Source organism: Paenibacillus sp. 01T431, assembly GCF_056398625.1.
The window spans coordinates 115,344-173,014 of sequence record NZ_JBFTPT010000016.1 but is presented as its reverse complement, the minus strand read 5'-3'; the positions used below and the strand labels follow the sequence as shown (position 1 = coordinate 173,014).

Annotated in this window: 51 protein-coding genes and 1 riboswitch (2 of these 52 cut by a window edge); of the genes, 39 read left to right on the top strand and 12 right to left on the bottom strand. The window is 46.9% G+C overall.

The genetic code is table 11. From position 1 onward, the window contains the following. From AC1DM9_RS26725 to AC1DM9_RS26700, 6 genes are all read left to right on the top strand, one after another. Window positions 1-644: the 3' end of an amidase domain-containing protein gene (locus AC1DM9_RS26725; RefSeq protein ID WP_477512572.1), read on the top strand. 676 nt of this gene lie to the left of the window's left edge; the window shows 644 of its 1,320 coding nt (coding positions 677-1,320); its start codon lies off the left edge, out of view; its stop codon occupies window positions 642-644. Between the two features lie 23 nt (window positions 645-667). Next, window positions 668-1,789, top strand: a complete 1,122-nt coding sequence (locus AC1DM9_RS26720) for a D-alanine--D-alanine ligase (protein WP_477583111.1) — start codon at window positions 668-670, stop codon at window positions 1,787-1,789. A 569-nt stretch (window positions 1,790-2,358) separates the two neighbouring features. Beyond that, entirely contained in the window at window positions 2,359-2,676 is a 318-nt protein-coding gene (locus AC1DM9_RS26715) for a hypothetical protein (RefSeq protein ID WP_054026471.1), read from the top strand. Window positions 2,677-2,679: 3 nt separating this feature from the next. After that, window positions 2,680-3,702 carry a UV DNA damage repair endonuclease UvsE gene (uvsE, locus tag AC1DM9_RS26710; protein ID WP_477583109.1) on the top strand — a complete coding sequence of 341 codons (1,023 nt, stop codon included), beginning with the start codon at window positions 2,680-2,682 and terminating at the stop codon, window positions 3,700-3,702. 105 nt (window positions 3,703-3,807) lie between these two features. After that, the gene (locus AC1DM9_RS26705; protein WP_477583107.1) at window positions 3,808-4,626 is read left to right on the top strand and encodes a sulfite exporter TauE/SafE family protein; all 819 of its coding nucleotides are present in this window, start codon (window positions 3,808-3,810) and stop codon (window positions 4,624-4,626) included. 106 nt (window positions 4,627-4,732) lie between these two features. Further along, complete coding sequence (locus AC1DM9_RS26700; protein ID WP_477583105.1) at window positions 4,733-5,587, top strand: inositol monophosphatase family protein; 855 nt, start codon at window positions 4,733-4,735, stop codon at window positions 5,585-5,587. Window positions 5,588-5,666: 79 nt separating this feature from the next. On the opposite strand, the gene AC1DM9_RS26695 is transcribed toward AC1DM9_RS26700, so the two are convergent. Together AC1DM9_RS26695 and AC1DM9_RS26690 are read right to left on the bottom strand one after the other, a co-directional pair. Beyond that, window positions 5,667-6,581, bottom strand: a complete 915-nt coding sequence (locus AC1DM9_RS26695; protein WP_477583103.1) for an NAD(P)/FAD-dependent oxidoreductase — start codon at window positions 6,579-6,581, stop codon at window positions 5,667-5,669. 60 nt (window positions 6,582-6,641) lie between these two features. Next, the gene (locus AC1DM9_RS26690) at window positions 6,642-7,127 is read right to left on the bottom strand and encodes an RrF2 family transcriptional regulator (RefSeq protein ID WP_076271141.1); all 486 of its coding nucleotides are present in this window, start codon (window positions 7,125-7,127) and stop codon (window positions 6,642-6,644) included. Window positions 7,128-7,312: 185 nt separating this feature from the next. Here AC1DM9_RS26690 and AC1DM9_RS26685 point away from each other — a divergent pair, with 185 nt between their 5' ends. Next, window positions 7,313-8,476 carry a PQQ-dependent sugar dehydrogenase gene (locus AC1DM9_RS26685; RefSeq protein ID WP_441885140.1) on the top strand — a complete coding sequence of 388 codons (1,164 nt, stop codon included), beginning with the start codon at window positions 7,313-7,315 and terminating at the stop codon, window positions 8,474-8,476. Between the two features lie 58 nt (window positions 8,477-8,534). On the opposite strand, the gene AC1DM9_RS26680 is transcribed toward AC1DM9_RS26685, so the two are convergent. Continuing rightward, window positions 8,535-9,845: a glutamate-1-semialdehyde 2,1-aminomutase gene (locus AC1DM9_RS26680; protein ID WP_477583100.1), complete on the bottom strand. Its 1,311-nt coding sequence runs from the start codon at window positions 9,843-9,845 to the stop codon at window positions 8,535-8,537. A 137-nt stretch (window positions 9,846-9,982) separates the two neighbouring features. After that, complete coding sequence (locus AC1DM9_RS26675; protein ID WP_441885144.1) at window positions 9,983-11,068, bottom strand: LCP family protein; 1,086 nt, start codon at window positions 11,066-11,068, stop codon at window positions 9,983-9,985. 374 nt (window positions 11,069-11,442) lie between these two features. Between AC1DM9_RS26675 and AC1DM9_RS26670 the strand changes: the two genes are divergently transcribed. From AC1DM9_RS26670 to AC1DM9_RS26635, 8 genes are all read left to right on the top strand, one after another. Next, the gene (locus tag AC1DM9_RS26670; RefSeq protein WP_339206887.1) at window positions 11,443-12,468 is read left to right on the top strand and encodes an ABC transporter ATP-binding protein; all 1,026 of its coding nucleotides are present in this window, start codon (window positions 11,443-11,445) and stop codon (window positions 12,466-12,468) included. Then, window positions 12,465-13,259, top strand: a complete 795-nt coding sequence (locus AC1DM9_RS26665) for an ABC transporter permease (RefSeq protein WP_076271138.1) — start codon at window positions 12,465-12,467, stop codon at window positions 13,257-13,259. The genes AC1DM9_RS26670 and AC1DM9_RS26665 overlap by 4 nt, the downstream gene beginning before the upstream one ends. A gap of 5 nt (window positions 13,260-13,264) precedes the next feature. Next, a complete protein-coding gene (locus AC1DM9_RS26660; protein WP_441885147.1) occupies window positions 13,265-14,056 on the top strand; it encodes an ABC transporter permease in 792 nt (263 codons plus the stop codon). A 53-nt stretch (window positions 14,057-14,109) separates the two neighbouring features. After that, window positions 14,110-14,595 carry a thioredoxin-dependent thiol peroxidase gene (bcp, locus tag AC1DM9_RS26655; protein ID WP_441885149.1) on the top strand — a complete coding sequence of 162 codons (486 nt, stop codon included), beginning with the start codon at window positions 14,110-14,112 and terminating at the stop codon, window positions 14,593-14,595. 234 nt (window positions 14,596-14,829) lie between these two features. After that, on the top strand, window positions 14,830-15,426 hold the full coding sequence (locus tag AC1DM9_RS26650; protein WP_477510431.1) for a lipoprotein BA_5634 family protein: 597 nt from the start codon (window positions 14,830-14,832) through the stop codon (window positions 15,424-15,426). 675 nt (window positions 15,427-16,101) lie between these two features. Next, window positions 16,102-17,103 (top strand): methionine ABC transporter ATP-binding protein, encoded by a 1,002-nt coding sequence (locus tag AC1DM9_RS26645; protein WP_477583098.1) that lies wholly within the window; start codon window positions 16,102-16,104, stop codon window positions 17,101-17,103. Continuing rightward, window positions 17,100-17,762 (top strand): methionine ABC transporter permease, encoded by a 663-nt coding sequence (locus tag AC1DM9_RS26640; RefSeq protein ID WP_076271133.1) that lies wholly within the window; start codon window positions 17,100-17,102, stop codon window positions 17,760-17,762. The genes AC1DM9_RS26645 and AC1DM9_RS26640 overlap by 4 nt, the downstream gene beginning before the upstream one ends. Before the next feature lie 55 nt (window positions 17,763-17,817). After that, entirely contained in the window at window positions 17,818-18,666 is an 849-nt protein-coding gene (locus AC1DM9_RS26635) for a MetQ/NlpA family ABC transporter substrate-binding protein (RefSeq protein ID WP_477583096.1), read from the top strand. A gap of 137 nt (window positions 18,667-18,803) precedes the next feature. Here the strand turns inward: AC1DM9_RS26635 and AC1DM9_RS26630 are convergent, their stop codons facing one another. Continuing rightward, a complete protein-coding gene (locus AC1DM9_RS26630) occupies window positions 18,804-19,922 on the bottom strand; it encodes a copper amine oxidase N-terminal domain-containing protein (protein WP_477583094.1) in 1,119 nt (372 codons plus the stop codon). Between the two features lie 212 nt (window positions 19,923-20,134). Between AC1DM9_RS26630 and AC1DM9_RS26625 the strand changes: the two genes are divergently transcribed. From AC1DM9_RS26625 to AC1DM9_RS26600, 6 genes are all read left to right on the top strand, one after another. Continuing rightward, the gene (locus tag AC1DM9_RS26625) at window positions 20,135-21,454 is read left to right on the top strand and encodes a polysaccharide deacetylase family protein (protein ID WP_477583092.1); all 1,320 of its coding nucleotides are present in this window, start codon (window positions 20,135-20,137) and stop codon (window positions 21,452-21,454) included. A gap of 88 nt (window positions 21,455-21,542) precedes the next feature. Then, window positions 21,543-22,562, top strand: coding sequence for an AAA family ATPase (locus tag AC1DM9_RS26620; protein ID WP_339206902.1), 1,020 nt, complete (start codon window positions 21,543-21,545; stop codon window positions 22,560-22,562). Further along, window positions 22,559-24,055, top strand: a complete 1,497-nt coding sequence (locus AC1DM9_RS26615) for a DUF58 domain-containing protein (RefSeq protein WP_477583090.1) — start codon at window positions 22,559-22,561, stop codon at window positions 24,053-24,055. The genes AC1DM9_RS26620 and AC1DM9_RS26615 overlap by 4 nt, the downstream gene beginning before the upstream one ends. After that, window positions 24,042-27,023: a DUF4129 domain-containing transglutaminase family protein gene (locus AC1DM9_RS26610; protein WP_477583088.1), complete on the top strand. Its 2,982-nt coding sequence runs from the start codon at window positions 24,042-24,044 to the stop codon at window positions 27,021-27,023. The genes AC1DM9_RS26615 and AC1DM9_RS26610 overlap by 14 nt, the downstream gene beginning before the upstream one ends. A 573-nt stretch (window positions 27,024-27,596) precedes the next feature. Beyond that, window positions 27,597-29,135 (top strand): glutamine-hydrolyzing GMP synthase, encoded by a 1,539-nt coding sequence (gene guaA / locus AC1DM9_RS26605; protein ID WP_441885164.1) that lies wholly within the window; start codon window positions 27,597-27,599, stop codon window positions 29,133-29,135. A gap of 242 nt (window positions 29,136-29,377) precedes the next feature. After that, window positions 29,378-29,947, top strand: a complete 570-nt coding sequence (locus AC1DM9_RS26600; RefSeq protein WP_477583086.1) for a hypothetical protein — start codon at window positions 29,378-29,380, stop codon at window positions 29,945-29,947. Between the two features lie 58 nt (window positions 29,948-30,005). Here the strand turns inward: AC1DM9_RS26600 and AC1DM9_RS26595 are convergent, their stop codons facing one another. The 4 genes from AC1DM9_RS26595 to AC1DM9_RS26580 all read right to left on the bottom strand — a co-directional run bounded on the left by AC1DM9_RS26595 (window position 30,006) and on the right by AC1DM9_RS26580 (window position 32,794). Then, window positions 30,006-30,758: a lysostaphin resistance A-like protein gene (locus AC1DM9_RS26595; protein ID WP_477583084.1), complete on the bottom strand. Its 753-nt coding sequence runs from the start codon at window positions 30,756-30,758 to the stop codon at window positions 30,006-30,008. After that, complete coding sequence (locus AC1DM9_RS26590; RefSeq protein ID WP_477583082.1) at window positions 30,759-31,283, bottom strand: PadR family transcriptional regulator; 525 nt, start codon at window positions 31,281-31,283, stop codon at window positions 30,759-30,761. Between the two features lie 189 nt (window positions 31,284-31,472). After that, complete coding sequence (locus AC1DM9_RS26585; protein ID WP_477583080.1) at window positions 31,473-32,069, bottom strand: permease; 597 nt, start codon at window positions 32,067-32,069, stop codon at window positions 31,473-31,475. An 80-nt stretch (window positions 32,070-32,149) separates the two neighbouring features. Then, complete coding sequence (locus AC1DM9_RS26580) at window positions 32,150-32,794, bottom strand: TetR/AcrR family transcriptional regulator (protein WP_477583078.1); 645 nt, start codon at window positions 32,792-32,794, stop codon at window positions 32,150-32,152. Window positions 32,795-33,050: 256 nt separating this feature from the next. On the opposite strand from AC1DM9_RS26580, the gene AC1DM9_RS26575 reads away from it, so the two are divergent. The 17 genes from AC1DM9_RS26575 (at window position 33,051) to AC1DM9_RS26495 (ending at window position 54,431) form a co-directional block, all read left to right on the top strand. Further along, window positions 33,051-33,902 carry a helix-turn-helix transcriptional regulator gene (locus AC1DM9_RS26575; RefSeq protein WP_477583076.1) on the top strand — a complete coding sequence of 284 codons (852 nt, stop codon included), beginning with the start codon at window positions 33,051-33,053 and terminating at the stop codon, window positions 33,900-33,902. Between the two features lie 91 nt (window positions 33,903-33,993). Beyond that, a complete protein-coding gene (locus AC1DM9_RS26570) occupies window positions 33,994-34,965 on the top strand; it encodes an N-acetylglucosamine kinase (RefSeq protein ID WP_477583074.1) in 972 nt (323 codons plus the stop codon). A gap of 34 nt (window positions 34,966-34,999) precedes the next feature. Beyond that, window positions 35,000-36,307 (top strand): 6-phospho-beta-glucosidase, encoded by a 1,308-nt coding sequence (locus AC1DM9_RS26565; RefSeq protein WP_441885178.1) that lies wholly within the window; start codon window positions 35,000-35,002, stop codon window positions 36,305-36,307. Between the two features lie 250 nt (window positions 36,308-36,557). Next, complete coding sequence (locus AC1DM9_RS26560; RefSeq protein ID WP_477583072.1) at window positions 36,558-37,580, top strand: ABC transporter substrate-binding protein; 1,023 nt, start codon at window positions 36,558-36,560, stop codon at window positions 37,578-37,580. An 8-nt stretch (window positions 37,581-37,588) separates the two neighbouring features. Next, window positions 37,589-39,643, top strand: coding sequence for an iron ABC transporter permease (locus tag AC1DM9_RS26555; RefSeq protein WP_477510444.1), 2,055 nt, complete (start codon window positions 37,589-37,591; stop codon window positions 39,641-39,643). Window positions 39,644-39,752: 109 nt separating this feature from the next. Further along, window positions 39,753-39,853: riboswitch (purine riboswitch) on the top strand. Window positions 39,854-39,975: 122 nt separating this feature from the next. After that, on the top strand, window positions 39,976-41,361 hold the full coding sequence (locus AC1DM9_RS26550) for an NCS2 family permease (RefSeq protein WP_477510445.1): 1,386 nt from the start codon (window positions 39,976-39,978) through the stop codon (window positions 41,359-41,361). Between the two features lie 169 nt (window positions 41,362-41,530). After that, window positions 41,531-42,292: a 5-oxoprolinase subunit PxpA gene (locus AC1DM9_RS26545; protein WP_477510446.1), complete on the top strand. Its 762-nt coding sequence runs from the start codon at window positions 41,531-41,533 to the stop codon at window positions 42,290-42,292. 2 nt (window positions 42,293-42,294) lie between these two features. Beyond that, the gene (pxpB, locus tag AC1DM9_RS26540; RefSeq protein ID WP_477510498.1) at window positions 42,295-43,050 is read left to right on the top strand and encodes a 5-oxoprolinase subunit PxpB; all 756 of its coding nucleotides are present in this window, start codon (window positions 42,295-42,297) and stop codon (window positions 43,048-43,050) included. After that, complete coding sequence (locus tag AC1DM9_RS26535; RefSeq protein ID WP_477583069.1) at window positions 43,047-44,075, top strand: 5-oxoprolinase subunit C family protein; 1,029 nt, start codon at window positions 43,047-43,049, stop codon at window positions 44,073-44,075. The genes pxpB and AC1DM9_RS26535 overlap by 4 nt, the downstream gene beginning before the upstream one ends. Before the next feature lie 101 nt (window positions 44,076-44,176). Then, on the top strand, window positions 44,177-44,944 hold the full coding sequence (locus AC1DM9_RS26530; protein WP_477583067.1) for a DeoR/GlpR family DNA-binding transcription regulator: 768 nt from the start codon (window positions 44,177-44,179) through the stop codon (window positions 44,942-44,944). A gap of 187 nt (window positions 44,945-45,131) precedes the next feature. Then, window positions 45,132-45,986, top strand: coding sequence for a DMT family transporter (locus AC1DM9_RS26525; protein ID WP_477583065.1), 855 nt, complete (start codon window positions 45,132-45,134; stop codon window positions 45,984-45,986). 44 nt (window positions 45,987-46,030) lie between these two features. Then, window positions 46,031-46,993 carry a metallophosphoesterase family protein gene (locus AC1DM9_RS26520; protein WP_477583063.1) on the top strand — a complete coding sequence of 321 codons (963 nt, stop codon included), beginning with the start codon at window positions 46,031-46,033 and terminating at the stop codon, window positions 46,991-46,993. A gap of 354 nt (window positions 46,994-47,347) precedes the next feature. Then, a complete protein-coding gene (locus tag AC1DM9_RS26515; RefSeq protein WP_477583061.1) occupies window positions 47,348-48,997 on the top strand; it encodes a type 2 periplasmic-binding domain-containing protein in 1,650 nt (549 codons plus the stop codon). 78 nt (window positions 48,998-49,075) lie between these two features. Then, entirely contained in the window at window positions 49,076-49,981 is a 906-nt protein-coding gene (locus tag AC1DM9_RS26510; protein WP_054027178.1) for an ABC transporter permease, read from the top strand. A gap of 29 nt (window positions 49,982-50,010) precedes the next feature. Further along, window positions 50,011-50,874, top strand: a complete 864-nt coding sequence (locus tag AC1DM9_RS26505; RefSeq protein WP_256711070.1) for a carbohydrate ABC transporter permease — start codon at window positions 50,011-50,013, stop codon at window positions 50,872-50,874. Between the two features lie 44 nt (window positions 50,875-50,918). Next, a complete protein-coding gene (locus AC1DM9_RS26500; protein WP_477583059.1) occupies window positions 50,919-53,234 on the top strand; it encodes a helix-turn-helix domain-containing protein in 2,316 nt (771 codons plus the stop codon). Window positions 53,235-53,291: 57 nt separating this feature from the next. Continuing rightward, window positions 53,292-54,431, top strand: coding sequence for a glycoside hydrolase family 88 protein (locus tag AC1DM9_RS26495; RefSeq protein WP_477583057.1), 1,140 nt, complete (start codon window positions 53,292-53,294; stop codon window positions 54,429-54,431). A gap of 43 nt (window positions 54,432-54,474) precedes the next feature. Here the strand turns inward: AC1DM9_RS26495 and AC1DM9_RS26490 are convergent, their stop codons facing one another. From AC1DM9_RS26490 to AC1DM9_RS26480, 3 genes are all read right to left on the bottom strand, one after another. Next, window positions 54,475-55,419, bottom strand: coding sequence for a proline dehydrogenase family protein (locus tag AC1DM9_RS26490; RefSeq protein ID WP_477583055.1), 945 nt, complete (start codon window positions 55,417-55,419; stop codon window positions 54,475-54,477). A gap of 100 nt (window positions 55,420-55,519) precedes the next feature. After that, entirely contained in the window at window positions 55,520-56,596 is a 1,077-nt protein-coding gene (locus tag AC1DM9_RS26485; protein WP_339206941.1) for a phosphodiester glycosidase family protein, read from the bottom strand. Next, complete coding sequence (locus AC1DM9_RS26480; RefSeq protein ID WP_339206942.1) at window positions 56,593-57,024, bottom strand: hypothetical protein; 432 nt, start codon at window positions 57,022-57,024, stop codon at window positions 56,593-56,595. The genes AC1DM9_RS26485 and AC1DM9_RS26480 overlap by 4 nt, the downstream gene beginning before the upstream one ends. Window positions 57,025-57,286: 262 nt before the next feature. Here AC1DM9_RS26480 and AC1DM9_RS26475 point away from each other — a divergent pair, with 262 nt between their 5' ends. Then, window positions 57,287-57,671 carry the 5' end (the start) of a stalk domain-containing protein gene (locus AC1DM9_RS26475; RefSeq protein ID WP_477583053.1) on the top strand. 1,373 nt of this gene lie beyond the right edge of the window, so only the first 385 of its 1,758 coding nucleotides appear in the window; it begins with the start codon at window positions 57,287-57,289; its stop codon lies beyond the right edge, outside the window.

Sequence of the window (57,671 nt, the reverse complement as noted above, 5' to 3'; positions counted from 1 at the left end):
GACCGCGTTATGGCACAGCAGTAGACAATTGGATGACCGTCGATGATTACTCGGAGCTATTTGGCGAACAATCTTCGCCATCAACACCATACTTAAATTATGACCTATTACAGCAATTCAAACACAGGCCATCTGGTATTCGTTACAGGAGAGATTTGGTTGCTGCATATGCGGATCGTTGGTGGAATGAGGGGAACCCAGCGTATGAGCTTTTTGAGGTGAATTGTACCAATTACGTGTCCCAGTGCATCTTTGCAGGCAATGCTCCGATGAACTATACTGGTAAGAGAGAAACGGGCTGGTGGTATAAGGGCCGAAATAAGGGCAGTGAATGGTGGAGCTACAGCTGGGCGGTATCAAACGCGATAACCAACTATTTAACTGGTTCAAAGACCTCAGGCTTGCGTGCAGAGGTTGTGCAATCTGCGGATGAGCTGCAGCTTGGGGATGTCATTACGTATGACTGGAATGGTGATCATCGCTTTCAGCACAGCACAATCGTAACTGCTTTTGACTCGTTCGGTATGCCGCTAGTGAATGCGAATACCGTTTCCAGCAGGCATCGTTATTGGGATTATCGTGATTCCTATGCATGGACGGAACAAACGAAATATCGTTTTTTTCATATTGCAGATCTATTATAAATTATTGTACCGGAGGATATGCCATGGGGAGCAAGGTTAGAGTAGGTTTAGTTTACGGGGGGAAATCGGGAGAGCATGAGGTCTCTTTGCAAACGGCTTACGCTGTAATGGGTGAATTTGACTACAGCAAATATGAAATCAAGCCTTTTTATATTACGAAGCAAGGCGAATGGAAAACGGGAGCCGTTTTGCATAACCGACCAAGCAGTGTAGAAGATCTACGCAACACAACAGACGAGGCTGAGGAAAATGGCTTTGCTCTTGCTCTATTATTTCAAGGCTTGAATAGAAGCTCAAAAACTGCTGGCGATGAGCCGCGCATTGATGTGATTTTTCCTTTGCTGCACGGAACATTTGGTGAAGATGGTACCATTCAAGGGCTGTTCGAAATGGCGAACATTCCATACGTAGGAGCGGGTGTTCTCGCTTCTGCCGTTGGGATGGACAAGATTCTAATGAAAAAAGTATTTGCGCAAGAAGGCTTGCCGCAATGCATTTTCCGGTACTTCAACCGTACACAGTGGGAGAGAGACGCATCTTTCTTCATCATGGAATGCGAGGTTTCACTCGGCTATCCATGCTTTATTAAGCCAGCCAACCTAGGTTCTAGTGTAGGCGTATCCAAAGCGAAAAACCGTGAAGAGCTTATTAATGCCATCAACTATGCGTTCCGTTTTGACCGCAAGGTTATTGTAGAAGAGTTCGTGGATGCCCGCGAGATCGAAGTAAGCGTACTTGGCAATGATGATGCCAAAGCATCCTTACCTGGCGAAATTGCGCCTTCTAACGAATTTTATGACTACAAAGCCAAATACATCGATGGAAAATCGACGATGCAGATTCCGGCTCATTTGTCGCCTGAGCTTACAGAATCCGTTCGCGAAATGGCCGTTCGTGCATTTCAATCCATTGATGGCTCGGGATTATCACGTGTAGATTTTTTCCTTCGCAAAAGCGACAATCAGCTTTTTATCAACGAAGTCAACACATTGCCTGGTTTCACACCTATCAGTATGTATCCACTTATGTGGAAAGAAACCGGCATTCCATATAAAGAATTGTTAGACACCTTAATTTCCTTAGCTCTTTCCCGCCACGCGGAGAAGCAGCGGATAGATTTTACAGGTGAAGCATCACAATCGTAAGATGAATTTCTAACGATCTCTAACTTGTTATAATTTCTATAACTTTCTTAACTTTCTATAACTGTTTGTACACATATGAGAAAAAGATATAGGGAAAAATTTCTTTTATTTTTTACTTTGGGGCTTCAATCCTTATCTTTGTATCCAAGGTAAACAGGTAAAAGATCTTTTTTCCTTCTTAAAATGGACAAGTTGTTCTTCAATGCCCCAAAAGCTCGGAAAGGGTTTAAAGGTATGTGAGAAAAACGCACCAAAAGTAAAGCGTGTCCCGTAGGGACGAAAGCGATCCCCCGCAAAAGTAGAAAGCTCGCGCAGTGCAACTCCTAGGTTAGTCCAATTGCGGGTGTCCAGAGGGTGCAACCCTCGGGGCCCTCCCTTGGAAGGGAGGGTTTGGGTGGGTTCGAAAAGCTTGAAAAGGGTTTAAAGTTTTAATATGTTTGATACTAAAGGTTTAAAGGTTTGATTTGTTGATATTAAAAGTTATAAAGATTTGAAATAAGCCTTTAAAGGTTTGGTAGTAAAGCCCTTTGAAGGCACGGTAGAAATTTCACTGAAAGGAGGGAAAAAATATGGGTTTTGCAACTGAGTTTAATTCTGTGTGCAAATTTAAGTCCGAACAAGAGCTCTATGAATTGTTGGAGTATGGTCGGGGCAAAATGGTCAAGAGCGGCTTTCGCGTATTTCCAACTGGCCAAAAGGTGATTGCTTATACACCAGCCAATGAAGCGATTGCGATTGTCCGCATTTTAGCTTCTATCGCAGAAATTAATTTTCAAGGCGAAGAAGTGACACAAGTGGAGATGGAGCTCGTGAGAAAATTGACTGAGGAAGAATCAAAAGTTCAAACGGCGCTTGCTTTTGAAATGTTTTTTGGAGAGAGGGCCTAATCGATGATTGTCAGATTAGGTTTTGTCGCAATGAGCTTGCAGGTTGAGAATGCATCGCCTTCAAGAACGATGACGTTTGCGAACTTCTCGAAGCTAAACGACCGCGAGGCAGGGATTCGGAAGCTGGAAAGAATAGCAGAGGAAAATCTGCGCAATACGCTGCGGATTTTGAAGCATTGCAAAGCCAGCGACATTCAAATGTATCGCTTTTCGTCAAAGCTTATACCCCTTGCTACTCATGAGGACTTATTGGACTGGAATCCATTTGAAGCGCTAGCGCCAGCATTTCAGGAAGTTGGCGAGTTCGTGCAGAAGCACGGAATAAGAGTATCCTTTCATCCGGATCATTTTTGCGTGTTCAGCACGCCTAGACCGGAGGTGCTCGCGAAATCAGAGCTGGATTTGCTCAATCATATCCTTATGCTTGAGGCAATGGGGCTTGATGAATCGACAAAATGCAATATACATATCGGTGGAGCATACGGCGACAAGGTTGTAGCTGGTGAACGTTTTGTTCGCCAGTTCAGCTCCTTGTCGCCTCGCTTTAAACATCGGATTACGCTTGAAAATGATGATAAAACGTTCAATGTCAGGGAAACGCTAGAGGCAGCTGACCAAGTTGAGGTTCCGATGGTGCTCGACATTCACCATCATGCTGTTAATGCAGGAGACATCTCAGATGACGAATTATATGAGCATTTATGGCCGCGTATTGTTCAAACCTGGGACAAAGAGCGAGAGCGGCTGGGCATAGCTAGTACAAGCCAGCTTCCTCCCAAAATTCACGCTTCCAGTCCAAAAAGCTTATCTGACCCCCGTGGTCATGCAGATCATGTGGAAGCGGAGCCGCTTGTACAGTTTTTGCGTCATGCGGCAAGAAATACCGAATATTTGGATTGCATGCTTGAAGCAAAAAGCAAGGACGAGGCTTTGATGAAGCTGATAGAAGACTTAAGGCAACTGGAAGCAAGCGCAGAAGGCATCAAGGTGTTGGATGGCGGCCGCGTAGAAATTACTGCTGAGTAGGTATAGCAGCAAAATAACACCGTCAGGGCTTGCCTTGGCGGTGTTATTATATAGCGGGCGCTTCCAAGTAGATGCATCATTATGTAACTGAAAAGGTGAATTCGCATGGAATGGATACTTCTTGTACTTCTTGGTGTTGTAGCAGCGATGTTTGGCAGTATTGTAGGACTTGGCGGCGGTATCATTATCGTTCCTGTCTTAATGCTCATTGGTCCCACATTAACGGGAGAATCTATTGGACATGCAACAGCAGTTGGCATATCATTAACGGTATTAGTCGTTACGGCACTTGCATCTACACTGAGCTATGCCAAACGTAAAATCGTTGATTTCCGCAGCGGCTGGATATTTTTTGTGACCAGCGGGCCTGCAGCAATGATTGGCTCCGCTCTTACGGGTAAGCTGCCTGCAGGTGTATTCCAGCTTGTTTTTGGTATTTTCATGCTGCTGATGGCATCATTATTAATTGCTCGTGACTACATGAAACCGTTTTCGAAGCAGTGGCCAATCGTTCGAACGATGACCGATGCATCAGGCGAATTGCATACGTACAGCTATGGTATTATTCCTGCACTCGGCATCGGTTTTGGCGTAGGTCTCATGTCTGGCTTATTTGGAATCGGAGGCGGGTCGCTGTTTGTCCCCCTTATGGTGCTGTTATTTCGTTTTCCGCCTCATATGGCGACTGCAACGTCAATGTTTGTTATTTTTTTATCATCAATTCTAGGGAGCGGCATGCACGTTTATCTTGGTGAAACAGATTGGCTGCTCGTGCTTGCATTAGTGCCTGGAGCTTGGATCGGCGGAAAGCTGGGGGCGGCAATTGCTGTGAAAATGAGCGGCAAGGGCTTGCTTTGGCTGCTTAGAGTGACGCTTCTTCTGCTTGCGGGTCAATTAATCATTGAAGGCTTGCGTTCATTTTGATATGGTTGGAGTAATCATGCGAAACTTGGTAAAAACATCAAACGTAGTAGACCTTAACATGGATAGAAATGTTCGTGAATTTACATAGAGGGAAGAGTGATGGATCGTGAATGATCAGAACAGTACTTCCGTCGTTGGCGGTAAAAGCTTTACGGCTGTCGCAATTAATTGTGCGTCGAAAGCAGGAGAATGGATTAAGACGAAGCTTGGCAATTTTGCAAGCCTTGATATAAAGTATTCCTCGCATGATCTTGTTACGGAAATTGATAAAGGTTCCGAGCGTTTAATAAAAAATCTAGTGATGACTCATTTTCCCCATCATTCTTTTTTGGGAGAGGAAGGCGTAGAGCCTGGGCCGGAAGCGTCAACACGCGCGCTGGAGAACATCCGTGACGCTGAATATTTATGGATCGTTGATCCTATTGATGGCACAACGAACTTTGTTCACGGATTTCCTTTTTTCTGTGTATCCATTGCCTTGGCGCATAACGGCGAGGTGATCGTCGGCGTGGTCTATGACCCGATGAAGGATGAATTGTTTGTAGCCGAAAAAGGCAAGGGAGCATACGTGCACGGAAAACGGATGCAGGTATCCATGGAGGATACGCTGCGCGGCAGCTTGGTTGCAACAGGTCTTCCGGCCGACCATCATTATGCGCTGCCTCTAAATTTGAAAGGCATTCAAGCAGTTGCCCCGCAGGTTCGCAATCTCCGTATAGCAGGCTCTGCTGCGATGCATATGGCCTATGTGGCGGCAGGACGCTTGAGTGGGTTTTGGGAGATTGGACTGAATAGCTGGGATCTGGCTGCCGGCTCGCTGCTCGTTCAGGAATCGGGCGGTATTGTGACGAGTACAGTTGGCAAGCCTTACGATTTGGGAACGCGAAATATCGTAGCGTCAAATGGCCACATTCAGCAGGAGCTTATCTCGGCGCTTGCCGAGGCGAAAGCAAACGAATAAACGTAATAGACAGCGTGTACACAAACACCAAAAAAGCAGCCAGGCTTATAAATAGCCGAGGCTGCTTTTATTTATGAAATTAAACTCGGCTATTCCAAGCCTCTGCAAGCAGCTCGCTGTTAATGCCCACAGCAGCCAAGGATCCCATCGAAGCAGCCGTAATGGCTTGATACAGCTCCGTCGCTGCATCACCAGCGCCATAGATACCTGGAATGTTTGTTTTCCCAAACATATCAACAACAACAGTCCCTGCTTCAGTGACCTTGCAGCCTAATGTTTGCGGCAAGTCTGAGCCTGCAGCAAGCTTTGGTGCAAAGAAAATTCCTGTACACGGAACAATAGTACCGTCCTCCAGCACAATTTGCTTCACCATGCCATCGCTAGATTCAATACGCAGGATAGGTGAGTTAAAGGTAGGAACGTTATGCAGCTTAAGCTCCTCACGCTGCTCGTCGGTCCATTCATCAGGACCATCGGTACAAATAGTAATTTGGCTTGTCCAACCAGACAGCATTTTGGCAGAGTGCAGTGCTCTATCGCCTTTGACAATCAAGACAAGCGGTTGGTCTCTTAATTCCCAGCCATCACAATAAGGGCAGACGAAGGCACTTTTGCCATATACTTCAGACAGTCCATTAATATCAAGAGGGATGTCTTTCATTCCTGCAGCAAATAGCAGCTTTTTGCTTTGATAGATTTGTCCCTGTGCAGTCGTAATTTGAAAATGGCCATCGGTTCCAGTGATCGACACTGCAGCATCCTCTACAAAATGGACCGTAGGATATGAGCTAATCTGCTCCTTCGCGACTCGTCGAAACTCGCCTGGACTAATGCCGTCTCTGGTAAGAAAACCGTGAGTTTCGCGAGTAACTCGGTTGCGCGGACGCCCTTCATCAATAACAACTACGCTTTTTCTTGCTCTGCCTAGTACAAGTGCAGCACTCAAGCCTGCAGGTCCCCCGCCAATAATTGCTGCATCGATCATTTGTTCCATGTTAAACATCCTCTCGAATGGCTAATTTTATTTTTACGCAGAAAGAGTAGTGAGACTTGTTTATTTTACGGTTTGTGTTAATGGATTGAAGGCAGCAGAGTCTACCACCCACTGGATCGTATGCTGCTGAAGGTACTGCTGCATATGACGTTCAGCACCAATCATCACTTTTTTTACAAGACATCCCTTATTTTCTGAATGGTCAGTGGACTCAAGCTCTAAATCTTCAGCTTCAAAAAATAAATGATGATGCTGATCGTCAATATTAAAGCACTCATATAAAGGCTGTCGTCCCTCAATAACTTGAATGACATCAAAAAATGTAATTTGATCTGCAGCTCTAGCAAGCTCGTAGCCGCCGCTTGCACCCGTCACAGCACGTACGATGCCGTCCTGGCGCAGCTTGGACATAATCTTGGACAAGTAGCTCTCTGAAACTCCGAGAGAAGAAGATAAATCTTTAATACCTATGTTCTGACCGCGCTCAGCATGGGCTAAGTGAATTAAAGCATGAAGTGCATATCCGATACTTTTTGAATATTGCATAGGGTACACTCACCCTCCTTTGATACTTATACTTAATCATTGTGGATCCGTAATGTCCATTATAGATAACATGACTCCATAATGCAATGGTGTATTACAAATACGTAAATTTGCAAGGATTTACAATGTGTTTTGTCGAATGAAATAGCATGGAAGTACTGGAGATAAGCCAGGAGGAGTGAACGATGGTGACAGTGAAAAAACGAATTGCTGCGATGATGATGACAACCTTATGTTTAGGCATGCTGGTTGCATGCGAACCAAATGAAACGTCGTCAACAAATACAAAAGTAAATGAAGCGACGGATAAGCCTGAGAAAACGATGGCAATTGATGAAAGCACTGAGCCGTCAGAGCAAGAAGAGCAAGACGAGGCTTACACTGTACTTGCGAAGGAGCTTCGAGTGCCTTGGGTCATTGCTTTTGACGAGGACATGGACATTTTTTATATAAGCGAGCGCGAAGGAAATATTGTGAAGGTGGATGGGGATGCGACGACACGTCAAGCGGTTCATTTGCTCAAAAGTGTACATGACCGCGGAGAAGGCGGATTTTTAGGTTTCCTGCTTGCTCCGGATTTCGCTCAGTCTCGAGAGGCCTACGCGTATCATACGTACGAAGAAAATGGTCGTGTAATGAACAGAGTCGTGCTTATTAAACAAAATGACGGGCAATGGGATGAGGTTAGGGCACTGCTCGAGGGCATTCCTGGTGCTGCGAATCACGATGGCGGACGGCTGGCGATTGGGCCCGACAAGCTGCTTTATGTAACAACAGGAGATGCTCAGCAGCCGGAGCTGGCACAGGATCGTAACAGCCTTGCAGGAAAAATCTTGCGAATGACGTTAGATGGCAAGGTGCCAGCGGACAATCCGTTTTCCGGCTCCTATGTGTATTCTTATGGACACCGCAATCCTCAAGGGCTTGTTTGGAATAGTGAAGGTGTGCTGTTTAATACAGAGCATGGCCCTTCGGGAGATCCTGGCGGACATGATGAGATTAATAAAATTGCAGCGGGCGGCAATTACGGCTGGCCTGCGATTTATGGCAGTGCTGCGCAGGAAGGGATGATAACGCCGATTTATCATACCGGCGAAGATGCGATTGCGCCCTCTGGCGCGACAATCGATGAGAACAATCGAATATGGATTGCTGCTTTAGTAGGCGAGGCGCTTTATCGCTATGACCCTGCATCCAAAAACATGGAAAGGGTATTCGAAGGTGAAGGAAGACTTCGTGACGTAAAGATAAAGGACGGACGTATTTATGTCATCACGAATAATACCGATGGCCGCGGTAACCCGTCACCATCGGATGATCGATTGCTTATAGTAAAGCAGGCGAAATAAAAAAAGCTCAGGAGCCTATTTCAGCTCCTGAGCTTTTTTTTTATGATCTAAACAACTATTACAAGTTAGAGAAAGCATAATTAATGGCTTTAATCGTTTCATCAATGTCTGCCTCGGTATGGGCTGTCGTAAAGAACCAAGCCTCATATTTGGATGGGGCAAGATTGATGCCTTGATCCAGCATGAGCTTGAAAAATCTGCCGAACAGCTCGCCGTCTGTATCCTGCGCTTCATCATAATTCGTAATCGGATGATCGCAGAAATGTGCGGAGAAGGAGCCGCGAATTTGGTTAATTGTGAGCGGGATGCCATGCTGCTTGGCAGCGGCGTGCAATCCTGTTGCAAGCTTCGTAGCCAGTGCGTTCATTTTATCGTAAATGCCAGGCTCTTGGAGCAGCTCCAAGCACGCTATGCCTGCTGAGATCGAGGCAGGATTGCCGGCCATCGTACCTGCTTGATAAGCAGGGCCGAGAGGGGCAACCTGCTCCATAATTTCACGGCGTCCGCCGTATGCACCGATTGGAAGGCCGCCGCCGATGATTTTGCCTAATGCGGTTAAATCCGGTTCGATGGCTTGGTGATCAGGGAACGCAACATAGGTCTGTGCTGCTCCGTAATGGAAGCGGAAGGCGCTGATGACCTCGTCGTATATAACTAGCGCTCCAGCTTCGCGAGTGAGCTTGCAAAGCCCCTCTAGGAAGCCTTCATGCGGCATAACCATACCGAAGTTGCCGACAATCGGCTCAACCATAACAGCGGCAGTCACATGACCCCAGCGATCGAGTGCAGCTTTCAGCGCAGGCAGATCATTAAATGGCACGGTGATGACTTCACTAGCGATGCTTGCAGGCACGCCTGCACTGTCTGGAATGCCCAGAGTAGATGGCCCAGAGCCTGCTGCGACGAGCACAAGGTCTGAATGGCCATGATAGCAGCCTGCGAATTTAATGATTTTGGATTTCTTTGTGTAGGCGCGAGCGACACGAATGGTTGTCATGACGGCCTCCGTACCGGAATTGACGAACCGCACCTTGTCGAGAGATGGGATGGCTTCTTTCAGCATACGAGCAAGCTTAATTTCCAGCTCCGTTGGTGTACCGTATAGGGTGCCGTTCTGAGCTGCACGAACGATAGCTTCTGTAATATGCGGGTGAGCATGTCCAGTAATAATAGGGCCATAAGCAGCTAAATAGTCGATATAGCGGTTATCATCGACATCCCAGAAATAAGCGCCCTCGCCACGTTTCATAAATACGGGTGCGCCGCCGCCTACCGCTTTGTAACTGCGAGAAGGACTGTTGACGCCGCCAACAATATGCTGCAGCGCTTCTTCATATAGTTTTTCGGAATTTTGTCGCTTTGTTGTCATGGAAAGCAGCCTCCAATGGGATTCATAGTTGTAAGTCAATTTAAACAAGTTGAGAAAGAGTGTCGTATGATTTACAGCCGCGACGCACCTAGAAACAAAATACACGCAACTTGAAGCGCCGTTGCGTGTACGTATGTTTACTGCTGTTTATTGCTGTTGTCGCTGCCGCTTGGTGTACTGCTTGGCGAAGCAGTAGGTTCTGGAACGGTGTTGTCTTCCTGCAGCGTCGTTTGTACGAAGGAGCGCAGCTCATCTTCATCTCTAATTCCAATAACAGACGCACCGCCAACCCGATCCTCCGCGATGAGATCCATCGGGGGTATTTGCGTTGTGCTGGCCACATGGCTTTTGACACCAAGCTGACCGAGCTTCAGCATATCCGGCACACTAATGTTTGTTTTCACATAAGGCTGAACGCTTTCAAGAATTTTTTTCATTTGGATAATGTTCCATGTCGATTGAAGCTCTTTGGACACCGCCTGAAGGAAATTTCTCTGACGCTCTGTTCTTGTGAAATCGCTCATCGCATCGTGGCGGAAACGAACGTATTGCAGGGCTTTATCGCCGTCAAGCAGCTGGTAGCCTTTTTTGAGATCAATATCGTAGCGATTGCCGTCGGCGTTATCGGTGTAATGCATATCTTTTTCGACATCAAAGTAAATGCCGCCCATTGCGTCAATCAGGCTTTTAAAGCCTTCAAAGTCGGTATAAACATAATATTGTATGTCGAGACCAAGCAGGTCTCCAACCGTTTTCATAGCGAGCGGATATTCTCCTAAAGTAAGTGCTGTATTAATACGGCCTTTCCCATGTCCTTCTATGCTGACGTAAGTGTCGCGAAGAACGGAGAATAGATGTGCTTTCTTGGTCACAGGATCAAAGGATGCAACCAATATGGAGTCTGAACGAGCCGCTTGCCCCTCGTCTAGCCCGCGAGCGTCACCGCCGAGCAGCAATATATTAACGCGCTCTTTGCCTTCCCATTCAGGAATAGGTACTGGCGTTGCTTCAGCATCCTCGATAGGAGCCTTTGTTGGCTCTGGATCACTGAACTTATCAAGCGCACTGTAAACACCTACGCTCCAATAAATAACAAACGCTGCTACCACACCAAGAATGACAGAGAGGCTGATATAAATCCTTTTCCATCTTTTTTTCTTCGCCATTTTAGCAGTCTCATTTTTCGATTCTTCAGTCGTCTCTTTATTCGTCTCTTTAGGCATTTCGTTAGACGTGCTCCTTTCAGATATTGCGGAATCGTTTTGAAACAATGAGGGTAGATTTCAATGTAAGCATGAGCAAAGATGGCATAGCGAATGATCCGCTCCCAAAAAAAGAAGTTAGCAGAGCAGTATACGTTAGAAATATAAGAACGCATAAGTATGAGCCTTATTAACAGCTTATATTTCATCAGCAAACAAAAGCTTCGCTGCACAAGGCAAAGACAGTCGTTTACGCTAGGCGTGAACTAATGTATGATTACATATCATAAAATTATAAAGCTGAACGACATGCAGAAGCAAGTTTTATCGTTTTAAGTAAATAAAGATCGCTATTTCCTAGGAAATGTCGAAGTGGAAGGGGCTATAACAACCAGATGTTAGCAATCGATGTAAAGGATTTACGCAAGCAATTCAGCGTGCAAAAAAACCGAGAAGGCCTATCCGGCGCCCTCAAGGACTTGTTTAAACGCGAGTACAACGAGGTAACGGCGGTAAAGGATATTTCATTTCAAATCCCGCAGGGTGAAATTTGCGGGTATATTGGCGAGAATGGAGCCGGAAAATCGACAACCATCAAAATGTTGACCGGTATTTTGGTACCGACCGCAGGCGAGCTCAAAGTGAATGGCTACGTGCCTTTTAAGGATAGAGAGAAGTTTGTTAATGGGATTGGTGTTGTATTCGGACAGCGGTCTCAGCTGTGGTGGGATATAGGCGTTATTGAATCGTTCCAATTATTGCGCAAAGTATACCGGGTTTCGGAGGCGGATTTCCGCAAACGTCTTGACGAGCTTGTTGAGCGGCTACAGCTTGGCGACTTATTAAATCGTCCTGTACGCAAGCTAAGCCTTGGACAGCGGATGCGCTGCGAGCTTGTCGCTTCGCTCCTTCACAATCCATCCATTCTTTTTCTCGATGAGCCTACAATTGGTCTGGATATCGTCGTGAAGACAGAAATTCGTGATTTCCTGATGCAAATGAATAAGGAGCAGGGTACGACTATTTTGCTGACGACTCATGATCTCCAGGATATTGAAGCGCTTTGTTCTCGCGTCATTATGCTTGATGATGGCCGCATTATCTATGATGGCGGACTGGAGGATCTGAAGAGCCGTTGGAGCAAAGGACGCGAAATTCAGTTCCAATTTGCAGGGCATACTGCGCTTGCCAAGCTGCAGCAGTTGACGAGCACACTCGATGTAACATGGACGATGGAGAATGAAGTGAGCGCAAAAATGTGGCTCCCGCATGCCGTTAATGTCTCGGATGCATTGGCGTGTGTTGTAGGCGGCGTTGAAATTCGCGACATTAAAATTATCGAAACAAACACCGATGACATCGTTCGAAGCATTTATTCCTCTGGCTCTGCGGCAACATCCAAGGAGACGGTTCAATCATGATGAGCGCTTATATCGACTTTATTCGAATACGGTTTATCATGATGCTTGCGTACCGCGTTAATTATTATAGCGGTATCATTATTTATGCGATTAATATCGGCGCTTATTACTTTCTATGGCAGGCGATTTATGGGGACAAGGAGACGCTGGCCGGTTTCACGGTGACCCAAATGACAACCTACGTTGCGGTATCGTGGATGGCTCGTGCTTTTTACTTTAATAACCTGGACCGCGAGATAGCGAATGAAATAAGGGACGGTAGCGTAGCAGTACAGCTTATTAGACCTTATTCCTATTTAGTCGTAAAAATGATGCAAGGTTTCGGAGAAGGCTTGTTCCGAATGCTGCTCTTCATGGTGCCGGGGATGATTATCGTTTGTTTCTTATTTCCCGTTAAATTACCGACAGATCCGATGACCTGGCTAATTTATTTAGTCATGCTGTTCTTTAGCTTTCTTATCAACTCGCAAATTAATATTTTGACCGGCCTATTCGCATTTTTCGTTGAAAATAACGAAGGCATGATGCGAATGAAACGTGTTATGGTCGATTTGTTCTCAGGCGTAGTTGTGCCGATAGCGTTTTTCCCAGGCTGGCTGTCAGCTATTATGCAGTGGCTGCCATTCCAAGCCATTACGTATTTGCCAAGCTCCGTCTTCACGGGGCGGACGCCTAGCGATCAAATATTGCAGGTGTTTGGCATTCAAGTGCTTTGGTTTGTTGGGCTGCTGGTGCCAATCTGGTTAACGTGGCGCGCCGCTCGCAAGCGGTTGTTCGTGCAAGGGGGATAATAAATATGAGATACGCATCATTATTTTTGGAATACATTAAAAACTACGCGAAGACGCGTCTTACTTATCGTGCTGACTTTTGGATCGAGGTACTTTCCGATTTATTGTTCCAAGGGATGAACCTCATCTTTATTCTGATCGTGTTCCAGCACACGCCGTCGCTTGGCGGCTGGTCTGAGGCAGAGGTCGTATTCGTTTATGGTTTCTTCATGATCCCATATGGTGTGTTCAGCACTTTCTTCAGCATATGGAATTTCAGCGAGCGTTATATTGTGAAGGGCGAGATGGATCGTGTTCTAACCCGCCCAGCACACAGCCTATATCAGGTGCTCCTCGAAAATGTAGATCCGCCTTCTTTAATTGGTTCCTTCGTTGGGGCTATTATTATGGTGCTATGCTGGACACAGCTCGGTTTGCCTTTCGAGATTCTTGATCTTTTTGTACTGATGCTCTTAATATTAGGCGCAGTGCTGATTTATGCGGGGCTCTACACGGCACTTAGTGCCATTTCCTTTTATTCGGATGCACCGACTGGAATTGTGCCATTGATGTACAACATTCAAAATTATGGACGTTACCCGGTTAATATCTATAACAAAATGATCCGCTTCGTATTAACATGGCTGCTGCCGTTTGCTTTTGTAGGCGTCATCCCAGCTTCTTATTTTCTTGAGAAGAAGTCGGATGATCTCTCACAGCTCGCGCTCCTAACTCCGGTCATGGGAATTATCGTGTTCTCTCTAGGGCTGTTGTTATGGAACCATGGCGTAAAGCGATACCGAGGAGCCGGCTCTTAAGCGGCTTGGTTTTAATTGAATAGGTGTGCAGCAAAAATGATGGGGGACTAATCATGACACAGCTTCAAGTGGGAGATATGGCACCGGAGTTTGTATTGCCGGCGTCAAATGGAGAAGATGTTTCACTTAGTGATTATCGCGGGAAAAATGTTGTCCTTTACTTTTATCCAAAGGATATGACGACGGCTTGCATACAGGAATCATGTGATTTTCGAGATGCAAACACAGAGATGCTGAAACGAAATACTGTTATTTTGGGGATTAGCCTAGATACGGTAAAGTCTCATCAGCGTTTTATTGAAAAGAAGGAGCTTCCTTTTCTGTTATTAGCTGATGTGGAGCATGAGGTGTGCGAGCTGTATGGAGTATGGCAATTAAAGAAGCTTTATGGCAGAGAGTATATGGGTCTTGTCCGATCGACTTTTCTCATCGATGAAGCGGGCAGGCTCGTGCAGGAATGGCGTAAAGTAAGGGTGAAGGGGCATGCAGAGCAGGTTCTGGATGCCGTAAAGGATTTGCAGCCGGCTGCTGCTAAATAATTGAAAACAGGACGGAGCAGGAAATAGCTGCTCCGTCCTGTTTTTTTTGTTTTGGACTCTTACAAATTTGTCACCTGAATTGTCACCCTAATCGATGGTTGGCAATCGCTATTTTTTATACGATAGGAAATAGAAAACGGACTTGTGAAGGAGGCGTCAACAAATTGTTCAAATAGCTTGAACTCAGCTGATCGCAGAATATCGAATACACACAAAATATATGGGGGAATAAAAATGAAAAAGTTGTTAATTGCAATGCTGTCGCTTGTCGCTGTCATCCTAATCGCGGGATATGTTGGCAAGGACAGCATCATCGAAAAAATATTTCCGCAGGCTAAGGGTGTCATTGTATACGGAGAGAAACAGCAGATCGATGATGTATTAACCAAACATGCCGAGCAATTAGAAACAAAAGAAGTGTACGAAATAAAAATCGAAATTGCTGATGGACAAAAAATAATGTATTTGTCGCAATCCACGATTCAAGGCTTATTGAAAAAAGAACTGCTAACCGAAGTGGAAGCTGACGGCAAAACAAAAAAGGTTAAATCTTTGTCGACTGTTCCAAATGGGGAAGGCTTATTGTTTGCCAAAAAAGAGTCAGACAAGATTAATGGAAATGGGAATCCCATTTCAGTCAAGTATGAAGGGAATTTGATTATTGGGAGCGGCCGAGCTTATGTCGATGCATTTGTTGTACTGGAGGATTCATCCTGGTCATCGCTGCAAAAGACAGAAAAAACGATGGCCGTTATGAAATTTAAAGAAAATCCACAAAAGCTAATCGGAAAGTTTGATGTGGAAAGAGACCAGCTTGTAACTTTGAAATAATGGCTTTAGCTAGGGTTGTCGCAAAAACAGAGTTAATCTGCTTTTGTGACAATCCTATTTTTGTTTTGCCTGATGTAACTTAGGGATAGTGAGTCTCTGAGCTAATCGCAGCCAGTAATGCACTCCACTTATCGGACAAATAGCTTACGAACCCAGCAGCTCTTATTTGATCTATTTATAATGGATTGAATTTCTAACGAACTCCAGAATCGTTATTTCGAGCAAAACAGCTCATGGAGTCCTGTACAGTACGCGATAACGTTAATAAGATTCGTTAAAGCTTCAAAAAAGCAGTTTTCTGCATAATAGGCATGATACAGTTCGTTAGCCAAATGGTTTTGGGATGTTATGCGCTGTCTGTGCGATGAAGCGTTGAACCCTTAAGTGTATTTTGGCGAAGGCATCCATATAACAGAATAGAAAAATAACGATTTTGTTCTAAGTAAGCTCTTGCTTCAGCGAGCTTGCTCTTTACTATTTTTGAGACAGTTCCCGCGGTTATGCTGCAAGTGCAAGAGTAAAAAGATGGAGCAGGGAAACAATAGAGGAAGCTTTCTCAAATGAATATATAGCTGTTAAATTATGAAGCACAGTAAAATAGATAATTTTGACATTGACAGTATGCTGTCACATTTATAAAATATGGACTTGCTTGTTAGATAGGGGGTTATAGATTTGATCAGGCTAAACAACATCAGAAAATCGTATCGAGTAGGGTCGGTTTCAGTAGAAGCGGTTCGTGGCGTTAGCTTGACGGTAAGTAAAGGTGAAATATTTGGAATTATCGGTCATTCAGGCGCGGGGAAGAGCACGCTGCTGCGCTGCGTCAATTTGCTGGAAAAACCAACATCGGGAACGGTAAATGTTGGGAATGTGGAGCTTACCGGCTTGCCAGAGAGACAGCTGCAAGCGCATCGCAGGCGTATCGGAATGATTTTTCAACATTTCAACCTGCTATCGATGTCTACGGTACGAGATAATATTGCATTCCCGCTTGTTCTCGCCAAGCTTTCAAAGGCAGAGGTGAATAAGCGTGTGGATGAGCTGCTGAAGCTCGTTTCGCTTGAAGGTCATGCAGATAAATATCCTTCTCAACTTTCGGGAGGCCAGAAGCAGCGTGTTGGTATCGCGAGAGCGCTCGCAAACAATCCGGATGTATTGCTCTGCGATGAAGCGACATCGGCATTAGATCCGCAGACAACGAACTCGATATTATCATTGCTGCTCGACATTAATGAGAAGCTAGGAATTACAATTTTACTTATAACGCATGAAATGAACGTAATACGTTCGATATGTGATCGTGTCGCTGTTATTGATGATGGAGAAATCGTTGAAATAGGCGATGTGCTGCATGTATTTTTAAAGCCGGAGCATCCGGTTACCCGCGACTTTGTTGACCAAGCATCGGATAGCGCCGTGAATGGACAATTGCTGCGAGGCCGCTCAGGGCGCCTGCTTCGCATGACTTATATTGGCGAGTTGACTTACGAGCCTATTTTGTATAATGCGGTGAAGCCAACGTCTGTTCAATTTGCGATTTTGCAAGGAACCGTTTCGCGTATGAAGCACACGCCTTATGGTCAGCTTATTGTGGAATTGATCGGCAGCGCCGCGGAGATTGATCAAGTGATTTATGTTTTACGTAGAGATGGGCTGGAGGTGGATGCGATATGATGAGCTTCGAAAACGTACGTATTCCTGAAATTTGGGATGCTACGAAGGATACGCTCTATATGTTGACAGCCTCGCTCGTGTTTACAATTATTTTCGGATTAATCATGGGCGTCGTCCTGTTTCTAACTTCAAAACGGCAGCTTCTGCAGCAGCCTATTGTGTATGGCATCCTTTCATTTATCGTCAACGTACTGCGCTCGGTTCCGTTCGTTATATTGATGATATTGATCATGCCGCTTACAAAAATCATTACGGGAACGACGTTAGGCGTAGAGGGGTCTATCCCGCCGCTTGTCGTAGCAGCAACGCCTTTCTTTGCAAGGCTGGTGGAAACGTCGTTGCGTGAGGTAGATCGCGGCGTTATTGAAGCGGCTCAGGCAATGGGTGCATCAAAGTGGGATATCGTACGCCGCGTGCTGCTCCGTGAATCTAGTCCAAGTTTGCTAGCTGCGGTTACAATAACGGCAGTAACACTCGTCTCTTATACAGCGATGTCGGGTGTAATCGGCGGTGGTGGACTTGGTGACTTGGCACTGCGCTACGGATATCAACGTTTCCAAACCGATGTGATGCTGGTAACCGTCGCGCTTCTTATCGTGCTCGTACAGGTGCTGCAAACGATCGGGGATTCCTTAGTGCGTCGTTACAGCAGAAAATAAATAAGTAGAAGCATGATGCAGCTCAGAATGAATTGACAACTATGGAGGAATGAACATGAAAAAGACAAGCTATATGATCGTAACTTTAATGCTGATGTTTGCATTAGCAGCGTGCGGACAAAACAAAAATACCGATGACAACTCAGCAGGATCAAATGCTAATCAAGGAACAAAAACGCCTGGAGCGGTTAAGCTGAAGGTTGGCGCTTCTCCTGTTCCACATGCGAAGCTGCTTGAATTTGTAAAGCCAATGCTCAAGGAGCAGGGCGTGGATCTCGAAATTATCGAGTTCAATGACTACATCCAACCGAATACACAGCTTTATGAAAAAAATATTGATGCTAACTTTTTTCAGCATACACCTTATTTGGATCAGTTCAACAAAGACAAAGGTTATGATCTTGTAAATGTAGCTGCTGTTCATATTGAGCCGTTTGGCGCTTATTCGAAAAAGATTAAAAAAATCGATGAGCTGAAGGATGGCGCGAAAGTTGTTATTCCGAATGATCCATCAAATGGCGGACGTGCACTTGCTCTTATGGCTTCAAATGGACTGATTACTCTGAAGGATGGCGTAGGCGTTAGCGGAACTGTATCAGACATTGTCGCTAACCCGAAGAAGCTTGATATTAGAGAAGTAGAAGCAGCGACATTGCCGCGTGTCTTAGGTGAGGTTGACCTTGCTATGATCAACACGAATTACGCGCTGGAGGCCGATCTAGTTCCTACAGAAGATGCACTTTTCATTGAAGGAAATGACTCCCCTTATGTGAATATTCTTGTTGCGCGTCCAGACAATAAGGATTCCGAAGCGATACAGAAACTCGCTGCGGCGCTTCGTTCACCTGAAGTGAAAAAGTTTATAGATGAGACCTACAAAGGCGCGATTGTTGCTGCATTTTAAGCAGGTCGTACTTTAATTAAAATGACAAAAAAGCTGAGCATGCGAGTAATCGCTGCTCAGCTTTTTATGGTTTTTGCATCACTGCTATTGTTAGTCAATGCTTTTATACCGAATCTCTGCCGACAAGCTCCTTCTAATTACGAAAGGCTTAAACTATAGGTTTGATTATCCTTGTCATACGGGAAACCATTCTTGAAATACAAAATATCGCCTTCACGCTTGGTGAGCTTCAGGTAATCGCCGAGATAAGGAAGATCATTTGTTTCTACATACCCTTGCTGCTTAGCACCCAATAATTCCTTGTAAAGTACTGTAGTCGTCATTCCTTCTCTATTCACAAGTTTTAAAATGCCGCTTTTATTTGCACGCAAGAGAAAGACATCCTTGCCAAAATACTCAATAAAATAATTGTCATCTTCTCCGCCTAGGCTAACCAAATCAATCGTTTCAATGACTTCTCCGGTGCCGTCTTTGATCAGACGCAAAGTATTTCCATCGTTCAGCAGCAATTGGCCGTCTGCTAGAGTCACATTTTGCTCCAATCGACGGAAATAATAAACGCTGGACTGCTGGATAACTTTGCCGCCTTTTATGACGAGCGTGTATAGCTGATTGTGAAGATGCGGTTCACCATAGTTATCTTCTAGGTTAAGTACGAGCAATCCACCCGGTGTTTTTTGAAATTTAAAGGTCAAATAATCATGTATGGATTCACCTAGCTTTGCGAGCTCTCGCCTCACACCCTTGCCGTCTGTGACGTAGACAATGCCTTTCTTAGGCTCAACGGTGTAAGTTGATCCATCGTATGAGTAGATATATTGCTTGAACGTTTTTAGATGATCAGCCTTTATCGTCTTACTCTTGGCGTCCCACGTAATATGATCCCCGCCCAGTGCACCAACAACGAAACGGACAGGCAAATAAACATTTTTCTCATACAAAAATGGTGCGCTTTCGAGCTTAACCATCTTTCCATCGAGTATGCCTGTTTTGCTGCCTAGACGCACTGCAATCGATTTATTCCAACCGTCATATTGAGCCCGCTTGCCATCTTTATCCCATTTCACTTCAAGCCCCGCTCCGCCACCGACACTATCCATTGATACGAATGTAACGCCATTTTTTACGAGTGCTCCTCCATATGAGCGAATGCCGGAATCCCAATTAAACTCATAGCTTGCCTGAGATGCCGCACTGACAGAGGTTGGCAGCAGGAGTGCAAATACCAAAATAACGGCTGCAAAGCTCCATTTCATTACAATCACTCTCCTGAATTTCAATTAAATGGAATATATATGGAATGAAGACGCGAATGCACCACAATAAGTTGCGCACTGTTGTCTTCATGTTTTATTCGAAGCTGACATTTGAAATTGACTAGCACAGTCATTTACCAGTTCAACTGTTCATATAATCTATCAGAATGACTCAGTTAATTATTCATAGGTAGAGAAGGGTGGCAGCGTGAATGCAGCGGATGTGGCGGGTAGCGATTTGTATACTAGTTGTTTGTTTTGGTTTGTTTAAGCCTGATGGTTTTGGGGCGAATAAAGACGATGCTGCAAGTGATCAGAAGATCGTACAGGCAAGTGCCGCTGCTGCGGTTACGAATGATGAGGCGATGCCGCTTCTAACGGTGCAGGCATCTTACGATACTGGGAAAAAGCTGGAGCAAGGCAAGTCGTCAGCTGCTGCTGCTTCATCGCAAAATGATAGAGTTAAAGCCAATTCACTAGGATCAGATCAAAAGATTTTGTATTTAACATTCGATGACGGACCTAGTAAGAATACAGAGCAGGTGCTGGAAATTTTGAAGCGGGAAGGGATAACGGCAACTTTTTTTGTGCTTGGTGAACATGTGCTGAAGCAGCCGGAATTAGTTAAACGGATCGTGAAGGAAGGACATGGAATTGGCAATCATACGTTCGACCATAAATATGATCATTTATACGGAAGTTTTGCTGAATTTGCTGATCAGGTGATGAAAACGGATGAAGCTATCTATCGTACAACTGGGGTTAGAACCACCTTAGTTCGCGCGCCGGGCGGCACATATAGCAATTTTGATCAGGGATACTTTGATGCGATGAAAGCGGCAGGTTATCAGGTGCATGACTGGAATGTAGACAGTGGAGATTCGAAGCGGCAAGGTGTGCCAGCCTCCGAGATTATGACGACGATTAAAGGCTCAAAGATTGCAAGCAAGCTGAATGTTTTGCTTCATGACAGTGCAGGGCATGCTGAGTCTGTTAAGGCATTGCCAGCCATCATTAAATATTACAAAGATAAAGGATACACATTTGCTAAGCTGACGGATCAGGTTGAACCTATTCAGTTTAGGGTGGCAAGCAAACTCAAGTGGAGCAGAAAGCAGGTCACGCAGCAGGAAGTAGATAAGCTCACTCTGTTTTCGGAGAAGCTAGGTCAAAGCAGCCTGTCTGCCCAAACAAAGAAGCAGGTTCCAAATTTAATTTTGCATCGTGGCGAGAAAAGTCTCGTGCTTGCGTCAAGCGAATACGGAATAAAAAACGGCGCCATCGAAGTGTCGCTGCAAAAGCTTGTGGAATGGATTGAAGACAGCACGGAACTTGAGCTGAATACTGATTCCATAGAATCGTACGTAAGTACAAACCAGGTGCCGCCGAAATCCGGCAAGGAGAAACCTGTGATGGATGAGCCCCAGAAGCAGATCGTAGTTCCAGTGCGTGAGACGCTGCAAAAACTTGGAATCGCGATAACAAGATATGTGTACAACGATACCGATCGGGAAATTTGGATAACGGAGTAATAGAAAGGTTTCTAGCAGGTCTAAAGTGAGAGAAAGCTGGGGACACTGAAAAATAGATAGATTTATTTTTCAGGAGGCGATTTATACGATGATTTCTCCCCAATTTTCTGAGGATGCTAAAGAGGAACGTTATAGTCATTGGCCGGAAGCACCACAGGTGCTGCTGCATCGATTGCTAGTAAAGGTAGAGAGTGTATTGCTAGGCAAGCAGCAGGTCATTCGAAATACGCTAACTGCACTTCTGGCTGGCGGACATGTTTTGCTAGAGGATGTACCGGGTGTTGGCAAGACACTGCTCGCTCAGGCGTTTGCTAGAGCGGTCGGTGGAGATTTTAAACGAATACAGTTTACGTCCGACATGCTTCCGGCTGATATTGTTGGCGGAGTCGTGCTTGATGCACGGACGAGTGAACTTGTCTATCGGCCTGGACCGATTATGGGCAATGTGGTGCTTGCTGATGAGATTAACAGAACGTCGCCGCGCACGCAGTCTGCGCTTTTGGAGGCTATGGAGGAAAGACGAGTGACGGTAGAGGGGAAAACCCGCAAGCTGCCGGTTCCTTTTATGCTCATAGCTACACAAAACCCACTTAGCTTCGAGGGGACAAACACGCTGCCGGAAGCACAATTGGATCGGTTTATGATGAGGCTGACGATTGGTTATCCCGGCTCATCGGAAGAGAAGCGGATGCTCGAGCAATACGCGAATGGCAATCGAATTGAACCCGAACGGCTTCGTCCTGTCATTGCTACGGAGGAATGGCTGCAAATGCAAGCTGAGGCAAGGCAGACTCACATGCATCCGGCACTGCTTGAATATATGGTGCAGGTAGCCGATGCGACAAGGCGTGCGCCTGAGGTTGTGCTGGGCTTAAGCCCACGCGCACTGCGCGACTGGCTGCGGGCATCACAGGCGAATGCGTATATGGAAGGACGCGGATTTGCGATACCAGATGACTTGCTGGCGACAGCTGATGCTGTGCTTCCGCATCGTTTGTCTTTGCGTTTTAACGCGACTGCGGCTGGTGCTGATGCAGCTGCAGTTATGAGACGGACGATACGTGAATGTCCGATGCCTGCTGCAGTAGGAAGCGGGAAGCGCCGATGAATGCACCTTTTCAAGATGAATTATTGCAAGGCGGAACGCCGGAGAATGAGGCTGTTGATACGACGACTTATTCTCAAGAGGGTGACAGCGCAGCTCCGCTTGATAGGAGTGGGCAAAGAGCAGCTTCGGTACAAGTAAAAGAAGCTGTCCTAGTGAATAAGGAATGGGATCAACTAGCTTATCCTTATCGTACGAGATGGATCGCTTGGTGTATCATTACGGCGGGCTGGGCAAGCAGCTTGGCAGCTGTCATGATGCGGGGCGGTGCAGTAGAGTGGTTTATGTTATCCGTATTCAGCATGATTATAATCATTAGCGGACTTGCGCCTATTATGGCTGCCAAGGGATTAACTGCAATGAGGCTGATGCCGCAAGAAAAGACGAGAGAAGGCGGGCAGCTCGAAATTAGCCTGAGAATAAAGCGTTCTTTGCTCATACCTATTGTATGGATAGCTATTTCCGATGAGACGAGTAATGAAAGTTCATCAGAAAATACGAAAATAAGCGTGCGTACGGTGCTTATGCCAATGTTCCGCCAAGAGATGACTTACCGATATACTCTTCATCACTTACGGCGCGGGCGTTATCCCTTCGAGCCTATATCGATTACAGTGGGGGACTGGCTCGGCTTGTCAGCGATCCATAAACGTTTATATACCGCAGGAGAATTTGTAGTGCTGCCAGGACTGCCCCATGCCGATCAGGTACATAAAGCGGAACGTGCAAGAGGCACAGCATTATATGCTGTGCAATCTTCGACCGCTGATCCAAGCACGGATCACCTTGGAGATGCGGGTCGGGAGGAAATCAAAGCGGCGGTGAGTGCGGCGGGACTTGGACCAGACAGCCGTCCGTATCGCGAAGGAGATTCGCTGCGTCATCTGGATTGGCGAAGTGCAGCTAAAGGGCGCGGCTTACAGACCAAAATCCATCCTTTAGAGCGGCCAGCCAAAACAGTTATTGCTGTCGATACGATTGCTTCGGCTTATGGGCAGGACGATCGGTTGTTTGATGCTTGTGTAGGTTGGGCTTCGCTTGCACTAGCACAGTCTGCTTCACTCGGCCACGCTGTGACACTGCTGCTTGGACAAGGTTCTCCTGTCATGCAATCATCTGTTGATGGAGGAACACAGTCTGATTTATCAGAGATGCTGCATGCCATGGCATTGCTTCGCGCGGATGGAAAGGGCTCTCTCGCTGGGAGACTCGCCGAGGAATCAAACCTGCAAGCACGCGGCAGTACGATACTTGTATTTACTGCGGATTGGAGAGGCGGCCGGAGCTGGGGAGAGCTTGCCGGATTCGCAGGCGAGCAAGGCTGCAGGCTGGAACTATTTATTATTACGCGCAGCAATGTACCTACCTTCGCTATGCGCGAACAACAAAAATGGTTGGAAAGCGGCGGCGTCAAAGTGACGTGGCTGCATGTCCCTTCGAGTATGAACAGGCTCCCTTACGCCGAGGAAGGAGGCGACATTCATGAGCTTGCTTAAAAGCGATGTAGTAGGGAGGAGCGATAAGCCTCTGAAAGCTGAGCATAATTTACTGCGTGGCGAAGCGGCTGAGGAATCGTTTGAATACCGATTGATCACAACATTGCTGCTGTTCGGACTGCTATCGGAGTGGCTGCTGCCTTGGGTGAATGCAGGTGAGTGGTCGGCTATTTATAATCCTGCCCCGCTAATTTTTGTTATCGGTGTGGCGCTCCTGGCAGGGCTGTTTCGTTTGCCGATTGCACTTTCGTTCGTTATGAATGCTTTGTTGTGCATATTAAGTCTCATGTGGATTTATAAAAGCGCTGATCAAAGCAGTTTGCAATGGCTGCTTGCGTTTCCAGGCATGTTGAGAGACCATATCGTTCTGATTATAGAAAATGGGCTGTGGTCAATGTCCGGAGAGCTTCGGACTTTGCTGCTGTTTATAGGCTGGGCGATGCTTGCACCTGCATTGCAGGCTTTATTATGGATGCGGCAGACCGCTCTTGGCATCGCATGCTTCACACTAGTTTATTTGATTACGCTGCATGTCTGGCTGGGTATGGATGTAATGGGAGGCTTAATGCGAACCGTAGCAGAAGGACTCCTGCTAGGTGCCATTGTCTCTGTACCGCGTGTTAAGCGAATGATTAATACAGGTGCCGGCAAGCTTAGAGGTCTTGATATGCGCTGGTTATCAAGCTCCGTTTTTGTTGTACTTACGATTCTTGGCTGCGGTCTTTTGTTTGCAGGCGGGAAAGGTGAAACGATGCCGCCTGCTAGCTGGACTGCCTCTCTTAATGATCGTTTAGAGCAAACCATTCAGTCTATGGGTAATCAGCAAGGGTCGATCCATGTAATGGGGCAAACTGGATTTGAACGATTAGGCAGTGCATTTACGGGTTATGGCTTTGATGACGGCGTGCTGGGAGCACCTGTACAAAAGGATAACAGCGTGTTATTTACAGGCAGCTCCACTGAAAAAGCATACTGGCGCGGGGAGTCAAAGCAGGTGTACGACGGCCGGGGCTGGATTGATACCGCGGGCAGCTCTGTTCTGCTTCCTATACGAGGCTCTGATGCAGCAGCCTCCACTGAGGCTGCAGTAGAAGCTGGAAATAAGCAGCTGGGTCCGCTCATTCGGCAAACTGTAGTTTGGTCTAAGCCGACAGCGGGGATGCCGCTCTTTGCATCAGGCCACTTTGGCAATGTGACAGAGCTTGTTGCAGCTGATCCACGCAGGAAGCTTGGAAGTTATGTATACAATGCGGATAAAGGCTCTTTATACGCACAATCGGATACGGCGAAGATTGAGAAATATACAATTGAGAGTGTGCTCTCTATAACGGATGAAGCACAATTGCGCGCTTTGAGCAGTACCGCTGACGAAAATTTATCGACAGGTGACGGAGCGCAGGCGGCAACAGTAGAAAGTGCTGCGGAGCTTGAGCCTTATTTGCAGCTGCCCAGCAGTCTGCCAAGCCGCGTAACTGCATTAGCTGCTGAGGTTGCGGGCGGCGGGGTTACAAGCCGCTACGATCAGGTGAAGGCGATCGAGGACTTTTTGAAAGCGAGCTATACCTACTCGCTGGAGGACAGTACAGTTCCGCCGGAAGGAAGCGACTTCGTCGATCATTTCCTCTTCGAGCAGCGGCAGGGCTATTGTGTGCATTTCTCCACAGCCATGGTCGTATTGCTTCGTTCGCAAGGGATACCCGCTAGGTGGGTGAAAGGCTTTACTTCAGGCACTCCAGTGGGGGAGAGCGCGGAGATAGGCTCGCTGAGTACGAGCGGTGGAAGTAATGATAGCGGGTCGCAAGGGACGCTAGATACGAGTACAGGAAGTATGAAGAATGAACAGCTGAGTATTGGAAGCCATGATAGCGGAGCTCAAGGAGCGCTAAATAAGAGCGGTGGAAGTAATGATAGCCGGACGCAAGGAACGATAGATACGAGTACAGAAGGTTTGAATAGTGAAAGGCTAAACGCGGGAAGCAGCAGTGCTGGGCAAACCACTGAAAATAGTTTGAAGCTGGTGGATTATGAGGTTAAAAGCTCAGATGCGCATGCTTGGGTTGAAGTATATTTCCCAGGCGCAGGCTGGGTACCCTTTGATCCGACGCCGGGATTCAGCGATGTATCGACTATCGCGTCCGTCGGTTCTGTGGACGGACAGCTTGCTGCTCCTGCGATGGGTGCAGCAGGAACAGCAGCAACCGGAGCAAATGGTCTTAGCGAGTCCAGCTTATCGCGGGTCGCTGCTTCATTCGAGGCGGCGGCAGCAGCCATTGCACGAGGAGCAGACGCCCTCGTGCATGCGGCGCAAAGCGCCGCCAAGAGCGCAGCGGCGGCATCGCCCGCCGCTGTAGTTACCGCATGCGCGGCCGCGCTAGCGCTTGCGGCCGCGGCCATTGCTGCGGCACAGCACCAGCGGCTTCGCCTCTCGCTGGCGCTGCGCCGCTATGGCGCGGCTCACGCCGGCATCGCGAAGCTCGCCGGCGCAGCCGCGCCCTATCCGTCACATGAATCTGTGACGGACATGGATGCAGCGCCAGCGGCGGTCGCGCGCTGGCGCACTGGCACTGGCGGCGCGGCGGAGGATATGGCGCCGCGCAGTGGAAAAACGCCGCGCGACGCCGATGGGCGGATTCGCGCGAGCTTCATTGCAGTGAGCAGCGCGTTAGCGCCGCTGCTGCAGCGCCGTTTCGGCGTGCAGGCGCCGGGGCAAACGGCGCGTGAATATGCGAGCGCCGCTGAGCCGACGCTCGGTGCGGAGCAGCAGGATGCGCTGCGCCAGCTTACAAGCTGGCTTGAGGAAGCACATTTTGCTGCGCCTGGTCCTTGGCCGGGTGCACCTACTCCTTCTGCACTGCGGACAGTTCTGCGGGTGCTGGACAAGCAGCCCATTCAGAAAGTGAAGAAGCACTCCGCGGATAAGCTGCAAAAGCAGAAGAGAAGCGACATTCCAGTCAAGGCTCCTAAATAGTTGCAGGAGACGATGATACATTTTGGCTCCAGCTGTAAGTCGATTTATATAACGAAACATGAAACGCAGTTTAGCTGGAGAAACCACCGTTAATATGGTGTACTTTTGAGCTTTTATTGCAATAGGAGGAATTTCTCCCGTTAATTGTTGATGATTTAGCTGATGATGGCTATTTCTCAAGAATTAACGGGAGTTTTTTCTGTTAATTCGCTGAAAAGCTCATTATGAGACATTTTAACAGGAGCTTTTCCCGTTATTTTCTCAAGCAGCTGTTGTAACTGTCGTAATAAGCATAGTTGCAGAATATCAAGCGTTTTTACTATAAAATCTGCCCTTAACTTAGGCATCCGCATGAAAAAGGGTGGATGAAATGAAGCAGTAGTCTGCAGCTACTCATATTTTTTTCAACTATTCCGTATGACTTGGCACATTAAATAACATTCTATTTATAAGCCTATAATCAAGCAGATAAGCGGTTACATTTTTACTTCAATGAATTGTCACTCCGCTTTGCCTTGACTCGCTTAAACAGCCTTATATATAATTACTACATAATTTGAGGGAGGCTCGGTAATGACTAAGCAAAATGAAATCATCGTTGTACTCGATTTTGGAGGACAATATAACCAACTTATTGCACGCCGTATTCGTGATTTGGGCGTATATAGCGAGCTATTGCCGTATAACACGTCGGTAGAACGGATCCGTGAACTACAGCCGAAGGGTATCGTATTCTCGGGAGGACCGGCAAGCGTTTATGAAGAGAATTCACCAATGGTTGACCCTGCGATTTATGATTTGAACATTCCGATTTTCGGTATTTGCTACGGTATGCAGCTGATGTCGCATCAGCTTAATGGTAAGGTTGAGCGCGCTGGCAAACGCGAATACGGAAAAGCAGAAGTGGAATTTGTGGAAGGTTCGCAAATCGGCTTTGGCTTAGATAAAGTTCAAACGGTTTGGATGAGCCACGGCGACCACGTAGTTGAGCTGCCTGAAGGCTTCAAAGTAGATGCAAGTACGGATCATGCTCCTGTTGCAGCGATGAGCAATCCAGACCGCGGATTCTTTGCCGTTCAATTCCACCCAGAGGTTCGTCACTCTGAATTCGGTAATGAAATGATTCGCAACTTTCTTTACAATGTTTGTGATTGTGATGGCACATGGACGATGGAATCGTTCATTGAAGATGCTATTCGTGATATTCGTAATGAAGTTGGCGACAAAAAAGTACTATGCGCGCTTTCCGGCGGCGTAGATTCTTCTGTTGTAGCTATACTTCTTCACAAAGCGATCGGCGATCAGCTTACTTGTATGTTTATCGACCACGGCATGCTCCGTAAAGGTGAAGCTGAAGGCGTTATGGAAACATTCGTAGGCAAATTCGATATGAAAGTGCTCAAAATCGACGCGCAAGAGCGTTTCCTTGGCAAGCTGAAGGGCGTAGAAGATCCAGAGCAAAAACGTAAAATTATCGGCAATGAATTTATTTATGTGTTCCAAGAAGAGTCGGACAAGCTGGATGACTTTGAATTTTTGGCACAAGGTACACTTTACACAGACATCGTGGAGAGCGGTACAGCTACAGCTCAAACGATTAAATCTCACCACAATGTCGGCGGTTTGCCTGAGGACATTAAGTTTAAACTTATCGAGCCTCTTAAAGCGCTATTCAAGGATGAGGTTCGTAAAGTCGGCGAAGAATGTGGTCTTCCAGAAGCTATCGTATGGCGTCAGCCATTCCCAGGTCCGGGTCTTGCGATTCGTGTCCTAGGCGAAGTAACAGAGGACAAGCTTCATATCGTTCGTGAGTCGGATGCGATTCTTCGTGATGAAATTGCAAAAGCCGGTCTTGACCGTGAAATTTGGCAGTACTTCACTGCGCTTCCAAACATGAAGAGCGTAGGCGTTATGGGCGATGCTCGTACGTATTCGTACACAGTTGGTATCCGCGCTGTAACTTCAATCGACGGAATGACAGCAGACTGGGCACGTATCCCTTGGGATGTGCTTGAGAAAATCTCCGTACGTATCGTTAATGAAGTAGACAACGTTAACCGTATCGTCTACGACGTAACTTCGAAACCGCCTGCTACAATTGAGTGGGAATAGATTGGAATTAATTGATTACAAAAAAATACTCTCTTTTATTTGTGTTATTCAGCAAATAAAAGGGAGTTTTTTTCGTTTACCAAAATCAAAGAACTAATTTGAAATGTACTTAGTTGGCACTTTTTTCATGCTAATAAGTGCGTCTAGGAAGCCCACGCATTGATATTGTTGTAGAAACGAGTAGTTAGACATTGTGATCTTGGGGAAGGCTACATGAAAAAAAGATTACAAGGTGGTATACGATGATAAAGAGGATTAGATTGCTTATATTTGTTTTCATTTTCATGATTGGCTCAACTGCATATGCCTATAACGAAAAGCCATCAAGTGACGAGCGTGTGCCTTTTGAAAAGATGTATTTTGAATATGGTGGCTATAAAACAGTCGAAGATGCATTAAGTGAATGTAATCGTCACTTCAGAAAAAAGATTAAATTGCCATTTAAGCTGCCGCCGATTCCGTTTACTCACCAGTTGGCAAGATGTAATCAACTTGGTGGTGTAAACGACTATTTTGAAATCGAGTACCTTAATGAGCTTCAAGGTTCAAATAATCATTACATGGTATGGGTGAATCCTTTGGGACACCGAAAAGGATTTCCACGCAAAAGCAATGTTATCCGCATATATGAGTTAGAGAATGGAGAGAAAGCTGTATATGGTACGACCCCAACATTAGGTGATAGACCTCCAGCGTTTGATGTATTGCGTTTTGAAAAAAATGGTTGGCAATATATATTGTCGGTTGATAAGCGTGTAGAGGATAAGGTAACAGCTGATGTTTTAGTGGACATTGCTAATTCAATAAAATGAAGTTCAAGCACCATCATTCGGTTGGTTGGTGCTTTTCTTCTTCACGTAGCGCTTCCTACTAGGTGTAAATGGTGTTTGTGTTAATCGAATTTTTTTTGGAGGAAGAAAGCAGCCAAATTAATTGAACAGCAAGAATAGCGATGACGAGATAGTCGTATAGATGTGTGCCTGGATCATTGCCTGTGAAGTTTAGAAAGTTGTGCAAGCCATGGAAGAGGATTGTGAGCAGAATGGCGCGGTTCCGAACGACCAGCATCGCCAATACAAAGCCCACTATAAACGCATATCCAATTTGCAAAAGAGTATCCTCTATCGATTGGCCGCCAAGCGCCTGCAAAGCGTGTGTGACACCAAACAACGCGCTGGAGACGATGACAGCTGTCATTTTTCCTTTTGGCATTAGAATCCGCAGCATCATTCCCCGGAACAATGTTTCCTCTACAAATCCTACTAAGAAGAGCTGCGACAGCAGCATATAAGCGAAAAACGAGAAGGAAGCGGGTTGAAAGCCTTTGTTGGCGATCAATAAGACGATTAAGACGAGCAGCAGAGGAAGATATTCAAGCCATTGCTGCTTTGTAAGCTTGTAAACACCGCTGAAATAAAAGGTGCTCCACCGTTTTTTTACCGTCATATAGATCACTAGAAATAATGCTATCGGAATAAAGCCTAGAAATGGAGCGAGTGGATGCGTAAGTTCAGCAATCGATACATAGGCGCTGCCGCCGGCTACAAAAATCATCAGCATAAGCTCGATTAGAATAAGCGTAACAATAGGCCTTTTTACTGTAAAGCTGTCCGTTGTATTCATTTAGAATTCCTCTTTTTCGATTATTTTTTTAAAAAATTCATTTTCCATCTTAAAAAATTGCAAGCCGTAATGCATGACAGATACGCGGTAATAATAGGCGTTTTTATCTTCGAGCTGCTCCAGCTCCTTGGACACGATGGACTGAACAGCCTCCATTTGAGCAATGTTGCGCGCGATGTTTTGTTGATACGCCATTAAGTTTTGTTTTTTCGTAGGCTCATCAAGGTAATCGTAAAAGAAGATTTTAATGAGATACTCCCGTTTGTTCGATTGAAGGGGTTCTCTTAGCCACTGTATAAAATGCTTCTGCCCTTCGCTTGTGATGCTGTACATCTTTTTGTTTTTGCTGTCATTCGTTTCTTCTTCCGTCACATATGCACTTTCCACTAGACGCTTAAGTCCGGGGTATAGGCTTCCATAGCTCATTTTGTAAAAGATCCCGATTGATTGCTCTGTTATTTTTTTAATATCATATCCGCTCATTTTCCCTTGCATCAGCATTCCTAAAGTAACTAGCTCAATCATTGTCGTTCTCCTTAATGTATCAAGTTGATATATCTATTTGATATATGTAATGTATCTCGAATGGAATACTTTGTCAAGAAAAATAATTGTGTAAATGAACGCTATTTTAAATAACGAAAAAAGCCCAAAACTCTCGTCTCAGCCTGCTGGCTGATTCGCGAAGGTTTTGGGCTTTGTATGAGCTGTGTCTTAGAGTGAAAAATAATCGGCTGCAAACGTCAGGATTAGGAGTACCGCCATGATCCAGCCTGCACCATAGGTTCGTTTCGATGGTACAGGGGCAGAGGAGTCAGCATGGTTTTGTTTTGCCGTTCTTTTCTTAATGGACCAAATATATAGGCAGGCACCCGCTAGAACTAGGGACAGCTCTAATATGGCGCTAATTGCCGGCAGTTTCCACAGTCCGAAGCCGAGTAGAGGGAAATCGCCGAAATTTCCGGGCAAGAGCGGCATGTCGCTGCGATGTACGAGCAGGTCAATCAACCAATGGCTGAAGACCAGTGAGCCAATGATGGCTGCACTTCGCTTATTCCATATCCGCCATGAAATTAAAGCAGCAACAATCGCTATTAGCAAAGCTCCAGCCAGAGAATGCGTATAGTCAGCATGGATAACAGCTTCACCATAACCTCCGTCGCCTATTTTATCAATAGATTCTGCCCCTGTGAGCAGCAGCGGGATAAACGCGATATCGAGAAGCTGCGTGCTTGCCATCAAAACCCACAAGGGTACCTTGGGCTCCATCGCTTTTACAATGGCCGCAAGTCCAAAATGTCCAGCCAGCATTTACTTCGCCACCTTTCGTTCAATTCGTGCATCAAGCCAGCCGCATACGACGATAAATAGAAAGAGAAACATTAAAAAAGTCATGTATCAGTCCTTCTTTCGTTTATCTGCTTGTCGAATCCAATAAGGAGTGCTTCAAAGGCATGATCAAAGGTAGTGGAGAGTCGGCTGAAAATGGCGTCCACACTCTCTTCCGAATGCGTATAGGTGCCAACTATCCCGCGCAGCATATAGAAATAAATGCGTGAACAGCTTAGGAGCTGCTCGCCTTCAGGCAAATTAAGATTTGTTTTCAAAAGCTGGACGATAACGTTGAACATTTGATTGCGAACACGATTGATTTCTAGCTCAGGCTCCAGTTCATCGACACGGGAGGACTTAACCTCAAAAAATATAGCGTACATGCTTCTATTGTTTAAGCAGAACCGAATAAACAAATCATTCATTCGCTTAAGCTTCTCGTCAGCGGATAGGAAGGCGTCTTTTGCAAGTGTGTCCAATTCACCCTTCAACAGCTGTAAGGGCTGCATAGATAAGGCATGAAGCAATGCTTCTTTATCTTGAAAATAAATATAGATCGTAGTATGAGAGCAGCCGGCTTCCTTTGCAATTTCTCTTATTGAAACGGAATCGTATCCGCGTTCTCCGAACAGCTTCTCAGCTGCGGCGATGATGGCGCATTTTGTTTCCTCTGCGCGGAATTCTTTTTTAGTAGCGATGATCATTCACTCCTCTTTATGATAGTAACCACTGGTTACTAACCGATGGTTATATAATACCAAATGCTTACAGATGTCGTCAAGACGCTGATTTCTGCTATAATCTTTGATGAGAACATTAGTAAATTCAACCTCGTTTTTATGGAGTAGTTTTGCATTCGCAAACCTAAGCCGATGCTTACGAAGTAGGTTTTCTACGAAAACCTAAGCCCATGCTTACGAAGTAGGTTTTCTACGAAAACCTTTAAGGAGAATAAATCAAATGAACCTATATCCTTCAATCAGCGAAGATCGGATTGAGCTGCCGCTGGCTTTTCCCATTACGATTTCGCAATCTGTAGGGGTTTCCCCGACCTTTCAAAGACTGCATTGGCATAAAGCGCTCGAAATTAACTACATACAGAAGGGGAGCGGCTACTATCTGATCAACGGGAGCCGTTATGACTTCCAGCAAGGAGACATCGTACTTATTCATTCCAATGATTTGCACCGTGCGTTTGAGTCAGAGGAGCTGGTCATGAGCATTATTATGTTTGATTCGTCTTACCTTGCTTTAGAGCAGCGCTACGATGCGGAGCTGCTTATTCCATTTCGGGATATTGGGTTAAGATTTGATCATGTGCTTGATCGAGAGCATCCGAAGCTGGGAGAGCTTGGCGGCATTATTAAAGACATGTCTGCTGAGTTTGAGCTGAAGGAGCCGCATTTTGAAGTGGTGGTGCGGGCGAAGCTTATTCAATTGCTTGCATTCGTCAATCGCTATTTTGCAAAAAATAATGAAACGGGAGCGCAGCATGTGCGTGGTATGGAAACGATTCGAGGCGTGCTGAATGACATCGAGGCTGATATATCATACCCATGGACGCTTGGCGAGCTCGCAGAGGCCGCGCACTTAAGTCCCTCTCGGTTCAGCACGTTGTTTGTGCAGGTTGTTGGGACCTCGCCCATGGATTATTTGATACAGATGCGGCTGTCACAGGCGGCTTATCTTCTTGAATCCACAGACAAAAAGATTATTGAAGTGGCAGCTGAATGCGGATTTCGCAATTTATCTAATTTCAATCGGCTGTTCAAGCAGCACGTAGGGAAGCTCCCATCCGAGCTGCGATCCTAAAAGACAGTAAGATAGTATTATAACATCGTTCTTTTTCATTAGAAGAACGATGTTTTTTATTTTAAAATAGAAGAAAGTACAAATAAGGAGTGTGAGCGATATTATTTTCCTTGGTATAGATGCAGGAGGCAGCAAGACACATGCTCTGCTCGTAGATGAGACAGGACGTGTACTTGGCAGAGGCCTTGGCGGAAATGGAAATCATCAAACCGCTTTTGAAGCAGCAAAAAACAGCATAGATCATGCTTGTCAGCAAGCGCTTCAGGATGCTGGCGTGACGAAGGATCAGGTGACATTTGCCTACTTCGGACTTGCAGGAGCAGATCGTGAGCCTGACTATGCAATTTTAAGACCGATGATTGCTTCACTTGACTATAAAAATCATGCGATTGCATGCGACACCATGATTGGTATGCGTGCGGGGACGAACCGATCTTACGGAGCGGTCATTCTTAGCGGAACTGGCCTTAACGCTGCTGCTCGCAACCCTCAAGGGGAAGAACTGCAGTATGGCGGCTTTGGTTATTTATTCGGGGATGGACATGGTTCGGGCACGGATATGGCCATTCACGCTTTCCGCAGTGCGATTCGTGCTTGGGAAGGCAGAGAGCAAGCGACACTTCTTAGTGAAATGGTTCCCCAGCGGCTTGGCTATCATACGATTCAAGAGATGTACGATGATGCGCTGGACAACGGCAAACGTCCGTCACATGAGCTTGCTAAAGTGATGTTTGAAGCCGCTGCTCTCGGGGATGCTGTAGCCATCCGTCTTTTGGAGGAAGCTGGGCGTGAGCATGCGAACTCTGTAAATGCGTTGATTAAGCGGCTAGGCATGGAAAAAGAAAAATTCGATGTTGTCCTTGCTGGCAGCGTAATGTCGCGAGGCGGCTCTACACATATGGTCGATGCAATCAGTGAAGCTGTTGTAGCGGTTTCGCCGCAAGCGCAGACAGTCAGATTGACGGTCGATCCGGTTATTGGAGCAGTAATGAGTGCGATGGATAGCAGCGGCATTGTGATTGATGAAGCGGTAGATGCAGCACTTAGAAAAATTACATTTTAAAAATAGTTTAAACATTTAAGGGAGGCTCATTCACATGTCCAAAAAACCACTAAAGGTCGCCGTCATTGGCGGCGGTTCCTCGTATACGCCAGAAATCGTAGAAGGCTTTATTAAAAAATATGATGAAATGCCGATTCGTGAGCTTTGGCTTGTTGATATCGAAGAAGGTCGTCATAAGCTGGCAATCGTTGGCGAGCTTGCGAAGCGGATGGTAGAGAAAGCTGGCCTGCCAATCGAAGTGAAACTAACACTTGACCGTCGTGAAGCGATCGCTGGTGCAGATTTCGTTACGACACAAATGCGGGTAGGTTTGCTGGAAGCAAGACGCCGTGATGAGCATATTCCTATTTCACATGGTGTAATTGGACAAGAGACGACTGGACCAGGCGGCATGTTTAAAGCGCTTCGTACTGTACCTGTCATTCTGGATATTTGTAAGGATATTGAAGAGCTTGCGCCGAATGCTTGGATGCTTAATTTCACGAATCCAGCGGGTATTGTAACCGAAGCGGTTCAAAAATACAGCAAAGTAAAAACAGTGGGTCTATGCAATTCACCAATTAACTTTCAAAAGTTTCTGGCTAAAGAGTATGGCGTTAGCGAGAGTGAAGTATTGCCTGAATTCGTAGGGATCAATCATCTGCACTGGGTTACAGCCGCTTATGTAAACGGTGAGGACAAATTGGACGAAATGATCGGAGCCGGTCGCGACTATTCCGCTACAAACGTAACTGCGTTTGACTGGGATGCAGATTTCCTTCGCTCATTAGGCGCGATACCAACGTATTACCTCCGTTATTTCTATATGACGGATTCGATGCTCGCGGATATGAAAGACTCGCTAGAGAAAAACGGCACGCGCGCAGAAGTTGTAAGCCGGGTCGAAACAGAATTGTTTGAGCTTTACAAGGATGTTAATTTGACGGAGAAGCCAAAGCAGCTTGAGCAGCGCGGCGGTGCTTATTACTCTGAGGCAGCTGTTAACTTGATGCATGCTCTATATACCGACAAACGTGATATTCAGACGTTGAACGTTAGAAACGGCAACATTATTGATTTTCTGCCTGAAGATGCAAGCATCGAGGTTAACTGTGTCGTTACGGCTCAAGGCCCGATTCCACTGCCTTTGCAGCGTGTTCCAGAGCAAATTAAAGGTCTAATGCATGCTGTAAAAACATATGAATCGCTAACTATTGAAGCTGCAATCAGCGGAGATAAAGGGATCGCGCTGCAAGCGCTCGTTCATCACCCGCTTGTTCCAAGCGTAGCGGTGGCTAAGGCGTTGCTTGAAGAAATGCTTGAGGCGAACAAAAAGTATTTGCCGAATTTTTTCAAAGAATAAACTAGGCTGCAAAGCAGTTGGCAGGAAGGGCAGGAGCATAGCTCCCGCCCTTTTTTGGCTTGCTTTTAACTATAGACTTTGCATCGGGAATTAGCTGTAAATACAAAATATTTACATTGACATCTAGTGCTATCGATTATATGATAACAAAGGTATTTGAACATGATAATCATTATCACTAAAATGGGATTAAAAAGTTATCAACCCAGCGAATGAAGCAGGGTTTAAACAAATAGGGGGTAAGAAAAAAATGAACAAACGATTAATGAGTTTGATTATGGTCATCGTCGTAATGGTGGTGGCTGCAGGCTGCGGTGCGAATAATGCGGCGAACAACAAGGCAGAAAACAAGGCAAGCACTAACGCTCCTGCTACGAACGACGCTGGCGCGAAAGCGGATGGTCCGATTGTCGTGAAGGATGCGAAAGGTGAGGTTACCCTTGAGAAGCCTGCTCAAAAGGTTGTTGTGCTGGAGTGGACGTTTACTGAGGACATGATCGCCCTTGGAATGCAGCCAGTAGGCAGCGCGGACAACGAGGGTTATAAGCAATGGGTAACAGGAGAGGCGCCGCTTGACGCAAGCGTGACGGACGTTGGTTTCCGCCACGAGCCAAACCTTGAGACGATCGCAGCCTTGAAGCCTGACCTCATTATTGGCATTACGGACAGCCACGAAGCGATCTACGATCAGCTGAAGGGCATTGCGCCAACGCTGCTATTCAGCCTTTATCCGGCTGAAGGCAAAGGCGACCAATACACGCAAATGATCGATATATTCAAATCTATTGCGGCGGCAGTCGGCAAAACACCAGAAGGCGACAAAGTACTTGCCGATCTGGATCAGCATTATGCGGATGCAAAAACGAAGCTTGCTGCAGCAGGCAAAGAAGGCTTGAACTATGTGCTGACGCAAGCATTCAGCTATCAGAATGCTGCAACGATGCGTCTATTCATGGATAATTCGCTAGCGGTTCAAACGCTGGATCGTATTGGCCTCAAAAACGATTGGAAACCGGAGCAGTTCGAAATGTATGGCTTTACTACTTCGACGGTAGAAGCACTGCCGGCTATTCAAGATACGAACCTGATCTATATCGTTCAAAAGGATGACGACATTTTTTCAGGCACATTGACAGACAATTCGGTATGGAACGGTCTTAATTTCGTGAAAGAAAAACGTACGTTTGCTCTCGACAGCACGACATGGGTATTCGGTGGTCCGATCTCCTCCAAAGTCATCGTAGACCAAGTCGTAAATACATTAACGAAATGAGCGAGCTCATGAAGAAGCAAAATAAAGAAGCCTCATTGGGTATGATTTGGCGAATGATTGGTATATTTGGGGGCGGCCTTGCCGCCCTTTTCTTTCTGTTCATACTGAGTCTTTGCTTCGGGGAAGCCAAAATTCCAGCGGCAGTCGTATTTGACGGCTTGCTTCATCGGCAGGATGTGATGGAGCATAATTTGCTTTGGGATATTAGGATGCCGCGGACCGTTATCGGCATTATAGCGGGAGCTGCGTTAGCGGCGGCAGGAGCGTTATTGCAAACGATAACGAAAAACCCGCTTGCGGCCTCCGATACACTGGGCATTAATGCTGGAGCCTATTTTATGGTTGTGCTCGGCATGGTCGCTTTTCCTGCACTGCAGCATGAGGCACCTTTTCTGCTGGCGGCAGTGGGAGGGTTCCTTGCAGCATTGGCTGCTTATTTTCTTGGCGGCGGGCGGGCGGCAACGCCGGTTCGGCTAGCGCTATCGGGGATGATTGTCTCGATGGTGCTCGGTGCGTTTACGTCGGCCATTCATATTTTTAAAGCGACGGAAACGCAATCGTTGTTTCTTTGGGGTGGAGGCACGTTAATTCAGCTTGATTGGAGCGGCGTGAAGTATGCTTGGCCGCTTGTGGCGGCATTGCTCGTCATTGCAATACTTGCCGGACGCAAGTTCGATGCGCTCGAGCTGGACGAATCGACTGCTCGTTCATTAGGGCAGCGCGTAGGCTTAACCCGGGCGGGAGGGCTGGCGCTCTCTGTGCTTATGGCAGCCATCGTGGTCAGCGTCGTAGGGCCGATTGGTTTCGTTGGTCTTGTAGCTCCGCATTTGGTTAGGCTCTCCGGCATTCGAAATCATCGTTTGCTCATTCCTGCGAGCGCGCTTTGGGGAGCGCTGCTCATAACGGCAGCGGATGTGCTTGCCCGCATGGTACGAAGCAGTCTCGGCGAAATGCCGGTAGGCGCCGTCATGGCGATTATCGGGGCGCCTTGGCTCATTTGGCTGGTGCTTACCAAGATGAGAAATATTTCCGGTTCGGGCTCAGGACAGTCGTCGATGAGCATTGGAGGAGCTCCATTCCGCTTGCGTTTTGCACCGACTGCCTTAGCCATGACCGTATTGCTGGCTGCGGTCATTCTCGTTAGCTTGTCGCTCGGCGGTACAAAAATTCCGATCATGGAATTGCTTAGAAGCCTATTCGGAGCAGGAGACGATTCCTATTCTGTGCTGCTGAATCTAAGGCTTCCGCGCACCCTCGTTGCAGCAGGGGGAGGCATTGCGCTCGCAATCAGCGGCGTACTCATTCAAAGCGCTGTTCGCAATCCGCTCGCAGATGCTTCTATTATCGGCGTCACCTCGGGTGCGGGTTTTGGGGCCTTGGTCGTGCTCGTTGCATGGCCAACGCTGCCGATCTTCGCGCTGCCGATTGCCGCTATTACTGGCGGGGCTATAGCTGCCGCGGTTGTATTTTTCTTAGCTTGGCGCAAATCGCTTAACCCATCCGTTCTGATCCTGCTTGGCATAGCGGTGTCTGCCATCGGAGCTGCAGGCATTCAGGCGATGATCGTGAAGGCAAGCCTATGGAGCAGCACGGCATTTGTTTGGCTAACGGGAACGACGTATGGCCGAAGCTGGAGCCATTTTAACAGTATTTTTATTTTTCTGCTTATTCTTGTACCGGCGGCCTATTATTTGAGCAGGAAATTTGATCTACTTGCCTTCGGAGATGAAAGCTCGACAGGTCTCGGCTTACCGGTAAAAGGCACACGGCTTTGGGCTATGATCATTGGTGTGCTGCTTGCTGCGGGAGCGGTGGCGAGTGTAGGAACGATTGGTTTCCTTGGATTGATGGCGCCGCATGCGGTAAGGATGATGGTCGGACATCACACAAGGCGCTCGATCATCCTGTCAGGTCTGCTTGGCGCCTTGCTGCTCGTAATTGCGGATACGATCGGAAGAACGGTAATGGCTCCGAAGGAGATTCCTTCCGGGCTCATCATTATGCTGATTGGAGCTCCATACTTCCTGTTTCTTATGTACCGTTCACTCGTCAAAAAAAGGTAGAATGTTAGAAATGTTTGCTAAAAACGAATGTTGTACGTATGTATTGCCAATAACGTTCGTAAAAGTTGTTGACAAAATGGGCAATTTCTCTTTAAAATTGAAAACGGAAAACAACAACAGCATATCTTTTCGTATAATCTCAAGAATCGGCTTGAGAGTCTCTACTCGGTCACCGTAAATGATCAGGCTACGAAATTGGCGGAAAAAGCTCGCAGCGGTCCAGCGGGTATCTTTTTCCCCTTTTTGCAGAGCCTGGGAGAAATGCGATCTATTGCATTTTTACTAGGCTTCTTTGTTTGTTCCACCACATTTTTGGGAGGTTTGTAATCAAAATGGAACGTTTCTTTCGCTTAAAGGAACACGGAACAAATGTCAGAACAGAGATTATGGCGGGGCTGACGACTTTCATGACGATGGCTTACATATTAGCCGTCAATCCAATCATACTAACGCCAGCTGGCTTGGATTGGACAGCCGTGTTTCTTGCAACGGCACTAGCAGCAGGTATCTTCACTATCGCGATGGGCTTGTTCGTTAACTTCCCAGTTGCGCTAGCACCAGGTATGGGTCTTAATGCGTATTTTGCATCGGTCGTTATCGCATCGGCGTCAACGGACGCACCGATCTCACCAGCAATGGGACTAACCGCGGTATTTATTTCAGGTATTATCTTTATCATATTGACGCTTACCCAAATTCGCCAAATGCTTATCACAGCTGTTCCAGACAGCTTGAAGCATGCGATTACAGTCGGTATCGGCTTGTTCATCACCATTATCGGCTTGAAAAACAGCGGTATTATGACAATCGCAGTATCAAGCTTCACAGACATTGAAGCAGGTAAATTCACACCAGTGGGCGGCTCCGAAACCGTTATTCAACTGGGAAGCTTCCATAATGAAACGGTTGTACTTACCGTGATTGCATTGCTTCTTATTGGCGTGCTGATGGTACTGCGTGTACCGGGAGCGCTTTTGTTCGGTATTCTTGGTACGACTGTTATTGCTATTCTAATGGGTCATGTTGATGTGAAAGCAGCATTCACTGGTCAAACATGGGTGCCTGATTTCTCCAAAATGAACTTCTGGCATTTTGACTTTGCAGGCGTATTTGAAGTCGGACTGGTAACGGTTATCCTGACATTTACCTTCGTCGAAATGTTCGATACGTTCGGTACGCTTGTTGGTACAGCAAACCGTGCGGGCTACATGAAGGACGCTGAAAAGGGCAAAAAACGTGTAGGTAAAGCGATGTTCGTTGATGCGATCGGCGTCAGCGGCGGCGCGGTGCTTGGTACAAGTACAGTTACCGCATTCGTAGAAAGCTCTGCAGGTATTGCGCAAGGCGGACGTACGGGCCTAACGGCAGTAACGACAGGCGTTTGCTTCCTGCTTGCTATCTTCTTGTCTCCAATCGTTGCGCTTGTTCCAGGCGCAGCTACAGCTGCTGCACTAATTATCGTAGGCGTGCTGATGATGCAATCCGTAAAAGATATCGATTTTTCAGATATGGTTTATGCGATTCCATCCTTCTTGACACTTGCACTTATGCCGCTTACTTACAACATTGCAAACGGTATTTCGTTCGGTATCGTATCGTACGTATTGCTTGCAACGGTTGCTAATGTAACAGGCAAAGGCAAATACAAGGTTCACTGGCTCATGTGGATTCTAGCGGTGCTTATCATTGGCCGTTACGTATTTATGGGCGGGGAATAAACAAATATTATGGAAGAAGCAGCGCTGGACCGGCGCTGCTTCTTTTTTTTGTAGTTTAGCCTTATGGTGGAGAGACGCAGAGGATAGGGCTGCTTATTTTCGAGCTGAAATTTGATATAATTTTGGAAATAGAGCTGGCTTTGGCAGGCGAGCAGACGGGGGAGAGCATATGTTTCGCGTGGATTTAAACTGCGATATGGGTGAAGGTTTTGGGGTTTACACAGCTGGCCTCGATAACGAGCTGATGAAATATATTACTTCGGCGAATATCGCTTGCGGTTTTCACGCTGGGGATGCAGCGACAATACGGCGCACGGTTAAGCTGGCGCTAGAGAATGATGTAGCCATTGGAGCGCATCCAGGGCTTCCGGATTTGGCAGGCTTCGGTCGAAGGATGATGGCCATAACGCCGGAGGAGGCATATGAGCTGACGGTATATCAGCTGGGTGCGGTGTATGCTTTTGCTAAATCAGAAGGTGGAAGCGTCGCACATGTGAAACCGCATGGCGCTTTGTATAATATGGCTGCGAAGAGCAGACCGTTAGCTGACGCGATAGCAGAGGCAATATATAAGGTTAATCCGAGTCTGATGCTGTTCGGATTAGCGGGCAGTGAGCTTATTCACGCAGGCGAGGATATAGGCTTGCGTACAATCCATGAAGTATTCGCAGACCGAACGTACGAGTCGGACGGCTTACTAACGCCGCGAGGGACGGAAGGTGCTGTTATTGTTGATCCTGTTCGCGCTGCAGAGCAAGCGATAAGGATGATCAGAGATGGCGAGGTTAATACAAGGCAGCATCATAGCTTTATTTTGAAGGCGGATACGGTATGCGTGCATGGGGATACGCCAGGCGCAGTAGAGCATGTCATAAGACTGCGGGCGGCATTAGAGGCAGCGAGCATATCTGTTCAGAAGGCGGGTGTATGAGCATGGAGAAGGCTGCAACGGAACCTCAGGCTCCTATTGAAATGCTGCCGCTTGGTGACTCTGCCGTTATTATTCGTTTAGGCAGCTCCATTGACGAAGAAACGAACCGAACGGTCATGAATTTAAGCCGCCATTTGGAGTGGAAACCATTTGCTGGGTTCATTGAATGCGTCCCATCCTTTGTCTCGGTGGCGATCCACTATGACCCGCTGCTGGTGAAGAGAAGCCGCACTGCAGCCGAGCTTCAGCATGCTACAATCTTTGAAACGGTATGCGCTAGAGTGCAGACGTACCTATCTCTAGAGCAGCTGCACTCTTCCGATCAGGCGGATAGAACGATTGAAATTCCGGTTTGCTATGGCGGAGAGTACGGTCCTGACCTTAGCCTAGTTGCTGAGCTTAACGGACTTCCGGAGGAGGAAGTGATCGCTATACATGCTGGTGGCAGCTACTTGGTCCATATGCTCGGCTTTGCGCCAGGCTTTCCTTATTTGGGAGGAATGTCTGAGCGGATTGCCGCACCAAGACATCAGACGCCTCGGACGATCATTCCTCAGGGCAGCGTCGGCATAGCTGGCATGCAAACGGGCATATATTCGGTTGCAACGCCGGGCGGCTGGCAGCTGATCGGCAGAACGCCGCTTGCTCTATTTCGTCCTCAGGACGAAATTCCAAGCTTGCTTAGACCGGGGGACTTGATTAGGTTTAAGCCGATAACGGAGCGGCAGTACAAGCTTTATTTAGAAGGTGAATTATGACTATAAAAGTTGTTCGTCCCGGCTTGCTCGTTACTGTACAAGATCTCGGAAGGCATGGGTATCAAAAATACGGCGTAGTCGCCGGCGGGGCTATGGATACGGGAGCTTCGCGTGCGGCTAATCTGTTAGTCGGCAACGAGGATAGTGAGGCAGTGCTGGAAATTACGCTTACCGGAACGGAGCTCTTTATGGAGAAGGATACGCTGCTCGCTATTTGCGGCGCGCGTATGTCTGTTACCGCTGGAGGTGAGACGCTGCCCTTATGGAGACCAGTACTCGTTCGCGCGGGAATGAGCGTGAAATTCGGAGCTTGCCAATCGGGCTGCCGCTCCTATCTTGCAGTTGCGGGCGGACTTGATGTACCGGAGGTCATGGGAAGCAAAAGTACGTATCTGCGCGGCGCAATCGGAGGTTATTTCGGAAGGGCATTAAAGTCAGGAGATGTACTGGCAGCAAAGGCGCCGAGCCTGCTGTCAGAGCGAATGGAGCATGCTTTGCGCCTGGGATGGAATGGCAGCTTCGTTGTGCCTCAATGGCATGCGAGTCATTTTGCGATAGCGGACAATCTAGCGGACCCGATCATTCGCGCGATGACGGGCACGCATTACGAGCTGTTTACAGAGACAAGCCGGGCGAGCTTATTTAGCCAGAGCTTCCAGATTTCCGCACAGTCCGATCGAATGGGATACCGGCTCGAAGGAACAGAGAAGCTGACGCTCGCGAAGCCGCTTGAGCTGCTTTCGGAGGCTGTCGCAAACGGAACGGTCCAAGTACCGGCTGGCGGAGAGCCGATCGTGCTGCTGGCGGACAGACAGACAACGGGTGGTTATCTACGTATTGCGCAAGTCGCAACGGTCGATATTCCTGTTTTTGCACAGCTAAAGCCCGGCGACCGTTTTCGGTTCGAGAGGATCACGCAGCAAGAAGCGGAACAGCTTTATTTGGACAGCGAGCGTGACATGAGAATGCTTAAAGCCGCTATTGCATTAAAATTTAATGCCGCGAATGAAAGGGATACAAGATGAACACTGCTCTTAGCGGCTGAGCCTCTTTCCTTGATTTATGGTAGACTACTAATCAAGAAGCAGGAATTACCGGAAGGCACGGCATAGAGGAGTGATAGCAATTGTTCGCACAGCAGCGGCATCAATTAATTATCCAAAAAATAAATAGCGACAAATCGATTCGAGCGTCGGAGCTTATGGAATCGTTTGGTGTCTCTTTTGAAACGATAAGGCGCGATCTAGAGCATTTGGAGAACCTAGGCTTATTGCAGAGGGTTCATGGCGGTGCGATTTTAAAAGAGCCGGATTACAGCCGGGAAATCCCGCTGCCGATTCGTGAATCGATTTACTTAACGGAGAAGACGGAATTGTCGCAGCTCGCCATTCGATATGTAACGGAAGGAATGTCCATCGCACTTGATGTAAGCACAACCAATACTCAGATTGCGAAGATGCTCAAGACAAAGTTCGAGCGATTGACGATTATTACGAATTCCTTGCCAATCGTAAATGAATTAATCGATGTCCCCGGTTTTACGCTGATCATGATCGGAGGCATTATCCGCCAAGCAGAACAGAGCATTATCGGAGACTTGGCTGAAGAATTCGCTTCCCGCTTTCATGCAGACTTGTTTTTTATGAGTATGAGCGGAGTTACATTGGACGAAGGCATTACTGACAACGCGATTGGTGAAGTACAGGTGAAGAAGATTATGCAAGCAAACGCAAAAAGCACGATCGCGCTTGCCGACAGCAGTAAATTTGATCAAGTCTCCCTGCTCAAGGTGTGCGGTTGCGCGGATGTAGAACGTTTCGTTACAGATTCGAAGATCGGCCTTGATCTAGTCGATAAATATAAACAGAGCGGAATTGAGATTGTTTATAAGTAGAGATGAATAATAAAGGGGACTTTGACTGTCCTAAAGACTCTTGGTTATATACCAAGGGTCTTTTTTTGCTTTCTAATGAAAAGTATATATTAAGATATTGTAAACGTGTGTGTTTGTGTGATATTGTGTTGGAATATGTGGAACTGATAGTTGAATCTAAATGTGGATCGATGGAGGTGTTTCTTAATTGATTGTTATTTCTCTTATTCTTGTCTTGTGTTCCGGTTTGGCGCATGCGGTGTGGAATATGCTAGCTAAGCAAAGTACGGATAAAGCGTTGTTCTTATGGGTGATTTATATGCCTGCGACTATTGTTTTGCTTCCGACACTCATTAATGAACTTTTGAGTGCGTCCCTATCGCAGACACAGTGGCTGTTAATCGGGGCATCGTTAATGATGCAAAGCGTTTATTCGCTGCTGCTCGCTTACACCTATAATGCTGGAGATTTATCGCAAGTGTATCCGATCATGCGGGGGACACCAACCTTGCTTATCCCAGCCATCGGCGTATTGCTATTAAAAGAGACATTGCCTTTGTGGGGCTGGATCGGACTCAGCTTTATGCTGATCGGGTTCATCGTCATGATCGGAAGATCTTCGGGCAAAGGGCATCAGCAGTCTTTCTATAAGCCTGTACTGCTGGCGATGAGCGTTGGGCTATGCATTACCACTTACACGCTTATCGATAAAGTGAATTTACAGCATCTTTCTCCCCTTGCGCTGCTTGAGGTGACGAATATCGGTTTTGTACTCGGACTGACGCCTGCTGTTCTTCGCTCTAAACGGCTTAAGCATGTTATTCGCACTCATATTAATATTATCTGGATTGGTGCTATCTTGTCTCCGGGCTCGTACTTGTTGTTTTTGTTTGCAGCCAGAAATGCCAATATTTCTACAGTTGCGCCTATGCGCGAGGTGGGAATCGTGTTTGGCACGCTCCTTGGTCTATTTGTATTAAAAGAGTCGCAAGGGACTCGCAGAATTACGGCTTCGATCGCTGTAGTTATGGGCATCATTATGATTGCGTCATCAGGGCATTAAACAATAGCACCTGAATACCTAATGGAGAGGGAGTAAGGATAAAGATGGAAAACGCCAAAAAGCTTCGTTTTCGCAAAGACGGCACTTTTACAATTGTCCAGTTCACAGATATTCATTGGCAGGACGGATCGGACTTAGATTTGCGTTCCAAGGCTACGATGGAGCTTGTACTTGAGGCTGAACAACCGGATTTTGTTATGTTTACAGGAGATGTCATTTTCACGGGCAGAGGTTCAGACGGGGCAGTCTTATGCCAAGATCCGCTTCAAGCGTTTCGGGACGCGGTTGCCGCTGCCGAGCAGAGAGGCATTCCGTGGGGAATCGTATTCGGCAACCACGATACGGAGAACGATATTACCCGCGATGACCTGATGGGCGAGGTGCTAAAGCACGCTCATACGTTTGCCGAGCCAGGACCGCGGGATATCCATGGCACAGGCAACTATGCGTTACCTGTACTTGGGTCTGACAACGATCAAGCGGCCGCTGTGCTTTACTGCCTGGACTCCGGCGATTATTCCAAGCTGCCTGGCGTACCCGGCTACGATTGGATTCAGCATGATCAAGTGCAGTGGTACATGGAGCAATCCAAGGAGTGGAAAGCTCGTCATCAGGGCGCTGCATTGCCGGCACTCGCATTCTTTCATATCCCTCTGCCTGAATACCAAGAAGTGTGGGACCGGGAAGTGTGCTATGGCCATAAACATGAGGGGGTATGCGCCGCGCAGACGCAAGCAGGTTTCTTCTCAGCGATGTTGGCACAGGGAGACGTGATTGCAACTTTTTGCGGCCATGACCACACGAACGACTATTGGGGAGAGCTTTACGGGATTCGTCTTTATTACGGACGAGCAACAGGATACAACACTTACGGCAAGGATGGTTTCCCGCGGGGTGCCCGCGTGATCCGCTTGACCGAAAACGAACGGAAAGTGGAATCATGGCTGCGTCTTGATGACGGCACGGTCGCCCTGCATCAGCCGGAGCATCAGCCGGAAATCGGTTAATACAAGCACTTATAATTAAATAGCCCGAAGAAGCAAAGATGTCCCGAATATTCTTAGGAATCCGGGACATCTTTTTTTTGCGGAAATCATTTCTATTCATGTTCTGGTAGAGGAATTTCCGGGCCTCGGGCCGAACCCGATGAGGTTGAAATAAGGCGTCGCAACAGCATTGTTTAAAGGTTTTCTACAAAAAAGGATATCGTGTAAAGAATCGCAAATCGCTGTTTGTACAAAAATGAATACCGTTATAGCAATTGAAAATGTACGGGGCTGCTATTATCCATTAGATTGGGATTAAGGCGAGCCGGCAACCGGCAGGCGTCTCATAAATAAATTCGTAAAGGGGAGTCACGCATGAAAAAAAGTATATTTACTAGAATTGCTCTTCTGCTTGCCATCGTGTTGATGTTCGGAGGAATTGCAACGGCTTGCTCCAGCGGCAAGTCAGAACAACCCGCTAACAACGCGGCATCCGGCAACGGAGCGAAAGAAAATGCGGGGAAAGGTGATAAATCGGCTGAACCTGTAAAGCTAAAGCTCTGGCATCCTTTAAATCCTAATGCGCAAGCCGTCGTTCAAAGCTTAAGCGATGTAGCGATGGTAAAGGAATGGGAGAAAAAGACGAATGTGAAATTTGACTTTGAACATCCGACGGGCACGGGTGCCGATGCTCAGCAGCAATTCGGCGTGATGGTAGCTTCCAATGTGCTTCCGGACTTGATTGTGTGGAACATGTCCAACTTCCAAGGCGGTCCAGCCAAGCTGTTTCAGGATGGAACGATCATTAAATTAAACGATCTTATTGATCAGCACGCACCGAATTTGAAAAAAATTCTCGAAGAATATCCGCTTATCGCCAAGCAAATTAAAGCGGATAACGGGGATATTTACGTATTCCCTAACCTGAAGGTTGGCGATCACGGCAAATACAAAACGTTCTCCGGCCAGATGATACGGAAGGATTGGCTCGATGAGCTGGGCTTGCAGCTGCCCGAAACGATCGACGAATGGGAGATTGTTCTAAAAACGATTAAAGAGAAAAAAGGTGTCATTCCATATACGTCCGAGAAAGACATGCTTCTAGGATCAAAAAGCTCGATGGACTTTATCGGGGCATACGGCATCGGCAAAGATTTTTATCTGAATGGCGACAAAATCGAGTATGGGCCGCTTCAGCCTGCATTTAAGGACTACTTGGCGCGTATGCAAAAATGGTATAAAGAGGGTTTGATTGATCCGGACTATGCTTCCAACGACAACAAAGCGAAGGAAGCGAAGATCACTTCAGGCAAGGCAGCCGCTACCTTCGGTTACATTGGCGGCAGCATGGGCGCATGGCTTCCTTCCTTGCAGCAGGATGATCCGAAGGCGATGCTTTCCGCAGTTCAATATCCGGTAATGAATAAAGGAGATGAGCCTAAATTTACGGAAACCGGCTGGGATTACAGCAATACGGGAGCCGTCATCACAAGCGCAAACAAAAATCCGGAAGCTACGATTAAGGCCCTTGATTATTTGTTCAGCGAAGAAGGCGCTATGCTGAAAAACTTCGGTATTGACGGCACAACGTATACGCTGGTGGATGGCCAGCCTAAATTTACGGATTTGATCATGAAAAATCCGGACGGACTGCCGATCGGCCAAGCGATGGCGAAAAACTTCATTGCGAACTATCCGTTCCCGGGTCCGGACGATGACCGTTATAATGACCAATACTATTCGCTCGACGCCCAGAAGGAAGCAGTAAAAGCGTATGCCAAATTCGCGAAAAACTCTGCCTCCGTTCTCATTCCTCCCGTTTCCTTGACGCCGGAGGAAGCAAGCGAATTCAGTAAAATCATGACGGATGTGGATACGTATCGTTCAGAGATTGTCACGAAACTGATTATGGGCACCTCTAGTTTGGACAGCTTCGATAAAGCGATCGAGCAGTTTAAGAAAATGGGAATCGAGCGCGCGATAGAAATTCAGCAAGCCGCTTTCGACCGTTTCAACAAACGTTAAACCGATTGAAGGAAGGGGGGAACACACTCCCCTTCCTTTAAAAATCAATTTCGGTGGAAAGAGAGTGCACCTGCGATGATGAGAAAACTAGCTAACGATCTTGTGAGAAATAAAGCCATCTATTTTATGGTGCTGCCAGTTGTTTTGTATTATTTTATTTTCAAATATCTTCCGATGTACGGTTCGATTATTGCCTTTAAGGATTTCAGCATTGCCAAGGGTGTATGGGGAAGCCCATGGGTTGGCCTTGACAATTTCAAGGACTTTTTTGACAGCATCTACTTTTGGCGGGTGCTGCGCAATACGCTGCTGCTAAGCTTCTATCAGCTCTTGTTTGGTTTTCCAGCGCCGATTATTCTTGCTATTTTGCTCAATGAAATCCGTTTGAAGCTGTTTAAAAACGTCGTTCAAACGGTCGTCTATCTACCTCACTTTGTATCGCTCATTGTCATTTGCGGACTCATTCTCGATTTTACGAACCGTGATGGGATTATTAGTACGATGATCGAATTTTTCGGGGGCGAACGCACTACTTTGCTTGGCGATGCCGCTAACTTTCGGTTCATATATGTATTCTCCAGCATATGGCAGGAGCTTGGCTGGTCGTCTATCATCTTCTTGGCGGCGCTCAGCGGCATTAATCCCGAGCTCTACGAAGCGGCCAGAGTCGATGGTGCCGGGAGGTTTAGGCAAATGTGGAGCATTACGCTTCCGGGATTGATTCCAATCATTATGATTTTGCTCATTCTTAGAATCGGAGGACTGATGGATATCGGATTTGAGAAGATTATATTGCTCTACAATCCGAATACCTATGAGACTGCGGATATTATCTCCTCCTTTGTGTACAGGAAAGGGCTTGCGGAAGGCCAGGACTACAGCTTTACTTCTGCCGTCGGCTTGTTTCAAGCGGGCATCAACTTTGTTTTGCTCATCAGCGCCAACTGGTTTTCCCGCCGGGTATCCGGGAACCGATTATGGTAAGGGGGAATGGGAACTTGAAAAATAATACGATGACAGACCGCACATTTGATATATTGAACGCCATTCTCATGCTTTTGCTTATCGTCGTCACCATTTATCCTTTTTATCATGTCGTAATGGCTTCCTTAAGCGACTCTAATCGATTGATTGCACATCAAGGCATGCTCCTAGGTCCGCTTGGATTTAGCTGGGAGGCTTACTCCCGCGTGCTCGACAATCCGAATATATTCAGCGGATACCGGAATACGCTCCTGATCCTCTTCTCTGGAACGCTGTTTAACTTGTTTTTCACGGCGCTTGGCGCCTACGGCTTGTCCCGTAAGTTCATGCTGCGCAAACCGATTATGATCGCTATCATATTTACGATGTATTTTAGCGGCGGACTGATTCCCACTTATTTATTGATCAACAATTGGCTGCATATGGGCAACAGCTTGCTGGCGTTAATCGTGCCGGTCGCAATCAGCACATGGAATCTGATCATCATGCGCACCTCCTTCGAGGCGATTCCCGAGAGCTTGATCGAATCTGCCAAAATAGATGGCTCCGGGGAGTTCGGCATTTTGTTCAAAATCGTCGTCCCGCTTTCCATGCCGATTATCGCGGTTATGATTCTTTACTACGGCGTTGCCCACTGGAATTCTTGGTTCAATGCGATGTTGTTTATCCGTGACCGTGAATTATTTCCGCTGCAGATCATTTTACGAGAAATATTGGTTATTAACGATACGAGCTCCATGCAGCTGGGAGACGCGATGGCGGATCAAGAAGGAATCAGGGAAAGCATCAAATATGCCACGATTATGGTTGCGACGCTTCCGATATTGCTGGTGTATCCGTTTCTGCAAAAGTTTTTCGCGAAGGGCGTTATGATCGGTGCGGTAAAAGAGTAGTTGGTATATACTCGGAGTATAATTCTCTGGCGGTGGATGCTCATATGAAACGCAAGGTTTATAAGTTTTGGCTGTACTCGTATTTATTTGTTTTATTTATTCCAATCCTTATTACCTTGATCGTCCTGCTGCAATCACAAGAAATGCTGGTCAAGGAAGTGCGCAGAGCTAACGACACGCTCCTCGATCAGGTTCGGCAATTAGTGGACAATCAGATCACTGATATTCGCAGGTTAGGCACGCAATTATCGTTTGACCCGAAAGTCATGACGTATTTAAACCGTGAAACGTTGGATACGGCGGAAGCCAGGTTCGGCACGATGGAAATGATCTCGAGCCTTCAGTCTTATACGATTGCCAACGGCAATATAACCGATGCCTATATCTATCTCAAGAACAAAGAATATGGGATAACGACAACGACGTTCATGCCGGCAGACGATTTGTATTCCGTGCTCCATAAGGCATCGGGAAAAAGCTTTGCGGAATGGACAGAGTGGCTCCGGGCGAGCCATGCTGGTCTTTTCGTTACATTAAATGAAGGCGCCAAACAAACGGAAAACTCGCTCGTTTACGTGCAATCCTTGCCTATTCAAGAGATTAAAGCTGCCCCTGCGACTCTTGTTGTGCTGCTCAATCAGGATCGGCTCAAGCAAGCGATTTCGAAAGTCGGTCTAGCAACCGAGGGTTCGGTTTATATCCTCGATCGCGAGGGCCATCCCATCATGATTACTGGCCCTCAGACTGGACTGGCTGAGCTGCCGATACCGAAAATGAGCAATCAACGCGGTTTTCTTACGGAACTAGTGGACGGCAACGATGCGGCCATATCTTATGTGAAGTCGGATACGACGAATTGGACCTATATTTCGGTTTTGCCGGAGCAAGTGTATTCCGCTAAAGTGAAGCTGCTGAAAAATTTGATTTATATTGCGATGCTGCTTTGCATCGGACTGGGCGGACTTAGCGCCTTTTGGCTTACGCGAAGAAATTATGCCCCTATTCAAAATATGATGAATTTTGTTTCAACAAAGGTCAAAACAAACATGATGAATATGCCGAACGAATTTGCGGTTCTGCAATCGTTTATGACCGACAGCGCAGCCATCCAAGATGAAGCAAGTAGAAAGCTGCTTGAGCAGCATCAAGTTCTGCGCAACCAATTTTTGGCCCGACTGTTGAAAGGCCGGGTGGATATGAGCTCCGCACTGCCGCAAGCCATTGAATCGTTTGATTTTCGGTTCGAGACAGACCGGTTTGCCGTCTTGCTACTGCAGATCGAAGACTATGAACGGCTGTTTCAGGCGAATCAAGAAATGGATGCGGAGAGGAAGCTTCAATTCGTTTACCTGATCGTTACGAACATTTTTGAGGAGCTGTTATCCGCAGACCATCGCACTTATTTCACGGAAGTTGACGGCATGATTGCTTGCGTTGTAAACGTCCTAGGGAAAGAGAAGGAAGCAAAGAAAGAGCTGCTCAAAGTGGCAAATGACGCTAAACGTTTTATTCAAGATAAATTTTTCGTTCGTTTTTCCGTGGGTGTCAGTGATATCCATACGTTTTGGTCGACGCTCCCAAAATGTTACGAGGAAGCGGTCGAGTCTCTGGAATATAAGCTTGTTCTTGGCTCCAACCAAATCATTTCCTATGAATCGATTAAGCGTCCCAAAAATGATTTGTATTATCCGCTCGATACCGAACGTCAATTAATTAACTTGATGGCGGCAGGCAATTACGATGAGGCGGCAGCTGTCCTGCAGCGTATCCTCATTACGAATTTTTCCGAGGGAACGCTGTCCATTCAAATGGGAAAATTGCTGATGTTCGAACTCGTCGGCACGATGCTGAAAGCGGTAGAGCAGCTTCAACTTAGCACGAAAGAAATTATGGTGGAGAAAACGGATTTAATTAAGCAGATTACAGAATGCGAAACCTTCGCAGAGATGGAAGAAGAAATTTTGGACTTCCTAAAGAAAGCCTGTGATTATTTGCAGCAAAAGAAGAAAAGCCATAATACCGATTTGAAGAGCCAAGTTGTCGAGCATGTCCTTCATAACTTGAATGATATGAATATTAGCCTGACGAGCATTTCGCTTGCTTTCGATATTAATCCGACTTACTTATCTCGATTTTTCAAAGAGCAAACCGGAGAGAATCTCGTTGATTTTGTTAATAAGCGGCGTGTTGACAAGGTGAAATCGCTGCTTGCTGAGACCAACCACGCCATTCAAGATATTGCCGAGCAATGCGGCTTTGCAAGCAGCCAATCTTTGCTAAGGGTGTTTAAAAAGTACGAAGGCATAACGCCGGGACAGTATAGGCAGAGTAGGGACGGAAGAGAAGCTCTAGAGCGGTGAGGCTGAGAGCCGTCTTTTATTTTTGAATGATGCCGGAATATGGGGAGGATGAATCCGATGAGCGTATGGCAAACAGCTATTGAGGACGCTTTACAGAAGACGAGGCTCAATATCGGCAAATTTGGCGGTCAATTTCCACATGTCAGCACGGACGGTGGCCGCTCGTATGAGTTGAACGCCAATGAGGATTGGACCGATGGTTTTTGGTCTGGCATGTTATGGCTTTGTTACGAGTACAGCGGCGATGACGCATTTCGGCAAGCGGCAGCCCGAACCGTTGAAAGCTTCCGGGAGCGCTATGAAGCGGACCGGGTGCTGGATCATCATGATATCGGATTTTTGTACTCGCTGTCGGCTAAAGCACAGTGGATCATAGAAAAGGATGAAGCTGCGAGGCAGCTTGCTTTAAGGGCCGCCGACAAACTATTGGCAAGGTGGCGCGAGCCGGGTCAATATTTTCAAGCGTGGGGACCTGCTGGCGACTCTGTAAACGGCGGCCGCATTATTATCGACTGCATGATGAATTTGCCTTTGCTTTACTGGGCCTTCGAGCAGACAGGCGATGAACGGTACCGCCAGGCTGCGGTTCTCCATGCTGACAAGAGCCGACGTTATCTTGTCCGCGGGGATGACTCGTCCTATCATACCTTTCATTTTGATCAAAAAAATGGCGAACCGATCGGCGGCGATACAGCTCAAGGCTACACAAACGGGTCGACGTGGACACGGGGACAAGCATGGGGTGTATATGGATTCGCGCTGTCGTACCGGTATACGAAGGATCGGCTTTACCTAGAGACGTCAAAAAGGCTGGCGCGGTTTTTCTTGAGCCATCTGCCAGAGGATGAAGTTGCTTATTGGGACTTTAATGCGCCTATCGAGGCTGAAACGCCTCGTGACAGCTCGGCTTCTGCCATCTTTTGCGCCGGTTTGTTGGAGCTGCTCGATTTAATGGATGAGAGTGACCGGGAGCGCGCGTATTTCGAACGCAGAATACGGCTTGTGATGGAGTCGCTTGTACTCAATTATTCGACCATCAATGAGCCGAATGTGGATGGCTTGATCAAAAGAGGCTCTTACCATGTTCGAGGCGGATCGTCTCCGGACGATTTTATGATTTGGGGCGATTATTATTATTTGGAAGCTTTGCTTCGCCTAGAGAAGGGGATCAAAGGGTATTGGTACGAAGATCGATAGAAAAAAACAGTCGAGCAGGTAAAGCTATCCTGCTCGACTGTTTTTACTTAGGAGATTCCTTCTTTAGACCGGACATGTTTTTAAGAACGAGCATAAGGTTTGCAGGTTTCTCGGCTAGTCGGCGGGTGAAGTAGGGGTACCACATGGCGCCGTAAGGGACGTAACAGCGGATGCGGTAGCCTTCCTTTGCGAGCTTCGCCTGTTCATTCATGCGGAGGCCGTAGAGCATTTGGAACTCGAAGGCGCTTTTGGCAATACGGTTCGTGCGCGCATAAGCTTTTACCCAGCTAATGATCGTATCATCATGTGAGGCAATGGCGGTATAGATGCCTTTGTCCAAATGAGCCTTGATCATGCCTTTGAAATTGTCGATGACCTCGTTTTTATCTTGATAGGCGACCTCACTCGATTCTTTGTAGGCGCCTTTAACGAGTCGCAAGCTTATGCGTGCTTGAAGCATATCGTTAACATCCTGCTCCGTTCGGAATAGGTAAGCCTGCAGCACGGTGCCGACATTGGTTAAGCCTTCTTTGTGGAGCCTTTTAACGATATCGATTGTAGCTTGCGTGTAAGGCGTATTCTCCATGTCAATTCGAACGAAGTTTCGATGGCGCCTTGCATGCTTGACTACGTCTCGAATGTTGGCGTAACAAGCCGCTTGGTCAAGAGCGAGACCCATTTGAGTAGGCTTCAGCGATACATGAGAATTAGCTTTTCGATCAGCTATGCCTTCGATTAGCTTCAAATATTGATCTCTGTATGCTGATGCCTCGCTTAAGTCCTGTATACCTTCGCCAAGATGGTCAAGCGTTGCCATAATGCCTAGCTTGCCCAGCTTTTCGAGCTCAAGCAAAGCCTCTTCAAGCGTCTCCCCCGCAATAAATCGGCTCGCGAGTTTTTTTCCATACGTAGTTGAAAGCCTTTCTACCAGAGGAATGCCTGTAATCGTCAACAATGATTTGCGGTACCATTTCGATCCAATGCCCATTCGTGCTGCTCCTTTCCGAAGAACAGTAGTAGGGGTCAAAACTTAGGAGTTCGATAATAGTATATTCAGAAATCATCTTCATCGCGCTATGCAGGCCTAATTATTTAAATAACAAAAAGTGCGTCGGCAGCTTGCGAAGCTGTCCGTCGGAAGGCTTATTAATGACTCTTCCGTTAAAAATGAGCGAGGACGAGCCGCCGCCATCAAGGTTGTAGCCGTCAACGGCGCCATAGCGCTGCAGCAATAGCTGCATTTCACCAAGCGTAGCCCCTGAGCTGCCTGATTCGTTGTAGCCGTCAGCTACAAGAAACAGTAGTTGATCATCCTTGAAATTAGCAATGACGGTCCGTGGCGCGCGCTTTGGACTGGTCTGCCATTTGGCTGGGATCGGTTGTGGAGATCCGCCGCGCAGCAGTACAGGAACAAAGGATGCACCGAATTTCGGGTTTTTGGCATCCAGCTGTTGTTTGCTTGCGAATTTTCCTCCGATGAGCTCATTTTGCTCGTTTAAGCCTACAAAAAACAAATCCGCACGCGGCGGTTCGAAGCTTGTCACGTAATCTCCGTCCACAATGGTTGTGCTTAGCGGATATCTTTTGCCTCGTCCATCTGCAAAGCCGCCTGCATTAATGCCGGCAACAGCTCCGTGCCGGGCTACTGCGGCGAGAGTAGTCTCTGCTTGTCCAAGCTCTTCACCGCCGAGCGACATCGTCATCGCATCTTTGCTCTTAAGTTTCACCTTGAGCGCGTACGCCGAGAAGTTTTCTGCTTTTATGTAGAAAAGCTGTGCTCTTAGCTTGTCCGATTCAATCGTGCCGGCGACCTTGCCAAGCTTGCTCGTAATATTGCGGTCGTAAATTTGCAAAGGTCTCATTGCCTGCGATGCAGCCATGGAGGATATCTTTGCCATATCGGCATTCGTTTCTTTGTACAGCTTCAGCTGTCTTTGAATGGACTCTCGTGTTTGTGATGCTGTCTCCTGTGCGAGGTCAAGGCCGGCAGCGGCATGCTTAATATCGGATTCGGGAAGCCTTGTTTGCTCGGTAATGGGCTTTGGAAAGGCTTCAGCAGATAATTGAATAACGATATCGGACAATAACAGCCAGATCATAATGCCTAGAAAAGGTGCACAGGCAAGCAGTGCAGTTCGATTTAACGCTTTGACGGTTATATTCATTTGAGCACGTCCAAGCTCTTCTGCAGCTCATTAAGCTGTTTTTTCACTTCATTCAACTGCGTATACAGCTTGTTGCTGTTGTCCGTTTTGGAAGCGGCGTTGTCCTTCGTGAACGTAAGCAGTTCATTTAGCGCATCGACTTTTGCCTTTAGCTCAGCAAGATCTGCGGTGTAGTCGGTTTCGAGCTTCAGCATGCGAGCCTCATAAGCTTGCTGCATAGCCGCAATTTGGCCAGCGGTTTGCTGCTCCAAGTTTGCGGATAACGTCTGCTGAATCCGTTCGGTATACCATTTGGCGCCCAATATGCCGGAGCATATAATAATGACCCATATGCAGACAAAAAGAAGGAAGGTACGGTTTCCTTTCTTTCTGCGTGTTTTCTTATCGAATTGGCTGGCAGTGCGTTGTTCCAAAATCAAATCACTCATTCTATTCATTCACCTCTCTTGATAGTCACTTGCACGAAAGATCGGATGAACGAACTGCTAGCAAGGGTACATAGATTAGACTTCAATTGCTCCTAAATAGTTGCGGATGTCATCTTATTGTAACAAAGACAAACGTAGATGTCCTTTGCGATATATGGGAATTTCCTGTAAATTTCAAATCGGACCGGAACATTCTCCCTCCTTTCGGCGTCTAACCATAAGGGATGCGGCAGCCGATGCCGCAAATTGGAAGGAGAACAAGATGAAAACACAGAATTGGTTTAAGCAAATGACTAAGCGAGTTCTCATAGCAGGCTTACTCGTTTCGCTGGCAGGTACTGGATTTGGAGTGAAGGAGGAAGCTAATGCAGCTGAGCGTCAACCGATAAAGGTAGAGTTTGTGCATGGTTCGAAAAAAATGACGATAAACGGCAAGGCTCAGCAAATGACAGCGCCGCTGCCGGTAGTAAAGGGAGTTACGATGATTCCTGTTCGGACGATTGCTGCTTCCGTTGGAGCAAGCGTTTATGCTGATAGTAAAGGCACTCATATCGATACTTATTTCAACAAAGTTACACTGAACAATAATATGCGCGGTGCGAATCGCAACGGAAGCTACGTTGTACTGCCAAATGCAGCTACACAAA

Bases quoted from the DNA above. Each gene is read 5' to 3' on its own strand.
- AC1DM9_RS26490 (WP_477583055.1), bottom strand. From the start codon at position 55,419: ATGGGCATTGGATCGAAATGGTACCGCAAATCATTGTTGACGATTACA.
- AC1DM9_RS26485 (WP_339206941.1), bottom strand. From the start codon at position 56,596: ATGAATATAACCGTCAAAGCGTTAAATCGAACTGCACTGCTTGCCTGT.
- AC1DM9_RS26685 (WP_441885140.1), top strand. From the start codon at position 7,313: ATGGTGACAGTGAAAAAACGAATTGCTGCGATGATGATGACAACCTTA.
- AC1DM9_RS26595 (WP_477583084.1), bottom strand. From the start codon at position 30,758: ATGAATACAACGGACAGCTTTACAGTAAAAAGGCCTATTGTTACGCTT.
- AC1DM9_RS26640 (WP_076271133.1), top strand. From the start codon at position 17,100: ATGATGAGCTTCGAAAACGTACGTATTCCTGAAATTTGGGATGCTACG.
- AC1DM9_RS26495 (WP_477583057.1), top strand. From the start codon at position 53,292: ATGAGCGTATGGCAAACAGCTATTGAGGACGCTTTACAGAAGACGAGG.
- AC1DM9_RS26665 (WP_076271138.1), top strand. From the start codon at position 12,465: ATGATGAGCGCTTATATCGACTTTATTCGAATACGGTTTATCATGATG.
- AC1DM9_RS26585 (WP_477583080.1), bottom strand. From the start codon at position 32,069: ATGCTGGCTGGACATTTTGGACTTGCGGCCATTGTAAAAGCGATGGAG.
- AC1DM9_RS26670 (WP_339206887.1), top strand. From the start codon at position 11,443: ATGTTAGCAATCGATGTAAAGGATTTACGCAAGCAATTCAGCGTGCAA.
- AC1DM9_RS26695 (WP_477583103.1), bottom strand. From the start codon at position 6,581: ATGGAACAAATGATCGATGCAGCAATTATTGGCGGGGGACCTGCAGGC.
- AC1DM9_RS26565 (WP_441885178.1), top strand. From the start codon at position 35,000: ATGTCCAAAAAACCACTAAAGGTCGCCGTCATTGGCGGCGGTTCCTCG.
- AC1DM9_RS26545 (WP_477510446.1), top strand. From the start codon at position 41,531: ATGTTTCGCGTGGATTTAAACTGCGATATGGGTGAAGGTTTTGGGGTT.
- AC1DM9_RS26650 (WP_477510431.1), top strand. From the start codon at position 14,830: ATGAAAAAGTTGTTAATTGCAATGCTGTCGCTTGTCGCTGTCATCCTA.
- AC1DM9_RS26600 (WP_477583086.1), top strand. From the start codon at position 29,378: ATGATAAAGAGGATTAGATTGCTTATATTTGTTTTCATTTTCATGATT.
- AC1DM9_RS26520 (WP_477583063.1), top strand. From the start codon at position 46,031: ATGGAAAACGCCAAAAAGCTTCGTTTTCGCAAAGACGGCACTTTTACA.
- bcp (WP_441885149.1), top strand. From the start codon at position 14,110: ATGACACAGCTTCAAGTGGGAGATATGGCACCGGAGTTTGTATTGCCG.
- AC1DM9_RS26715 (WP_054026471.1), top strand. From the start codon at position 2,359: ATGGGTTTTGCAACTGAGTTTAATTCTGTGTGCAAATTTAAGTCCGAA.
- AC1DM9_RS26590 (WP_477583082.1), bottom strand. From the start codon at position 31,283: ATGATTGAGCTAGTTACTTTAGGAATGCTGATGCAAGGGAAAATGAGC.
- AC1DM9_RS26660 (WP_441885147.1), top strand. From the start codon at position 13,265: ATGAGATACGCATCATTATTTTTGGAATACATTAAAAACTACGCGAAG.
- AC1DM9_RS26615 (WP_477583090.1), top strand. From the start codon at position 22,559: ATGAATGCACCTTTTCAAGATGAATTATTGCAAGGCGGAACGCCGGAG.
- guaA (WP_441885164.1), top strand. From the start codon at position 27,597: ATGACTAAGCAAAATGAAATCATCGTTGTACTCGATTTTGGAGGACAA.
- AC1DM9_RS26575 (WP_477583076.1), top strand. From the start codon at position 33,051: ATGAACCTATATCCTTCAATCAGCGAAGATCGGATTGAGCTGCCGCTG.
- AC1DM9_RS26510 (WP_054027178.1), top strand. From the start codon at position 49,076: ATGAGAAAACTAGCTAACGATCTTGTGAGAAATAAAGCCATCTATTTT.
- AC1DM9_RS26535 (WP_477583069.1), top strand. From the start codon at position 43,047: ATGACTATAAAAGTTGTTCGTCCCGGCTTGCTCGTTACTGTACAAGAT.
- AC1DM9_RS26500 (WP_477583059.1), top strand. From the start codon at position 50,919: ATGAAACGCAAGGTTTATAAGTTTTGGCTGTACTCGTATTTATTTGTT.
- AC1DM9_RS26580 (WP_477583078.1), bottom strand. From the start codon at position 32,794: ATGATCATCGCTACTAAAAAAGAATTCCGCGCAGAGGAAACAAAATGC.
- uvsE (WP_477583109.1), top strand. From the start codon at position 2,680: ATGATTGTCAGATTAGGTTTTGTCGCAATGAGCTTGCAGGTTGAGAAT.
- AC1DM9_RS26515 (WP_477583061.1), top strand. From the start codon at position 47,348: ATGAAAAAAAGTATATTTACTAGAATTGCTCTTCTGCTTGCCATCGTG.
- AC1DM9_RS26705 (WP_477583107.1), top strand. From the start codon at position 3,808: ATGGAATGGATACTTCTTGTACTTCTTGGTGTTGTAGCAGCGATGTTT.
- AC1DM9_RS26690 (WP_076271141.1), bottom strand. From the start codon at position 7,127: ATGCAATATTCAAAAAGTATCGGATATGCACTTCATGCTTTAATTCAC.
- AC1DM9_RS26675 (WP_441885144.1), bottom strand. From the start codon at position 11,068: ATGCCTAAAGAGACGAATAAAGAGACGACTGAAGAATCGAAAAATGAG.
- AC1DM9_RS26720 (WP_477583111.1), top strand. From the start codon at position 668: ATGGGGAGCAAGGTTAGAGTAGGTTTAGTTTACGGGGGGAAATCGGGA.
- AC1DM9_RS26555 (WP_477510444.1), top strand. From the start codon at position 37,589: ATGAAGAAGCAAAATAAAGAAGCCTCATTGGGTATGATTTGGCGAATG.
- pxpB (WP_477510498.1), top strand. From the start codon at position 42,295: ATGGAGAAGGCTGCAACGGAACCTCAGGCTCCTATTGAAATGCTGCCG.
- AC1DM9_RS26550 (WP_477510445.1), top strand. From the start codon at position 39,976: ATGGAACGTTTCTTTCGCTTAAAGGAACACGGAACAAATGTCAGAACA.
- AC1DM9_RS26625 (WP_477583092.1), top strand. From the start codon at position 20,135: ATGCAGCGGATGTGGCGGGTAGCGATTTGTATACTAGTTGTTTGTTTT.
- AC1DM9_RS26560 (WP_477583072.1), top strand. From the start codon at position 36,558: ATGAACAAACGATTAATGAGTTTGATTATGGTCATCGTCGTAATGGTG.
- AC1DM9_RS26680 (WP_477583100.1), bottom strand. From the start codon at position 9,845: ATGACAACAAAGCGACAAAATTCCGAAAAACTATATGAAGAAGCGCTG.
- AC1DM9_RS26635 (WP_477583096.1), top strand. From the start codon at position 17,818: ATGAAAAAGACAAGCTATATGATCGTAACTTTAATGCTGATGTTTGCA.
- AC1DM9_RS26620 (WP_339206902.1), top strand. From the start codon at position 21,543: ATGATTTCTCCCCAATTTTCTGAGGATGCTAAAGAGGAACGTTATAGT.
- AC1DM9_RS26630 (WP_477583094.1), bottom strand. From the start codon at position 19,922: ATGAAATGGAGCTTTGCAGCCGTTATTTTGGTATTTGCACTCCTGCTG.
- AC1DM9_RS26505 (WP_256711070.1), top strand. From the start codon at position 50,011: ATGACAGACCGCACATTTGATATATTGAACGCCATTCTCATGCTTTTG.
- AC1DM9_RS26610 (WP_477583088.1), top strand. From the start codon at position 24,042: ATGAGCTTGCTTAAAAGCGATGTAGTAGGGAGGAGCGATAAGCCTCTG.
- AC1DM9_RS26480 (WP_339206942.1), bottom strand. From the start codon at position 57,024: ATGAGTGATTTGATTTTGGAACAACGCACTGCCAGCCAATTCGATAAG.